The 56,707-nt window shown below is 70.7% G+C and carries 55 protein-coding genes and 1 riboswitch (1 of these 56 cut by a window edge); of the genes, 41 read left to right on the plus strand and 14 right to left on the minus strand.

From position 1 onward, the window contains the following. Positions 1 to 147 precede the first annotated feature (147 nt). Together ffh and ftsH are read left to right on the plus strand one after the other, a co-directional pair. Complete coding sequence (gene ffh, locus ADK55_RS01395; RefSeq protein WP_053675127.1) at positions 148 to 1,722, plus strand: signal recognition particle protein; 1,575 nt, start codon at positions 148 to 150, stop codon at positions 1,720 to 1,722. 166 nt (positions 1,723 to 1,888) lie between these two features. Further along, the gene (gene ftsH, locus ADK55_RS01400) at positions 1,889 to 3,811 is read left to right on the plus strand and encodes an ATP-dependent zinc metalloprotease FtsH (protein WP_053675130.1); all 1,923 of its coding nucleotides are present in this window, start codon (positions 1,889 to 1,891) and stop codon (positions 3,809 to 3,811) included. Between the two features lie 22 nt (positions 3,812 to 3,833). On the opposite strand, the gene ADK55_RS01405 is transcribed toward ftsH, so the two are convergent. After that, entirely contained in the window at positions 3,834 to 4,511 is a 678-nt protein-coding gene (locus tag ADK55_RS01405) for a hypothetical protein (protein WP_053675132.1), read from the minus strand. 132 nt (positions 4,512 to 4,643) lie between these two features. Here ADK55_RS01405 and proS point away from each other — a divergent pair, with 132 nt between their 5' ends. The 18 genes from proS (at position 4,644) to ADK55_RS01495 (ending at position 19,140) form a co-directional block, all read left to right on the plus strand. Continuing rightward, positions 4,644 to 6,056 carry a proline--tRNA ligase gene (gene proS, locus ADK55_RS01410; RefSeq protein WP_053675134.1) on the plus strand — a complete coding sequence of 471 codons (1,413 nt, stop codon included), beginning with the start codon at positions 4,644 to 4,646 and terminating at the stop codon, positions 6,054 to 6,056. A 203-nt stretch (positions 6,057 to 6,259) separates the two neighbouring features. Further along, entirely contained in the window at positions 6,260 to 6,859 is a 600-nt protein-coding gene (locus tag ADK55_RS01415) for a hypothetical protein (protein WP_053675136.1), read from the plus strand. A 260-nt stretch (positions 6,860 to 7,119) separates the two neighbouring features. Continuing rightward, positions 7,120 to 7,560: a 30S ribosomal protein S16 gene (gene rpsP, locus ADK55_RS01420; protein WP_053675137.1), complete on the plus strand. Its 441-nt coding sequence runs from the start codon at positions 7,120 to 7,122 to the stop codon at positions 7,558 to 7,560. Positions 7,561 to 7,562: 2 nt separating this feature from the next. Next, entirely contained in the window at positions 7,563 to 7,802 is a 240-nt protein-coding gene (locus tag ADK55_RS01425; protein WP_030708535.1) for an RNA-binding protein, read from the plus strand. A gap of 96 nt (positions 7,803 to 7,898) precedes the next feature. Beyond that, positions 7,899 to 8,501, plus strand: a complete 603-nt coding sequence (gene rimM, locus ADK55_RS01430) for a ribosome maturation factor RimM (RefSeq protein WP_053675139.1) — start codon at positions 7,899 to 7,901, stop codon at positions 8,499 to 8,501. Further along, complete coding sequence (trmD, locus tag ADK55_RS01435) at positions 8,501 to 9,322, plus strand: tRNA (guanosine(37)-N1)-methyltransferase TrmD (RefSeq protein WP_053675141.1); 822 nt, start codon at positions 8,501 to 8,503, stop codon at positions 9,320 to 9,322. Before rimM ends, trmD begins: the two co-directional genes overlap by 1 nt. A 133-nt stretch (positions 9,323 to 9,455) precedes the next feature. Next, a complete protein-coding gene (gene rplS / locus ADK55_RS01440; protein ID WP_053675143.1) occupies positions 9,456 to 9,806 on the plus strand; it encodes a 50S ribosomal protein L19 in 351 nt (116 codons plus the stop codon). A gap of 44 nt (positions 9,807 to 9,850) precedes the next feature. Continuing rightward, positions 9,851 to 10,561 carry a signal peptidase I gene (gene lepB / locus ADK55_RS01445; RefSeq protein WP_053675145.1) on the plus strand — a complete coding sequence of 237 codons (711 nt, stop codon included), beginning with the start codon at positions 9,851 to 9,853 and terminating at the stop codon, positions 10,559 to 10,561. Between the two features lie 82 nt (positions 10,562 to 10,643). Then, a complete protein-coding gene (gene lepB / locus ADK55_RS01450; RefSeq protein ID WP_420713585.1) occupies positions 10,644 to 11,450 on the plus strand; it encodes a signal peptidase I in 807 nt (268 codons plus the stop codon). Positions 11,451 to 11,565: 115 nt separating this feature from the next. Further along, the gene (gene lepB / locus ADK55_RS01455) at positions 11,566 to 12,483 is read left to right on the plus strand and encodes a signal peptidase I (RefSeq protein WP_053675149.1); all 918 of its coding nucleotides are present in this window, start codon (positions 11,566 to 11,568) and stop codon (positions 12,481 to 12,483) included. Positions 12,484 to 12,545: 62 nt separating this feature from the next. Next, positions 12,546 to 13,310 (plus strand): signal peptidase I, encoded by a 765-nt coding sequence (lepB, locus tag ADK55_RS01460; RefSeq protein WP_053675151.1) that lies wholly within the window; start codon positions 12,546 to 12,548, stop codon positions 13,308 to 13,310. Further along, positions 13,300 to 13,800 (plus strand): NUDIX hydrolase, encoded by a 501-nt coding sequence (locus tag ADK55_RS01465; RefSeq protein ID WP_053675153.1) that lies wholly within the window; start codon positions 13,300 to 13,302, stop codon positions 13,798 to 13,800. Before lepB (ADK55_RS01460) ends, ADK55_RS01465 begins: the two co-directional genes overlap by 11 nt. A 55-nt stretch (positions 13,801 to 13,855) precedes the next feature. Beyond that, positions 13,856 to 14,164, plus strand: a complete 309-nt coding sequence (locus tag ADK55_RS01470; protein WP_005311352.1) for a DUF2469 domain-containing protein — start codon at positions 13,856 to 13,858, stop codon at positions 14,162 to 14,164. Positions 14,165 to 14,278: 114 nt separating this feature from the next. Beyond that, on the plus strand, positions 14,279 to 14,665 hold the full coding sequence (locus ADK55_RS01475; RefSeq protein WP_053675155.1) for a YraN family protein: 387 nt from the start codon (positions 14,279 to 14,281) through the stop codon (positions 14,663 to 14,665). Next, positions 14,665 to 16,296 carry a YifB family Mg chelatase-like AAA ATPase gene (locus ADK55_RS01480; RefSeq protein ID WP_053675157.1) on the plus strand — a complete coding sequence of 544 codons (1,632 nt, stop codon included), beginning with the start codon at positions 14,665 to 14,667 and terminating at the stop codon, positions 16,294 to 16,296. Before ADK55_RS01475 ends, ADK55_RS01480 begins: the two co-directional genes overlap by 1 nt. Next, complete coding sequence (gene dprA, locus ADK55_RS01485) at positions 16,293 to 17,474, plus strand: DNA-processing protein DprA (RefSeq protein WP_053675159.1); 1,182 nt, start codon at positions 16,293 to 16,295, stop codon at positions 17,472 to 17,474. The genes ADK55_RS01480 and dprA overlap by 4 nt, the downstream gene beginning before the upstream one ends. A 209-nt stretch (positions 17,475 to 17,683) precedes the next feature. Continuing rightward, positions 17,684 to 18,520, plus strand: coding sequence for an RNA polymerase sigma factor WhiG (gene whiG / locus ADK55_RS01490; RefSeq protein ID WP_053675161.1), 837 nt, complete (start codon positions 17,684 to 17,686; stop codon positions 18,518 to 18,520). 62 nt (positions 18,521 to 18,582) lie between these two features. After that, the gene (locus tag ADK55_RS01495) at positions 18,583 to 19,140 is read left to right on the plus strand and encodes a TetR/AcrR family transcriptional regulator (protein ID WP_053675163.1); all 558 of its coding nucleotides are present in this window, start codon (positions 18,583 to 18,585) and stop codon (positions 19,138 to 19,140) included. A 38-nt stretch (positions 19,141 to 19,178) separates the two neighbouring features. Here the strand turns inward: ADK55_RS01495 and ADK55_RS01500 are convergent, their stop codons facing one another. Continuing rightward, positions 19,179 to 19,640: a M23 family metallopeptidase gene (locus ADK55_RS01500; RefSeq protein ID WP_053675270.1), complete on the minus strand. Its 462-nt coding sequence runs from the start codon at positions 19,638 to 19,640 to the stop codon at positions 19,179 to 19,181. 250 nt (positions 19,641 to 19,890) lie between these two features. Here ADK55_RS01500 and rpsB point away from each other — a divergent pair, with 250 nt between their 5' ends. The 9 genes from rpsB to ADK55_RS01545 all read left to right on the plus strand — a co-directional run bounded on the left by rpsB (position 19,891) and on the right by ADK55_RS01545 (position 29,703). After that, on the plus strand, positions 19,891 to 20,832 hold the full coding sequence (gene rpsB, locus ADK55_RS01505) for a 30S ribosomal protein S2 (RefSeq protein ID WP_053675165.1): 942 nt from the start codon (positions 19,891 to 19,893) through the stop codon (positions 20,830 to 20,832). A 135-nt stretch (positions 20,833 to 20,967) separates the two neighbouring features. Next, a complete protein-coding gene (gene tsf / locus ADK55_RS01510) occupies positions 20,968 to 21,804 on the plus strand; it encodes a translation elongation factor Ts (protein ID WP_053675167.1) in 837 nt (278 codons plus the stop codon). 162 nt (positions 21,805 to 21,966) lie between these two features. Continuing rightward, complete coding sequence (gene pyrH / locus ADK55_RS01515) at positions 21,967 to 22,746, plus strand: UMP kinase (RefSeq protein ID WP_053675272.1); 780 nt, start codon at positions 21,967 to 21,969, stop codon at positions 22,744 to 22,746. An 85-nt stretch (positions 22,747 to 22,831) separates the two neighbouring features. Beyond that, entirely contained in the window at positions 22,832 to 23,389 is a 558-nt protein-coding gene (gene frr, locus ADK55_RS01520) for a ribosome recycling factor (RefSeq protein ID WP_053675274.1), read from the plus strand. Further along, positions 23,389 to 24,465, plus strand: coding sequence for a phosphatidate cytidylyltransferase (locus ADK55_RS01525; protein WP_053675169.1), 1,077 nt, complete (start codon positions 23,389 to 23,391; stop codon positions 24,463 to 24,465). The genes frr and ADK55_RS01525 overlap by 1 nt, the downstream gene beginning before the upstream one ends. Positions 24,466 to 24,539: 74 nt before the next feature. Then, entirely contained in the window at positions 24,540 to 25,652 is a 1,113-nt protein-coding gene (gene rlmN / locus ADK55_RS01530; protein ID WP_053675171.1) for a 23S rRNA (adenine(2503)-C(2))-methyltransferase RlmN, read from the plus strand. A gap of 59 nt (positions 25,653 to 25,711) precedes the next feature. Continuing rightward, a riboswitch (TPP riboswitch) is annotated at positions 25,712 to 25,820 on the plus strand. A gap of 84 nt (positions 25,821 to 25,904) precedes the next feature. After that, positions 25,905 to 27,008, plus strand: a complete 1,104-nt coding sequence (locus tag ADK55_RS01535) for a thiamine ABC transporter substrate-binding protein (protein WP_053675173.1) — start codon at positions 25,905 to 25,907, stop codon at positions 27,006 to 27,008. A 53-nt stretch (positions 27,009 to 27,061) separates the two neighbouring features. Further along, positions 27,062 to 28,678, plus strand: coding sequence for an ABC transporter permease (locus ADK55_RS01540; RefSeq protein WP_053675276.1), 1,617 nt, complete (start codon positions 27,062 to 27,064; stop codon positions 28,676 to 28,678). Beyond that, on the plus strand, positions 28,678 to 29,703 hold the full coding sequence (locus ADK55_RS01545) for an ABC transporter ATP-binding protein (protein ID WP_053675175.1): 1,026 nt from the start codon (positions 28,678 to 28,680) through the stop codon (positions 29,701 to 29,703). Before ADK55_RS01540 ends, ADK55_RS01545 begins: the two co-directional genes overlap by 1 nt. A gap of 103 nt (positions 29,704 to 29,806) precedes the next feature. On the opposite strand, the gene ADK55_RS01550 is transcribed toward ADK55_RS01545, so the two are convergent. The 6 genes from ADK55_RS01550 to ADK55_RS01575 all read right to left on the minus strand — a co-directional run bounded on the left by ADK55_RS01550 (position 29,807) and on the right by ADK55_RS01575 (position 35,762). Continuing rightward, positions 29,807 to 30,712 carry a DMT family transporter gene (locus ADK55_RS01550; protein ID WP_053675176.1) on the minus strand — a complete coding sequence of 302 codons (906 nt, stop codon included), beginning with the start codon at positions 30,710 to 30,712 and terminating at the stop codon, positions 29,807 to 29,809. An 80-nt stretch (positions 30,713 to 30,792) separates the two neighbouring features. Then, positions 30,793 to 31,884 (minus strand): LOG family protein, encoded by a 1,092-nt coding sequence (locus ADK55_RS01555; RefSeq protein WP_053675178.1) that lies wholly within the window; start codon positions 31,882 to 31,884, stop codon positions 30,793 to 30,795. 26 nt (positions 31,885 to 31,910) lie between these two features. Further along, positions 31,911 to 32,993, minus strand: a complete 1,083-nt coding sequence (locus ADK55_RS01560; RefSeq protein ID WP_053675180.1) for a hypothetical protein — start codon at positions 32,991 to 32,993, stop codon at positions 31,911 to 31,913. Beyond that, complete coding sequence (locus ADK55_RS01565) at positions 32,975 to 33,712, minus strand: ABC transporter ATP-binding protein (protein WP_053675182.1); 738 nt, start codon at positions 33,710 to 33,712, stop codon at positions 32,975 to 32,977. The genes ADK55_RS01560 and ADK55_RS01565 overlap by 19 nt, the downstream gene beginning before the upstream one ends. Positions 33,713 to 33,894: 182 nt before the next feature. Further along, positions 33,895 to 35,274 carry an aspartate aminotransferase family protein gene (locus ADK55_RS01570; protein WP_199826415.1) on the minus strand — a complete coding sequence of 460 codons (1,380 nt, stop codon included), beginning with the start codon at positions 35,272 to 35,274 and terminating at the stop codon, positions 33,895 to 33,897. After that, a complete protein-coding gene (locus tag ADK55_RS01575; RefSeq protein ID WP_053675186.1) occupies positions 35,259 to 35,762 on the minus strand; it encodes an Lrp/AsnC family transcriptional regulator in 504 nt (167 codons plus the stop codon). The genes ADK55_RS01570 and ADK55_RS01575 overlap by 16 nt, the downstream gene beginning before the upstream one ends. Before the next feature lie 170 nt (positions 35,763 to 35,932). Between ADK55_RS01575 and ADK55_RS01580 the strand changes: the two genes are divergently transcribed. After that, positions 35,933 to 37,372: a gamma-aminobutyraldehyde dehydrogenase gene (locus tag ADK55_RS01580; protein WP_053675188.1), complete on the plus strand. Its 1,440-nt coding sequence runs from the start codon at positions 35,933 to 35,935 to the stop codon at positions 37,370 to 37,372. Positions 37,373 to 37,476: 104 nt separating this feature from the next. Further along, a complete protein-coding gene (locus ADK55_RS01585) occupies positions 37,477 to 38,655 on the plus strand; it encodes an ABC transporter substrate-binding protein (protein ID WP_053675190.1) in 1,179 nt (392 codons plus the stop codon). Positions 38,656 to 39,007: 352 nt separating this feature from the next. Here ADK55_RS01585 and ADK55_RS01590 read toward each other — a convergent pair whose 3' ends face one another. Next, positions 39,008 to 39,697 (minus strand): glycerophosphodiester phosphodiesterase, encoded by a 690-nt coding sequence (locus ADK55_RS01590; protein ID WP_199826416.1) that lies wholly within the window; start codon positions 39,695 to 39,697, stop codon positions 39,008 to 39,010. A gap of 21 nt (positions 39,698 to 39,718) precedes the next feature. Beyond that, entirely contained in the window at positions 39,719 to 40,744 is a 1,026-nt protein-coding gene (locus tag ADK55_RS01595) for an adenosine deaminase (protein ID WP_053675195.1), read from the minus strand. A gap of 108 nt (positions 40,745 to 40,852) precedes the next feature. Here ADK55_RS01595 and ADK55_RS01600 point away from each other — a divergent pair, with 108 nt between their 5' ends. After that, positions 40,853 to 41,557, plus strand: coding sequence for a DUF4190 domain-containing protein (locus ADK55_RS01600; RefSeq protein WP_053675196.1), 705 nt, complete (start codon positions 40,853 to 40,855; stop codon positions 41,555 to 41,557). Positions 41,558 to 41,608: 51 nt separating this feature from the next. Here the strand turns inward: ADK55_RS01600 and ADK55_RS01605 are convergent, their stop codons facing one another. After that, positions 41,609 to 42,100 (minus strand): NUDIX hydrolase, encoded by a 492-nt coding sequence (locus ADK55_RS01605; protein WP_234349840.1) that lies wholly within the window; start codon positions 42,098 to 42,100, stop codon positions 41,609 to 41,611. Then, entirely contained in the window at positions 42,097 to 42,651 is a 555-nt protein-coding gene (locus tag ADK55_RS01610; RefSeq protein ID WP_053675198.1) for an NADAR family protein, read from the minus strand. Before ADK55_RS01610 ends, ADK55_RS01605 begins: the two co-directional genes overlap by 4 nt. A gap of 194 nt (positions 42,652 to 42,845) precedes the next feature. On the opposite strand from ADK55_RS01610, the gene ADK55_RS01615 reads away from it, so the two are divergent. The 8 genes from ADK55_RS01615 (at position 42,846) to ADK55_RS01650 (ending at position 52,707) form a co-directional block, all read left to right on the plus strand. After that, positions 42,846 to 44,360 (plus strand): gamma-aminobutyraldehyde dehydrogenase, encoded by a 1,515-nt coding sequence (locus ADK55_RS01615; protein ID WP_053675201.1) that lies wholly within the window; start codon positions 42,846 to 42,848, stop codon positions 44,358 to 44,360. Between the two features lie 47 nt (positions 44,361 to 44,407). Beyond that, on the plus strand, positions 44,408 to 45,658 hold the full coding sequence (locus ADK55_RS01620) for a polyamine ABC transporter substrate-binding protein (protein ID WP_053675203.1): 1,251 nt from the start codon (positions 44,408 to 44,410) through the stop codon (positions 45,656 to 45,658). A gap of 132 nt (positions 45,659 to 45,790) precedes the next feature. Then, the gene (locus tag ADK55_RS01625) at positions 45,791 to 46,942 is read left to right on the plus strand and encodes an ABC transporter ATP-binding protein (RefSeq protein ID WP_053675205.1); all 1,152 of its coding nucleotides are present in this window, start codon (positions 45,791 to 45,793) and stop codon (positions 46,940 to 46,942) included. After that, positions 46,939 to 47,868 carry an ABC transporter permease gene (locus ADK55_RS01630; RefSeq protein ID WP_053675207.1) on the plus strand — a complete coding sequence of 310 codons (930 nt, stop codon included), beginning with the start codon at positions 46,939 to 46,941 and terminating at the stop codon, positions 47,866 to 47,868. Before ADK55_RS01625 ends, ADK55_RS01630 begins: the two co-directional genes overlap by 4 nt. Further along, positions 47,868 to 48,674 (plus strand): ABC transporter permease, encoded by an 807-nt coding sequence (locus tag ADK55_RS01635; RefSeq protein ID WP_053675209.1) that lies wholly within the window; start codon positions 47,868 to 47,870, stop codon positions 48,672 to 48,674. Before ADK55_RS01630 ends, ADK55_RS01635 begins: the two co-directional genes overlap by 1 nt. Before the next feature lie 21 nt (positions 48,675 to 48,695). Beyond that, positions 48,696 to 50,114 (plus strand): NAD(P)/FAD-dependent oxidoreductase, encoded by a 1,419-nt coding sequence (locus tag ADK55_RS01640; protein ID WP_053675211.1) that lies wholly within the window; start codon positions 48,696 to 48,698, stop codon positions 50,112 to 50,114. 234 nt (positions 50,115 to 50,348) lie between these two features. Continuing rightward, the gene (locus tag ADK55_RS01645) at positions 50,349 to 50,810 is read left to right on the plus strand and encodes a hypothetical protein (RefSeq protein ID WP_053675213.1); all 462 of its coding nucleotides are present in this window, start codon (positions 50,349 to 50,351) and stop codon (positions 50,808 to 50,810) included. 100 nt (positions 50,811 to 50,910) lie between these two features. Then, complete coding sequence (locus tag ADK55_RS01650; RefSeq protein ID WP_234349844.1) at positions 50,911 to 52,707, plus strand: chitinase; 1,797 nt, start codon at positions 50,911 to 50,913, stop codon at positions 52,705 to 52,707. A 45-nt stretch (positions 52,708 to 52,752) separates the two neighbouring features. On the opposite strand, the gene ADK55_RS01655 is transcribed toward ADK55_RS01650, so the two are convergent. Both ADK55_RS01655 and gabT read right to left on the minus strand, forming a co-directional pair. Further along, positions 52,753 to 53,364, minus strand: a complete 612-nt coding sequence (locus ADK55_RS01655; RefSeq protein WP_234349841.1) for a phosphatase PAP2 family protein — start codon at positions 53,362 to 53,364, stop codon at positions 52,753 to 52,755. Between the two features lie 370 nt (positions 53,365 to 53,734). Continuing rightward, positions 53,735 to 55,069: a 4-aminobutyrate--2-oxoglutarate transaminase gene (gene gabT, locus ADK55_RS01660; RefSeq protein WP_053675217.1), complete on the minus strand. Its 1,335-nt coding sequence runs from the start codon at positions 55,067 to 55,069 to the stop codon at positions 53,735 to 53,737. Between the two features lie 238 nt (positions 55,070 to 55,307). Between gabT and ADK55_RS01665 the strand changes: the two genes are divergently transcribed. After that, on the plus strand, positions 55,308 to 56,707 hold the 5' portion of the coding sequence (locus ADK55_RS01665) for an ATP/GTP-binding protein (protein ID WP_053675218.1). The gene runs 976 nt beyond the window's last position; 1,400 of the gene's 2,376 nt are visible here — the first part of the coding sequence; it begins with the start codon at positions 55,308 to 55,310; its stop codon lies off the right edge, out of view.

Below are 56,707 nucleotides of genomic sequence, written 5' to 3' on the forward strand. Positions count from 1 at the left end.
CGCCGCCGATCGAGCGCATCGCCCCTGCTCCCCGCCCGTGCGCCGGCGGGCCCCCGGCCGCTTGGGACGGCCGGGGGCACATCCGTCCCGAGGCCCGATACCCTGGGGGGCGACCACACGCCCCCGACCTGAGGAATCGCGACCACCGTGTTCGATACGCTTTCCGACCGCCTTGCCTCGACTTTCAAGTCCCTCAGGGGCAAAGGTCGCCTCTCCGAGCAGGACATCGACGCTGCGGCGCGGGAAATCCGTATCGCCCTCCTCGAGGCCGACGTCGCCCTCCCGGTCGTCCGCTCCTTCATCGCGAACGTCAAGGAGCGCGCCCGCGGCGAAGAGGTCTCCAAGGCCCTGAACCCGGGCCAGCAGGTCCTCAAGATCGTCAACGACGAGCTGGTCTCCATCCTCGGTGGCGAGACCCGGCGGCTGCGCTTCGCCAAGACCGCCCCGACGGTGATCATGCTCGCCGGTCTCCAGGGCGCCGGTAAGACCACCCTCGCCGGAAAGCTCGGCCTGTGGCTGAAGGGGCAGGGCCACGCCCCGCTCCTCGTGGCGTGTGACCTCCAGCGCCCCAACGCCGTCAACCAGCTGTCCGTGGTGGCCGAGCGCGCCGGCGTCGCCGTCTACGCGCCGCAGCCCGGCAACGGCGTCGGTGACCCGGTCCAGGTCGCCAAGGACTCGATCGAGTACGCCCGTACCAAGCAGTACGACGTGGTCGTCGTCGACACCGCCGGTCGCCTCGGCATCGACCAGGAGCTGATGCGGCAGGCCGCGGACATCCGTGACGCCGTCAGCCCCGATGAGATCCTCTTCGTCGTCGACGCCATGATCGGCCAGGACGCGGTCAACACCGCGGAGGCCTTCCGCGACGGCGTCGGCTTCGACGGTGTCGTGCTCTCCAAGCTCGACGGCGACGCCCGAGGCGGTGCCGCGCTCTCCATCGCGCACGTCACCGGCAAGCAGATCATGTTCGCCTCGAACGGCGAGAAGCTCGACGAGTTCGACGCCTTCCACCCCGACCGCATGGCGGGCCGGATCCTCGACATGGGTGACATGCTCACCCTGATCGAGCAGGCCGAGAAGACCTTCAGCCAGGCCGAGGCCGAGAAGATGGCGGCCAAGCTGGCGAAGGGTCCGAAGGAGTTCACGCTCGACGACTTCCTGGCCCAGATGGAGCAGGTCCGCAAGATGGGCTCCATCTCCAAGCTCCTCGGCATGCTGCCGGGCATGGGTCAGATCAAGGACCAGATCAACAACATCGACGAGCGCGACGTGGACCGCATGGCCGCGATCATCAAGTCGATGACCCCGGCCGAGCGCCATGACCCGCACCTCATCAACGGCTCGCGCCGCGCCCGTATCGCCAAGGGTTCCGGCGCCGAGGTCAGCGCCGTGAAGTCGCTGGTCGAGCGCTTCTTCGAGGCCCGCAAGATGATGTCCCGCATGGCCCAGGGCGGCGGGATGCCCGGCATGCCCGGCATCCCCGGGATGGGTGGCGGCCCCGGCCGGCAGAAGAAGCAGATCAAGCAGGCCAAGGGCAAGCGCAAGAGCGGCAACCCGATGAAGCGCAAGGAAGAGGAGGCCGCGGCCGCGGCCCGGCGCGAGCAGGGCCCGCAGGCGGCCGAGCCGGCCGCCGGTGGCAACCCGTTCGGCCTGCCGGCCGGCGGTGCGCAGCCCGGCCAGGACTTCGACCTCCCGGACGAGTTCAAGAAGTTCATGAAGTGACCGCCTGACGGCACCGCGCGACGCGTACGAGGAGGGCCCCGGCCGGGGATGCGGCCGGGGCCCTTCCCTGTACCAGGGCCCCGGCGTACCAGAGCCCCGGCCGTCGGGGCGCAATGATCAGGTATGTCGCTTATCGTCGGGCGGGAGGACGGCAGAAGGAGGCCCCGTGCCCAGCCCCACCCCCGCACCGCCGCGCGACCGGGCCGACACCCCCTGGCGCTCCGAGGGCGCCCCGCCCAGCCCACCGCCGCCGAAGCGGGGGATGCCCGGCGGTTGGCGCGGGCTGATCCTCACCGCGCTGGTCCTCTTCCTGCTGACCAACCTCGTGCTGTCGTTCTTCAACGAGGGCGACGAGCCGACGATCTCGTACACGGAGTTCAGCAAACAGGTCGCCGACGGCAACGTCTCGAAGATCTACTCCAAGGGCGACGCCATCCAGGGGCAGCTGAAGAACAAGCAGCCCGCCCCCGACGGGGACGGCGACTACACGAAGTTCGTCACCCAGCGGCCCGCCTTCGCCGACGACCAGCTGTGGTCGAACCTCACCGCCAAGGGCGTCACCGTCACCGCCTCCCCGGTCGTCGAACAGCGCAGCTTCCTCGCCAACCTGCTGATCTCCCTCGCGCCCATCCTCCTGCTCGTCGTCCTGTGGATGTTCATCGCCCGACGGATGGGCTCAGCCATGGGCGGCATGGGCGGGCTCGGACGCAAGGCGCCGCCCAAGCCCGTGGAACTGGAGACCGGCGCCAAACGCACCACCTTCGACGACGTGGCCGGCATCGACGAGGTCGAGGGCGAACTGAACGACGTCGTCGACTTCCTGAAGAACCCGCAGGAGTACCGCAAGCTGGGCGCCCGCATGCCCGGCGGGGTCCTCCTCGCCGGCCTCCCCGGCACCGGCAAGACCCTGCTGGCCCGAGCCGTCGCCGGCGAGGCCGGGGTGCCCTTCTTCTCCGCCTCCGCGTCCGAGTTCATCGAGATGATCGTCGGCGTCGGCGCCTCCCGGGTACGGGAACTCTTCTCCGAGGCCCGCAAGGTGGCCCCCGCGATCATCTTCATCGACGAGATCGACACCATCGGCCGCGCGCGCGGCGGCGGCGCCGCCATGGGCGGCCACGACGAGCGCGAACAGACCCTCAACCAGATCCTCACCGAGATGGACGGCTTCTCCGGCTCGGAGGGGGTCGTCGTCCTCGCCGCCACCAACCGCGCCGACGTCCTCGACCCCGCCCTGACCCGCCCCGGCCGGTTCGACCGCACCGTCGTCGTCTCCCCGCCCGACAAGGCCGGCCGCGAGGCGATCCTGCGCATCCACACCCGCGACATCCCGCTCGCGCCCGGTGTCGACCTCGCCCAGGTGGCCCGTACGACCCCGGGCATGACCGGCGCCGAACTGGCCAACCTGGCCAACGAGGCGGCCCTGCTGGCGGTCAAGCGCCGACAGGACGCGGTCACCCAGTCCGACCTCTCCGACGCCCTGGAGAAGGTTCAACTCGGCGCCGAACGGCCCCTGGTCATGCCCGACGAGGAGCGCCGCCGCACCGCCTACCACGAGAGCGGCCACGCCCTCCTCGGCATGCTCCAGCCGGGCGCCGATCCCGTCCGCAAGATCACCATCGTGCCGCGCGGCCGGGCGCTCGGCGTCACCCTCTCGACCCCGGACGCCGACCGGTACGCCTACACGGAGGAGTACCTCCGGGGCCGCGTCATCGGAGCGCTCGGCGGAATGGCCGCCGAGCAGGTGGTGTACGCGGTCATCACCACGGGCGCGGAGAACGACCTCGAACAGGTCACCAACATCGTCCGGGGCATGGTGGGCCGCTGGGGCATGAGCGAGCGGATCGGCCGGCTCACCGCGATCCCGGCGGACGCGCAGAGCCCCTACGGCCTCCTCGCGGCGCCCGCCACCCTCGACGCCGTCGACCACGAGATGCGACGGATCGTCGACGAGTGCTACGAGGACGCCTGCCGACTGCTGCGCGAGAACCGCGACAAGCTGGACGCGCTCGCCGAGGCGCTGCTCGCGAACGAGACCCTGGACGAGCCCGCCGCCTACGCCGCGGCGGGCATCGCGCGCCTCCACAAGTAGCCGGGACACACGATCCGGCCCGTTAGGCCGTCCGGGCGACCACGTACCGGAAGATGTTCGGCAACCAGACCGACCCGTCGGCTCGTTCGTACGGGTGAAGCGCCTCGGCCAGTTCCTTCTCGACCTGGGCCGTGTCCGCGTGCTCGTACATCCCGGTCGACAGCAGCCCGCGCACCGCGCTGTCCACGTCCGCGTACCCGAACGGGCAGAACACCCGTCCCGACCCGTCCGGCACCAGTCCGGCCGACGCCACCATAGCGTCCAGGTCCCGCGGGGCCGGCCCGCCGCCCAGTACGGCCGGCACCGTGCACCGCTCCGCCGGACCCCAGTCGGCCAGCACCACCACACCGCCCCGCCGCACCGCGGACAGGGCGGCCGTCAGGTCCCGCGGGCGTGGCGTGAAGGCCAGCACGACGTCGTACGGACGCGCCGGCGACGCCGGGGGAGCGGCGACCACCTCCAACAGCCGCTCACGGGCCAGCGCCCGGCGTGCCGGGTCCGCCTCCACGCCCGTGGCCAGGGCTCCCCGCCCCGCGGCCAACAGCAGGGCCAGCCCGGCCCCGCAATCGAGGTCCAGCAGCCGGTCGCCCGGCCCGACCTCCAGCCGTTCGTAGACGGCCTCGTACAGCGGTACCAGCATCCGTTCCTGGATCTCCGCCCAGTCCCGGGCGACGAGCGTCGCCGTCGGCGTCGGTGTCATCGAAAGAGCGCTCCTGATTCCTTTGTCGCCCCCTGGCCCCCGTTGCCAGGGAACTCCCCATTCGCCCCCGCGTCCAGAGGAACGAGCCACCCGATTCACGCATCGCGTGCCCGGCGCCGTACCATTCGCGCCATGGCAAAGGCACCCGTTCTCACCCCCCAGGCGGAGGATTTCCCCCGCTGGTACCAGGATCTGATCAACAAGGCCGAGCTGGCCGACAACGGTCCGGTACGCGGCACCATGGTCATCCGACCGTACGGCTACGGGCTGTGGGAGCGGATGCAGCAGGAGATGGACGCGCGCATCAAGGACGCGGGCGCCCAGAACGCGTACTTCCCGCTGTTCATCCCGCAGTCCTACCTGACCCGGGAAGCCGAGCACGTGGAGGGCTTCGCCCCCGAGCTCGCGGTCGTCACGCACGGCGGTGGCAAGGAACTCGACGAGCCGGTCGTCGTCCGCCCCACCTCCGAGACGATCATCAACGACTACTTCTCGAAGTGGGTCCAGAGCTACCGCGACCTGCCCCTGCTGATCAACCAGTGGGCCAACGTGGTCCGCTGGGAGATGCGCCCGCGCGTGTTCCTCCGTACGAGCGAGTTCCTCTGGCAGGAGGGCCACACCGCCCACGCCACCTACGAGGACGCCCGCGACTACGCGGCCCGCATCCACACGGACGTCTACGGCGATTTCATGACGAACGTGCTCGGCATCGACGTCGTGCTCGGCCGCAAGACCGCCAAGGAGCGCTTCGCCGGCGCCATCAACACCCTCACCCTCGAGGGCATGATGGGCGACGGCAAGGCCCTCCAGCTGGGCACCAGCCACGAGCTGGGCACCAACTTCGCCAAGGCCTTCAACACGCAGTACCTGTCGAAGGAAGGCAAGCAGGAGCTGGTCTGGCAGACCTCGTGGGGCGTCTCGACCCGCATGGTCGGCGGCCTGATCATGTCGCACGGCGACGACAACGGCCTGCGCGTCCCGCCGCGCCTCGCGCACGTCCAGGTCGTCGTCATGGCGATCAAGGGCGACGAGGCCGTGACCAAGGTCCGCGAGCTGGGCGCCCAACTCAAGGCCGCCGGCATCCGCGTGCAGGTCGACGACCGCGTCGACACCCCCTTCGGCCGCCGCGCCGTGGACTGGGAGCTCAAGGGCGTACCGGTCCGCATCGAGATCGGCCCCCGCGACCTGGAGGCCGGCACCGCGATGCTCGCCCGCCGGATCCCGGGCGGCAAGGAGGCCGTGCAGATCTCCGCGCTGCTCGACCTGCTGCCCAAGGTGCTGGAGGAGGACCAGGCGCAGCTGCTGCGCGAGTCCCGCGAGCGCCGCGAGGCCCGCACCTCCGACGTCGCGACCATCGAGGAGGCCGCCGAGGCCGCCATCGCCGGTGGCTGGGCGCGCATCCCGTGGGCCGACCTCGGCCCCGAGGGCGAGGCCAAGCTGGCCGAACAGGCCGTCTCCGTACGCTGCCTGATCGCCCCCGACGGGTCGGTTCCGCAGGCGGACGACGCCCCGGGAACCCTCGCGATCGTCGCCCGCTCGTACTGATCCACCGACCCGCCCCCGGGCGTGCGGCCCCGCGCCGCGCGCCCGGGGGCGGCTGTCGTTGGGCCTCGTTACGTACCGACTCCTCCGGGGATATGCGCACCCGTCCTCGTCAGGACGCATGAGACTGAACTGACTGGTACGTGCAAAAAATTTGGAATGGCCCGGAATCGGAACACCGGGGCACCCCGGCTCGTTGTCACGACGTGAGCACGACACCACCTGTTCTCGCCGCAGAGCTGGCGCAGGCGTGGGCCGATATTCAGCGGTACCACCCCGAGCTGCCTGACCTTGCCGCGCCCGAGTCCCTGATCGGAGAGTCCTCGTCCGCCTGCGGCGCCGAGCTCTCCTTCGAGCGACTGCTGCACGAGGCAGTCCACGGCATCGCAGCCGCCCGTGGAGTCCGCGACACCTCGCGGGCCGGCCGCTACCACAACCGCAGATTCCTCGCGATCGCCGAGGAGATGGGGCTGGACCACTCCGAGGAACCGCACGCCAGCAGCGGCTTCTCCCTGGTCTCGCTCAACCCCGAGGCGAAGCGGCGCTACCGCCCGACCATCGAGCGGCTGCACCGCGCGCTGAAGGCGCACACGGTCGCCACCGCCGCCGACACCAAGCGCAGCTTCCGCGGGCCGGCCGCCCGTCACGGCTCGTCCGGTGGCGGTGTGCGGGTCAAGGCGGTCTGCGACTGCGGCCGGAACGTGCGGGTCGTCCCGTCCGTCCTGGCCCAGGCGCCCATCGTCTGCGGGGGCTGCATGAAACCGTTCCGCATTCCCGAGGTGGCCGTCTCGGCCGCCGCCTCCTGAAGACACCCCCCGGGCCCGTACGGGCCCGGTACGGCCTCCGCCCGGTGGCGGCGGCATCGGTGGTGCGCGTCCGCGTGCCACCGATCACCGCTCCCCGAGAGGAAGCGCCGCAGGCATGTGGCACAATGGCTAGCTGTACTCGACAGTCGCATAGGACCCCTCTCTCCTCCGGCTGACGCGTCCATCGGGCACCCGAGTACCGCAACCCCACGTGGCATCTCATGTGCCCAACCACGTCAAGTTCAGGAGACACCACTCCAGTGGCAGTCAAGATCAAGCTCAAGCGCCTCGGCAAGATTCGCCAGCCGCACTACCGCATCGTCGTCGCCGACTCGCGCACCCGCCGCGATGGTCGTGCGATCGAAGAGATCGGTCTGTACCACCCGACGTACAACCCGTCGCGCATCGAGGTCAACGCCGAGCGTGCGCAGTACTGGCTCTCGGTCGGCGCCCAGCCCACCGAGGCCGTGCTCGCCATCCTGAAGCTGACCGGTGACTGGCAGGCGCACAAGGGCCTCCCGGCCCCCGCGCCGCTGCTGCAGCCGGAGACCAAGGAGAGCAAGCGCCGCACGTTCGACGAGTTCGCCAAGGCCCTCGAGGGCATCGGCGAGACCAAGGGCGAGGCCATCACGCAGAAGGCGAAGAAGGCCGACAAGAAGGCGGACGAGGCTGAGGCCACCGCCGAGTCGACCGAGGCCTGAGCATGCTCGAGGAGGCTCTTGAGCACCTCGTGAAGGGCATTGTGGACAACCCCGACGAAGTGCAGGTCGCCTCGCGCGACCTGCGCCGCGGGCAGGTGCTGGAAGTCCGGGTCCACCCGGACGACCTGGGCAAGGTGATCGGTCGCAACGGCCGCACCGCACGTGCTCTGCGTACCGTCGTGGGCGCCATCGGCGGCCGGGGGATCCGCGTCGACCTCGTCGACGTGGACCAGGTCCGCTGAGACCTGTCCGTTGAAAGCGTGAATCACCGGCGACGGGCCGGGGAGGGCATACGTGCCCGCCCCGGCCCGTCGTCGTCTGAACAGGAGAGACACACAGTGCAGCTGGTAGTCGCGCGGATCGGCCGCGCCCACGGGATCAAGGGTGAGGTCACCGTCGAGGTACGGACCGACGAGCCCGAACTGCGGCTCGGACCCGGCGCCGTGCTCCAGACCGAACCGGCGTCCGCGGGTCCGCTGACCATCGAGACGGGCCGGGTGCACAGCGGCAGGCTGCTGCTGCGCTTCGCCGGGGTGAAGGACCGCACGGGCGCCGAGGCGCTGCGGAACACCCTGCTCATCGCGGACGTGGACCCGGCGGAACTGCCGGAAGAGCCCGACGAGTACTACGACCACCAGCTGATGGACCTGGACGTGGTGCTGGAGGACGGCACCGAGGTCGGTCGGATCACCGAGATCTCCCACCTGCTCTCGCAGGACCTGTTCATCGTCGAACGGCCCGACGGCACCGAGGTGATGATCCCCTTCGTCGAGGAGATCGTCGCCGAGATCGACCTGGAAGAGCAGCGCTGTGTCATCACCCCGCCGCCAGGACTGATCGACGACCACGCGGTGATCGCTTCCGCGCGCGACGACGCGGACGACAAGGGCGACGCGGACGACAAGGACGACGAGGCCGCCGCTCCCGGGGCAGACGCCTGATGCGTCTCGACGTCGTCACGATCTTCCCCGAGTACCTGGAGCCGTTGAACGTCTCCCTCGTCGGCAAGGCCCGGGCCCGCGGGCAGCTCGACGTTCACGTCCACGACCTGCGGGACTGGACGTACGACCGCCACAACACGGTCGACGACACCCCCTACGGCGGCGGCCCGGGCATGGTCATGAAGACCGACCCGTGGGGCGAGGCCCTGGACACGGCGCTCGCCGACGGCTACGAGGCCGGCGCGCACGGCCCGGTCATCGTCGTCCCGACGCCCAGCGGCCGGCCCTTCACCCAGGAACTCGCCGTCGAGCTCTCCGAGCGACCCTGGCTGATCTTCACCCCCGCCCGGTACGAGGGCATCGACCGCCGCGTCATGGACGAGTACGCGACGCGCCTGCCGGTGTACGAGGTCTCCATCGGCGACTACGTCCTGGCGGGCGGCGAGGCGGCCGTCCTGGTCGTCACCGAGGCCGTGGCCCGGCTGCTTCCCGGAGTCCTCGGCAACGCAGAGTCGCACCGCGACGACTCCTTCGCCCCCGGCGACATGGCCAATCTGCTGGAGGGGCCCGTCTACACGAAGCCCCCGCAGTGGCGCGGCCGGGGAATCCCGGACGTGCTGCTGAGCGGCCACCACGGGAAGATCGCGCGCTGGCGCCGCGACGAGGCGTTCCGTCGCACCGCCGCGAACCGCCCCGACCTGATCGAGCGCTGCGAGGCGTCCGCCTTCGACAAGAAGGACAGGGCGATGCTCGGCGCGCTCGGCTGGAAGCCCTCCGCCGACGGCCGATTTTGGCTCAGGCCGCAGGCCGTGGAAGAATAGGCGGCTGCTGTGTGCTCGCGGGCGCCCCTGCCACAGGGGGATCGTCGTCCGTCGAGTGACGCGGCTCCCGAATTCTCTCCGGAAACCCGCTTCGGCGACCTGTGGCGCCGTGCGAAGAAAGCAGACGAAGCACATGTCTCACCTGCTCGATGGCGTCAACGCCGCCTCGATCCGCTCCGACGTCCCGGCCTTCCGCCCCGGTGACACGATCAACGTGCACGTCCGCGTGATCGAGGGCAACCGCTCCCGTATCCAGCAGTTCAAGGGTGTCGTCATCCGCCGTCAGGGCGCCGGCGTCTCCGAGACCTTCACCGTTCGCAAGGTCTCCTTCAGCGTCGGTGTCGAGCGCACCTTCCCGGTGAACTCCCCGATCTTCGAGAAGATCGAGGTCGTCACCCGCGGTGACGTGCGTCGCGCCAAGCTGTACTTCCTCCGTGAGCTCCGCGGCAAGGCCGCGAAGATCAAGGAGAAGCGCGACCGCTGATCTCATCTCCGGGTCCAGGGGCGGGCCGGATAGGCTCGCACCCGATGGACACCGAAGCAGAGCTCACACGACGCGACCACTCCTCCCCCGATCAGGGGGAGGGGCGGTCGCGTTTCGCGTTCTCGTGGAAGCGGGTCGGACTGCTCGGTGTGATCTGCACGGTCTTCCTGCTGCTGTTCAGCAATTTCGTCCTACAGCCCTTCCTGATCCCGAGCCGATCGATGGAGCCGACGTTCCGGGTCGGTGACCGGGTCCTGGTCAACAAGCTCGCCTACCGGTTCGGCGACCAGCCGCGGCGCGGGGACCTCGTCGTCTTCGACGGCAGGGGCTCCTTCGTACCGGAGGGGGCAGGATCCGGCTCGATGGGCGAGAGCCTGCGAGGCGCGGCGTCCGCACTGGGCATCGGGGACCCGTCCGAGACCGACTTCGTGAAGCGGGTGGTGGGGGTGGGCGGTGACGACGTGGTCTGTTGCGACGCGGGCGGCCGGATCCGGGTCAACGGCACCACGCTCGACGAGCCCTACCTGTTCCCGGGGGACACCGCCTCGAAGGTGCCCTTCCGGATCGTCGTACCCCTTGGGACCCTGTGGGTCATGGGTGATCATCGCTCCCAGTCCCGGGACTCCCGGGACCACCTGGGGGAGCCGGGCGGGGGGATGGTGCCGGTGGAGAGGGTGATCGGGCGGGCCGACTGGATCGGCTGGCCGCTCTCGCGTTGGGGCGCCGCGGGGCCCGCGGGCGGCGGACATGGGTAGCCGGCGACGACGCGGCCGCGGTCGCCGGGAGCCCGAGCATTGGGTGGAGGCGCCGTCGAGGCCCGCCCCGGCACGAGGGCCGGTGCCCACGACGCCCGTGCGCGAGCCCGACGGGGGCAGCCGCGCCGACCGCCGCCGGCTGGCGCGGCGGGTCAAGAGACGCAGACGGACCCGACGGGTCGGCGAGGTGCCGCTGCTCGTCGTGGTGGCCCTGTTCATCGCGCTGCTCCTCAAGACCTTCCTCGTACAGGCCTTCTTCATCCCCTCCGGCTCGATGGAGCAGACGATCCGGATCGGCGACCGGGTCCTGGTCGACAAGCTGACGCCGTGGTTCGGCTCCAAGGTCGAGCGGGGCGACGTCGTCGTTTTCAAGGACCCCGGCGGGTGGCTCAAGGGAGAGGCCACCCGGCCGCCCAAGGACCCCGTCGTGGTCAAGCAGGTCAAGGAGGTCCTGACCTTCATCGGACTGCTGCCCTCCGCCGATGAACAGGACCTGATCAAGCGGGTCATCGGCGTCGGCGGGGACACGGTCACCTGCTGTGATGCCAAGGGGCGGATCACCGTCAACGGCGCGCCGCTCGACGAGCCGTACGTGAACCCGGGCAACGCCCCCTCGGAGATCCGCTTCACGGTCCGGGTGCCGGAGGGCCGGCTGTTCGTGATGGGCGACCACCGCGCGAATTCCGCCGATTCCCGCTTCCACCTCGACGAGGGCTTCGGGGGCACCATCGCCGAGGAGGGGGTCGTCGGGGAAGCCGTGGTGATCGCCTGGCCGTACGACCACTGGCGCAGGCTGGAGCAGCCGGCGACCTTCCTCACGGTCCCCGATCAGGCACGACGCGGACGGCGCGGGCCACGTGGGCGTCGTCGGGGTACGTCGGTCGCATAGTGTGTCCTCGGTCTCCCGAGCCTTAGGGAACTCCCGCTCGTTAGGGGAGGGGAGGGCCCGTTCCCGATCCGGCACGGGCGGCGATTTCCGATGTGAGGGAGTGGATGTGGGGGATGTGGCGGTAGGCGCACGATCCGGACGCGACGAGGGCGAGGAGCGGCCGGACGACGCCGTGGGGAGCGATGCCGAGTTCGCGAAGGACGACGCGGAGGACGAGGGCGCCGAAGCGCGCCCGCAGCGTTCGTTCTGGAAGGAGCTTCCGCTCCTCATCGGTATCGCCCTGCTGCTGGCCCTGCTGATCAAGACCTTCCTGGTGCAGGCGTTCTCGATCCCGTCCGACTCGATGCAGAACACCCTGCAGCGGGGCGACCGGGTACTGGTGGACAAGCTGACCCCGTGGTTCGGCTCGGAGCCCGAGCGCGGTGAGGTCGTCGTCTTCCACGACCCCGCGAACTGGCTGTCCGGTGAGGCCACCCCGGAGCCCAACTTCATGCAGCAGGTGCTCAGCAAGATCGGCTTGATGCCGTCCGCGGACGAGAAGGACCTGATCAAGCGGACCATCGCCATCGGCGGGGACACGGTCGAGTGCAAGAAGGGGGGGCCTGTCGTCGTCAACGGCAAGGAGTTGGACGAGCCGTACATCTTCCCCGGCAACACCCCTTGTGACGACTTCCCGTTCGGCCCCCTCGTCGTCCCGAAGGGCTCGATCTGGGTCATGGGCGACCACCGGCAGAACTCCCAGGACTCCCGCTACCACCAGCAGGACTCGACGCGCGGGTTCGTTCCGGTCAAGGACGTCGTCGGGCGGGCCGTGGTCGTGGCGTGGCCGGTCACGCGCTGGTCCACCCTCCCGGTTCCGGACACCTTCGACCAGCCGGGCATCGGCGACCAGGCAAAGGCGACGGCCCTCGGCCTCGGGGCCGCCGGTCTCGCGCCCGTCGGGCTCGGCCCGGCGGCGTTGGGGCTCACCGGCGCGGTTCCGCTGGTCATGTGGCGTCGACGGAGGCTGACCAAGGGCCGTACCGCCCGGTAGGGTGCCGCCCAGGTCACCGATCTCCGAAGTGTGGGGGCGCTGGAATGGGCGGAACACAAGACATGAGCGGTGGCAGCGATGGCCGCGGCGGTCTCGGCAACGTGTTGTCGGGAATCGCCGTGGCCATCGGCTTCGTGCTCTTCCTGGGCGGCTTCGTCTGGGGGGCCGTGATCTACCAGCCGTACACGGTGCCGACCGACTCGATGGTGCCCACCGTGCGTCCGGGGGACCGGGTGCTCGCGCAGCGGATCGACGGCGGCGAGGTGCGGCGCGGAGACGTGGTGATCTTCACCGACTCGCTGTGGAGCGACACCCCCATGGTCAAGCGCGTCGTCGGCATCGGCGGCGACACCGTGAAGTGCTGCGGCGCGGGCGGCCGGCTCACCGTGAACGGCCGGGAGCTGGACGAGCCGTACATCGACGACGCGAAGCCCGCCGGGGCCCTCGACGGCATGGCCCCGGCGGGCAGGGCGGCCTCCGACACCCCGTTCGAGGTGACGGTCCCCGAGGGCAACCTCTTCCTGCTGGGCGACCGGCGGGCCGGCTCGCTGGACTCCCGCGCACACCTCCAGGAGGCCGGTCAGGGCACGGTGCCCCGCTCGGCGGTCAACGGCCGGGTGGACGCGCGGGCGTGGCCCTCCATGACGATGCTGGAACGGCCGGCGGCGTACCGGCCCCTGGCCGGCGGCGTGTCGTCGCCCGGGCCGCTGCGGCTCCAGGTGATCGCCATCGTGATCGGCGCCGCCCTCGTGGTGGTGGGCGCCGCGTACGGGCCCCTCGCACGGGTCCTCGGGCGCGGGCGACGGGAGCGGTCCGATGCCCGCTGAGCAGGCCGAAGGCCCGCGCAAGGTGGCGCGGGTGATCCTGCTCGACCCCGAGGACCGGATCCTGCTGCTGCACGGCTTCGAACCGGACGATCCGTCGGACGACTGGTGGTTCACCCCGGGCGGGGGCCTGGAGGGGGCGGAGAGCCGGGAGGAGGCCGCGCTGCGGGAGCTCGCCGAGGAGACCGGGATCACCGAGGTGGACCTGGGGCCGGTGCTGTGGCGACGCCACTGCGCGTTCCCCTTCGACGGGCGGCGCTGGGAACAGGACGAGTGGTACTTCCTCGCCCGGACCACCCGGACGGACACCGACATGAGCGGGCTCACCGAACTGGAGCGCCGCAGCGTGATCGAGGCCAGGTGGTGGACCTCCGAGGAACTTCTCGCGGCACGTGAGACGGTGTACCCGACCAGACTCGCCGAGCTGCTCCGTAGGCTGCTCGACGACGGTCCTCCGGGTACGCCGGTGGTCCTGGCCCCGGAAATCGTTTAGGGGCGCGGGGGCCTGGCGCACAATAGGGGGACGCACGGCTGAAGGGGAACATGCCATGAGCGCCGAGGACCTCGAGAAGTACGAGACCGAGATGGAGCTGAAGCTCTATCGGGAGTACCGCGACGTCGTCGGGCTGTTCAAGTACGTGATCGAGACGGAACGCCGTTTCTACCTCACCAATGACTACGAGATGCAGGTGCACTCGGTTCAGGGGGAGGTCTTCTTCGAGGTCTCGATGGCCGACGCCTGGGTCTGGGACATGTACCGGCCGGCTCGCTTCGTGAAGCAGGTACGGGTGCTGACCTTCAAGGACGTGAACATCGAGGAGCTCAACAAGAGCGACCTCGAACTCCCGGGCAGCTGACGGGCGCCCCGTCACCCCTGTGGGTGGCGGGGTTCTCCACAATCCCCCGGTTGTCCACCAAGATCCACTCGGTGGGCGGGGACGCGGGATCGTCGGTGCCGGAGGTGGTGCCGGATGAACGCGAAGAGCGTGGCACAGCAGGCATTGGGGCGGTACGGCGAGGAGCTGGCGGTGCGCCGGCTGGCCGAGGCCGGGATGACGGTGATCGCGCGGAACTGGCGATGCCGCAGCGGGGAGATCGACATCGTCGCGCGGGACGGCGACGCCCTCGTCGTGTGCGAGGTCAAGACACGCAGGGCCGGACCGCCCGAACACCCCCCTTTCGAACACCCCATGGCCGCCGTGCGGCCGGGCAAGGCCGAACGGCTCCGACGGCTCGCCGGGCGCTGGCTCGCCGACCACGGCGGACCGCCTCCGGGCGGTGTGCGGATCGATCTGGTCGGTGTCCTGCTGCCGAGGCGCGGCGCGCCCGTGGTGGAGCACGTCAGGGGGGTGGCCTGATGGGATTCGCACGGGCCTGCTCGGTCGCCCTGGTGGGCGTCGAGGGCGTGGTCGTCGAGGTCCAGGCCGACCTGGAACCGGGGGTCGCGGCCTTCACCCTCGTCGGGCTGCCCGACAAGACCCTGGTGGAGAGCCGCGACCGGGTGCGGGCCGCGGTCGTGAACTCCGGGGCTCAGTGGCCCCAGAAGAAGCTCACGGTCGGACTCAGTCCGGCCTCCGTGCCCAAGTCGGGAGCGGGCTTCGACCTCGCCGTGGCGGCGGCCGTCCTCGGCGCCGCCGAGGTGATCGAACCGGAGGTGATCGCCGACCTCGTCCTCATCGGGGAACTGGGGCTCGACGGCCGGGTGCGACCGGTCCGCGGGATCCTTCCGGCCGTGCTCGCCGCCGCCGAGGCCGGATACCGGCAGGTGGTGGTGCCCCGACAATGCGCGGCCGAGGCCATGCTCGTCCCGGACGTCTCCGTCCTCGGCGTCAGCAGCCTGCGCCAACTGATCGCCGTGCTCACCGACGGGGAGGTGCCCGAGGAGGAGCCGGAACCGGCCGGTCGGCCCGATCCGATGCTGGCCGGGTTGCTCGTGCCGGGCGCGGGGCTCGGCAGCGGGATCTCCCGCGCCGGCGGGGACGGCTCCGATCATCCCGACCTGGCGGACGTCGCCGGACAGCACGCCGCCCGTCGGGCCCTGGAGGTGGCGGCCTCCGGGGGACACCACCTGTTCCTCAGCGGACCCCCGGGCGCGGGCAAGACGATGCTCGCCGAGCGGCTGCCCTGGATCCTGCCGCCGCTCACCCGACAGGACTCCCTGGAGGTGACGGCCGTCCACTCGGTCGCGGGAATCCTCCCGCCCGGCGAACCGCTCGTCGCCAGGCCCCCGTACTGCGCGCCCCACCACTCCGCGACCATGCAGTCGTTGGTCGGCGGCGGGGCCGGGGTGCCCAGGCCCGGGGCGGTGTCCCTGGCCCACCGGGGGGTGCTCTTCCTGGACGAGGCCGCCGAGTTCGGGGTCAAGGCGCTCGACGCCCTGCGGCAGCCGCTGGAGGCCGGGCACGTGGTCATCGCCAGGGCCGCCGGAGTGGTAAGGCTGCCGGCCGGGTTCCTGATGGTGCTCGCGGCCAACCCGTGCCCCTGCGGGCGGCACACCGTGCGCGGGGGCGGCTGCGAATGCCCGTCCTCGGTGATCCGGCGCTACCAGGCCAGGCTCTCCGGACCCCTGCTCGACCGGGTGGACCTGCGGGTCGAGGTCGAGCCCGTCAGCCGCCGCGACCTCCTGGGCGGGGCGGGCCGGGGCGAGTCCAGCGCGGTGGTCGCCGCCCGGGTCGGGGAGGCCCGGGACCGCGCCGCCACCCGGCTCGCGCAGACCCCGTGGCGGCTCAACTCCGAGGTCCCCGGTCACCAGCTCCGCACCCGCTGGCAGGCGGCGCCGGGCGCGCTGGTCCAGGCCGAGCAGGACCTGGAACGCGGCCTGTTGACGGCGCGGGGGCTGGACCGGGTGCTCCGGGTCGCCTGGACCGTCGCCGACCTGCGGGGTCGGGACCGCCCCGAGGCGCCGGACGTGGCCGTCGCGCTGGAACTGCGTACCGGGATCGCCCGCGGGGCCACGCGGATCGTGGGGGCGGCGGGGGTCGCGTCATGACCGGGGAGACGGAAGCCGAGGCGGAGATGTCGGCGCGGGCCGCCCTGACCCGGGTCCTGGAACCGGGCGACGCGCACGGCGGGCGCCTGCTCCGGGAGCTGGGCGCCGTGGAACTCATGCGGCGGCTCACCGACCCCGAGCCGGGAACCTGGGCGCCGGCCGGGGTGGGGCCCGAGCGGCTCGCCGGATACCGCGGACGGGCCGCCCTGGCCGACCCCCTGCGGGACCTGGAGACCGCAGCCGAGGCGGGCGTGCGGTTCGTCTGCCCGGGGTCGGCGCAGTGGCCGACCCAACTGGACGACCTCGGCGACGCGCGGCCCGTGGGGCTCTGGCTCCGGGGCGGGCCGGACCTGCGGACCTGGGCGCTGCGCTCCGTCGCCGTGGTCGGGGCCCGCGCGTGCACCCCGTACGGGGCCCACATGGCGCAGACCCTGGCGGCAGGGCTCGCCGAGCGCGGCTGGGTCGTCGTCTCCGGAGCCGCGTACGGCATCGACGGCGCGGCCCATCGCGGCGCCCTCGCCTCGGGCGGGGCCACGGCCGCGGTGCTGGCCTGCGGGGTGGACGTGGCGTACCCGAAGGGGCACGCCGGGCTCCTCGGCCGGATCGCCGGCCAGGGGCTGATCCTGGGAGAGCTGCCGCCCGGCAGCCATCCCACCCCGAGCAGGTTCGTGTTGCGCAACCGGGTCATCGCCGCCCTCACACGGGGCACGGTCGTCATCGAGGCGGCCCACCGCAGCGGCTCGCTGGTCACCGCCCGACGGGCCCAGGCACTCGGCCGGTTCACCATGGGCACCCCCGGCCCGGCCACCAGTGGACTCTCCGCCGGCGTCCACGAACTCCTGCGCGGCGAGGCGGTGCTCGTCACCGACGCCGCGGAGGTGATCGAGCTGGTCGGCGGCATGGGGGAGCTGGCTCCCGAGCGGCGCGGGCCCGTGCTCGCCCGGGACCTGTTGGACCCGGCCGCGGCGCGGGTGCTCGAAGCCCTGCCGGCGGACCGGCCCGTGCCGGCGGAGGAGGTCGCCGTCGCCGCGGGCGTCGGCACCGATGAAGTCATCGGCAGACTGTACGAACTTCACTCTCTGGGGTTCGTCGAACGGCAGGGCGACGGCTGGCAGTTGACCATGCGGAGGTCGAGAGGAGGCGCACAAACCGACGCCACCCGGCGAGGCGGTCGTTGACCTGGGGCGTTCCGGTGAAAGAGTGAAGCCGATGAGAGATGCGGTGTTCCGGTTGGCAGTCGTCGGGACCGTGCGCGAGGCGCCGGTCCGGAGCCGCCCGTGCCGGTCGGGGCGCCCCGACGGCGGCGCGGGATCCCGTACTCTTCGCGCACCGCGACACTTCCGTCACGCTACGCTCCCAACGAATCCGGCTCCGGCAAAGGCGAAGCATGCCCCAGCACACCTCAGGGTCTGACCGCGCTGCGGTGCCCCCCGCTGCCCGCGGCAGCGTGCGGTCCACCGCGCCCTCGTCCCTGGAGGTGCTGTGGCGCTCGTACAAGGACTCCGGTGACGAGCGACTGCGGGAGCAGTTGATCCTGCACTACTCGCCGCTGGTCAAGTACGTCGCGGGCCGGGTCAGCGTGGGCCTGCCGCCCAATGTGGAACAGGCCGACTTCGTCTCCTCGGGAGTCTTCGGACTGATCGACGCCATCGAGAAGTTCGACATCGAACGGGCCATCAAGTTCGAGACCTACGCCATCACCCGTATCCGCGGCGCGATGATCGACGAACTCCGGGCCCTCGACTGGATCCCGCGTTCCGTCCGGCAGAAGGCGCGGGCCGTCGAGCGGGCCTACGCCACGCTGGAGGCCCAGCTGCGGCGCACCCCGACCGAACACGAGGTCGCGGGAGAGATGGGCATCGTGGTCGAGGAACTCCACACGGTCTTCAGCCAGTTGTCCCTCGCCAACGTGGTCGCCCTGGAGGAACTCCTGCACGTGGGCGGGGAGGGCGGCGACCGGCTCTCCCTGATGGACACCCTGGAGGACCACGCCGCGGACAACCCGGTCGCTGTCGCCGAGGACCGCGAACTGCGCAGGCTGCTGGCCAGGGCCATCAACACCCTCCCGGACCGGGAGAAGACCGTCGTGACCCTCTACTACTACGAGGGCCTCACGCTCGCGGAGATCGGCAACGTGCTGGGCGTCACCGAGAGTCGGGTCAGTCAAATCCACACCAAGTCGGTCCTCCAGCTTCGGGCGAAGCTGGCGGATGTGGGGCGCTGACGGGGCCGGCCCTTGCGGGACGTCCGTAGAGTGGTCGTGTGCCCAGGATTCGAGCGGCCTCCGTGGCCGAGCACCGGTCGATGCAGCGCGGCGCCCTGTTGGACGCCGCGCGTTCCCTGCTGTCCGAAGGCGGTACGGAGGCGCTGACCTTCCCCGCTCTGGCGGAGCGGACCGGCCTCGCCCGGTCGTCCGTCTATGAGTACTTTCGGTCGCGCGCGGCCGTCGTCGAAGAGCTGTGCGCGGTGGACTTCCCCGTCTGGGCCGCCGAGATCGAGGCGGCCATGGCTTCCGCCGAGTCGCCGGAGGCCAAGATCGAGGCCTACGTCCGCAGCCAGCTGGGGCTCGTGGGCGACCGGCGCCACCGCGCGGTCGTCGCGATCTCGGCCAGTGAGCTGGACGCCGGCGCGCGGGAGAAGATCCGCGCCGCGCACGGCGGGCTGGTGGCGATGATCGTCGAGGCGCTCGCGGGCCTCGGGCACGCCGAACCGCGCCTCGCGGCGATGCTGCTCCAGGGCGTCGTGGACGCGGCCGTCCGGCGGATCGAGCTGGGCGCCGCGGAGGATCCGGTCGTGATCACGGACGCCGCCGTCGCCATGGCGCTGCGGGGCGTCCGGGGCTGACCCTCGGGGCGCGCGGGCCCCCGCTCACGGCCGGCGCGTCACGGCCCACCGGGATCGGGAAGCAGCCGGGGAGTCGGCCGGGGGAGCAGCCCCAGCGGGTTGAGGTAGGTCTCGCCGGCCAGGAGACCCCAGTGCAGGCAGGGAAGCGGACAGTGGGCGCCCTCGGTGAGGACCGCCACCACCTGCCCCGCCGCGACCTCCTCCCCCTCGACGACGAGCGGGCGGACCGGCTCGTACGTCGTGCGCAGCCCGCCCGGGAGGGTGAGCGAGAGGACGCCTCGCCCCGCCACCGGCCCGGCGTGGTGGACCCGGCCAGGACCCGGGGCCCTGATCTCCGTGCCCACCGGCGCCGCCAGGTCCACGCCCCGGTGTCCGGCGGCGTACGGGGTCGGGGGTGGGTCCCACCATCGGGCCACGATCAGCGGGGGCGGCAGCGGGCGCACTCCCGGGGTGAAGGCCTGGGACAGCGCGAGCAGCAGTGTGAACAGCAGTGTCGTCATACGGGCCAGCGTGCCGGGCGGCGTCGGACCTTGCCGGAGCCTGTGGACGGCCGGGTCGGTGTGGACAAACGCGTCACCCGGCATACCGCCGGGTCCCGTACACTTCTTGTGGCGATCCGGGTCACCGGGTCGACTTCGCACGCCCCAGCACCGGCCGGTCAGGCCACGTGAAAGCGTCTCTCGGTCCCCTCTCAGGGGGCAGGGCGCGGCGGGGCGTCAGGAACCAAACCGAGAAAACAAGGAGATGGCCATGGCCGTCGTAACGATGCGGGAGCTGCTGGAAAGCGGCGTCCACTTCGGTCACCAGACCCGCCGCTGGAACCCGAAGATGAAGCGCTTCATCTTCACGGAGCGCAACGGCATCTACATCATCGACCTGCTCCAGTCGCTGTCGTACATCGACCGCGCCTACGAGTTCGTGAAGGAGACCGTCGCGCACGGTGGCTCCATCATGTTCGTCGGTACCAAGAAGCAGGCTCAGGAAGCCATCGCCGAGCAGGCGACGCGCGTCGGCATGCCGTACGTCAACCAGCGGTGGCTGGGTGGCATGCTCACCAACTTCTCGACCGTCTACAAGCGCCTTCAGCGTCTGAAGGAGCTTGAGGCGATCGACTTCGAGGACGTCGCCGCCTCGGGTCTCACCAAGAAGGAGCTCCTGGTCCTCTCTCGCGAGAAGATCAAGCTGGAGAAGACCCTCGGTGGTATCCGCGAGATGTCGAAGGTTCCCAGCGCCGTCTGGATCGTCGACACCAAGAAGGAGCACATCGCCGTCGGTGAGGCGCGCAAGCTCCACATCCCGGTCGTCGCGATCCTCGACACCAACTGCGACCCCGACGAGGTCGACTACAAGATCCCGGGCAACGACGACGCGATCCGCTCCGTCACCCTGCTCACCCGCGTGATCGCCGACGCCGTCGCCGAGGGCCTCATCGCCCGCTCCGGCGCTGCGACCGGCGACTCGAAGCCGGGCGAGAAGGCCGCCGCCGAGCCGCTCGCCGAGTGGGAGCGCGACCTCCTCGAGGGCGAGAAGAAGGCTGACGACGCCGAGGCCGCTCCGGCCGAGGCCGCTGCCGAGGCCCCCGCCGCCGAGGCCGTCGAGGCTCCGGCCGCCGAGGCCGCGGACGCCGAGGCTGCCGAGGCTCCGGCCGCCGAGGCTGTCGAGGCTCCGGCCGCCGACGCCGAGCAGGCCTGACCCACTGAGAGCGCCCGGCGTTCACGCGCCGGGCACTCGCAGCACGGACGATGACGGCGGGGGAGCCGCGCCACAAGCGCGACTCCTCCGCCGTTCACCCGTAGATCTACGACTTCGAGAGAGAATCACAGACTCATGGCGAACTACACCGCCGCTGACGTCAAGAAGCTCCGCGAGCTCACCGGCGTCGGCATGATGGACTGCAAGAACGCACTGGTCGAGTCCGACGGCGACGTCGACAAGGCCATCGAGGCGCTCCGCATCAAGGGTCAGAAGGGCGTCGCCAAGCGCGAGGGCCGTTCTGCCGAGAACGGTGCCGTCGCCTCCCTGATCGCCGACGACAACACCTCCGGTGTCCTCGTCGAGCTGAAGTGCGAGACGGACTTCGTCGCCAAGGGCGACAAGTTCCAGGCCGTCACCAACGAGCTGGCCGCCCACATCGCCGCGACGTCCCCGGCCGACCTCGAGGCGCTGCTCGCGTCCGAGATCGCTCCCGGCAAGACCGTCCAGGCGTTCGTGGACGAGGCCAACGCCAACCTCGGCGAGAAGATCGTCCTGGACCGCTTCGCGCAGTTCACCGGCGGTTACGTCTCGGCGTACATGCACCGCACGATGCCCGACCTGCCGTTCCAGATCGGCGTCCTGGTCGAGCTCGACAAGGAGAACGCCGAGGTCGCTCGCGGCGTCGCGCAGCACATCGCCGCGTTCGCCCCGCAGTACCTCGCCAAGGAAGACGTGCCGGCCGAGAAGGTCGAGTCGGAGCGTCGCGTCGCCGAGGAGATCACCCGCGCGGAGGGCAAGCCCGAGGCTGCCATCGCCAAGATCGTCGAGGGTCGCGTCAACGGCTTCTTCAAGGAAGCCACCCTGCTCGGCCAGCCGTACGCGCTGGACAACAAGAAGTCCGTCCAGAAGGTTCTGGACGAGGCCGGTGTCACCCTGGTGCGCTTCAGCCGCATCAAGGTCGGCATCTGAGTCCGTCCGTACGCGACGGACACCGGACCCCGGTAGGGTCTGAAGCAGTCGTCCACGCTTGCGCAGGACGACCGCAGATCTGACGAGGAGGCCATTGCCGTAGAGGGAACCGCGAGGACCCACCGGCAATGGCCTTCTTCGTATGTGCACGAGGAGATCTCCATGAATCAGGGCGTGGACACCCACACCGCTTCCGACGACAAGAGCGACCACGAGAAGAAGGGCCGGCGCTTCATGCTGAAGCTGTCGGGTGAAGCCTTCTCCGGCGGCGGCGGACTGGGCGTCGACCCTGACGTCGTGCACGCCATCGCCCGCGAGATCGCGGCCGTTGTCCGAGACGGCGCGGAGATCGCGATCGTCATCGGCGGCGGCAACTTCTTCCGCGGCGCCGAGCTGCAGCAGCGTGGCATGGACCGTGCGCGGTCCGACTACATGGGCATGCTCGGCACCGTCATGAACTGCCTCGCCCTCCAGGACTTCCTGGAGAAGGAAGGCATCGACAGCCGCGTCCAGACCGCCATCACCATGGGCCAGGTCGCCGAGCCGTACATCCCGCTGCGTGCCGTGAGGCACCTGGAGAAGGGGCGCGTCGTCATCTTCGGCGCCGGCATGGGCATGCCGTACTTCTCCACCGACACCACGGCGGCCCAGCGCGCCCTGGAGATCGACGCCGAAGCCCTGCTCATGGGCAAGAACGGTGTCGACGGGGTCTACGACTCCGACCCGAAGGCCAACCCGGACGCGGTGAAGTTCGACGCGCTGGAGTACAGCGAGGTGCTGTCCCGGGACCTCAAGGTCGCCGACGCCACGGCCATCACGCTCTGCCGCGACAACAAGCTGCCGATCCTGGTCTTCGAACTGCTCGCCGAGGGCAATATCGCCCGCGCCGTCAAGGGTGAGAAGATCGGCACGCTCGTGAGCGACCAGGGCACCCGGGCCTGACCTCCGCATCGCCGGTCCACGCACGCCGCGGACCGGCCCGCCCCGCCCGCCTGAACCATCCATATCTGACATGCAGGAGCACGTGGTGATCGAAGAAATCCTCCTCGAGGCCGAGGAGAAGATGGAGAAGGCCGTCGTCGTCGCCAAGGAAGACTTCGCCGCGATTCGCACGGGACGTGCGCACCCGGCGATGTTCAACAAGATCGTGGCGGAGTACTACGGCGCCATCACGCCCATCAACCAGCTCGCCTCCTTCGCCGTGCCCGAGCCGCGCATGGCGGTCGTGACGCCCTTCGACGCGTCCGCGCTGCGCAACATCGAGCAGGCCATCCGCGACTCGGACCTCGGGGTCAACCCGAGCAACGACGGCCGCATCATCCGGGTGACCTTCCCCGAGCTGACGCAGGAGCGCCGCAAGGAGTACGTCAAGGTCGCGCGCACCAAGGCCGAGGACTCCAAGGTCTCCATCCGCGCCGTCCGCCGCAAGGCCAAGGACGCCCTCGACAAGCTCGTCAAGGACAAGGAAGCCGGCGAGGACGAGGTGCGTCGCGCCGAGAAGGAGCTCGACGACACCACCGCGAAGTACGTCGCGCAGGTGGACGAGCTGCTGAAGCACAAGGAAGCCGAGCTCCTCGAAGTCTGATGAACGACTCTTCCTGGCAGCCGGAGCCGGTTCCGGCGGGTCCCGCATACGATGCGCAGGCGGGCCCGCAGACTCGGCCCATGCCCATCGTGCCCGATGCCGCCGGCCGTGACTTCGACGACCGGGAAGCACGCGATCGGGGGGCCGCCGCCGCAGGCGGCCCCCTCTTCCGCGACGAGACGCCGCCGCAGGAGCCCATGCCCAGCCCCCCGCCTCCGCCCTCGCAGGCACCGCAGGACCCCTCGCCCCCACCGCCGAAGAAGCGTGCGGGGCGGGATCTGCGTGCCGCCATAGGGGTCGGCGTCGGCCTCGGTGCGGTGATCTTCGCTTCCCTCTTCATCGTCAAGGCGGTCTTCGTCGGCGTCGTCGTCGTCGCGGTCGTCGTGGGGCTGTGGGAGCTCACCTCCCGGCTCCAGGAGAAGAAGGGCATCAAGGCGCCGCTCGTCCCGCTCGCGGTCGGTGGCGCCGCCATGATCATCGCTGGGTACGTCCGGGGGGCCGAGGGAGCCTGGGTCGCCATGGCCCTGACCGCCCTCGCGGTCCTGGTCTGGCGGATGACCGAGCCGCCCGAGGACTACCTCAAGGACGTCACGGCGGGTGTCTTCGCCGCGTTCTACGTGCCTTTCCTGGCGACCTTCGTCACGATGCTGCTCGCCGCCGACGACGGTCCGCAGCGGGTGGTGACGTTCCTGGTCCTGACCGTGGTCAGTGACACCGGGGCCTACGCGGTGGGCTGGCGCTTCGGCAAGACCAAGCTCGCGCCGCGCATCAGCCCCGGCAAGACCCGCGAGGGGCTGTTCGGGGCGGTGGCCTTCGCCATGGCGGCCGGCGCGCTGTGCATGGAGTTCCTGGTCGACGGCGGGATCTGGTGGCAGGGCCTGCTGCTGGGGCTGGCCGTCGCGGTCAGTGCCACGCTGGGCGACCTCGGCGAGTCGATGATCAAGCGGGACCTGGGCATCAAGGACATGGGGACCCTGCTTCCCGGTCACGGCGGGATCATGGACCGGCTCGACTCGCTGCTGCCGACCGCTCCGGTGGTGTGGCTGCTGCTGGCCGCTTTCGTCGGCACCGGCTGACACCGGCCTCCGGTTACTCTTGAAAGGCGTGCTGCTTCTGCGGCGCGCCTTTCGTCTTACGAGGAGTACCTGCCATGGCCCGCCCTGTTCCGGGAGAGCTCACTTTCGTCGCCCCTCGCGGGGTGAAGAAGCCGCCCCGGCACCTCGCCGACATGACCCCGGCCGAGCGCCGCGAGGCGGTCGCCGCGATCGGTGAGAAGCCGTTCCGGGCCAAGCAGCTCTCCCAGCACTACTTCGCGCGGTACGCGCACGACCCGGCGGAGTGGACGGACATCCCGGCCGCCTCGCGGGAGAAGCTTCAGCAGGAGCTGCTGCCGGACCTGATGAACGTCTTGCGGCACATCTCGTGCGATGACGACACCACGCGCAAGACCCTGTGGAAGCTGCACGACGGCACGCTCGTCGAGTCCGTGCTGATGCGCTACCCGGACCGGGTCACCATGTGCATCTCCTCGCAGGCGGGCTGCGGGATGAACTGCCCGTTCTGCGCCACCGGCCAGGCGGGACTGGACCGCAACCTGTCCACCGCCGAGATCGTGCACCAGATCGTGGACGGCATGCGCGCGCTGCGCGACGGCGAGGTCCCCGGCGGGCCGGCCCGGCTGTCCAACATCGTCTTCATGGGCATGGGCGAGCCGCTGGCCAACTACAACCGGGTCGTCGGCGCCATCCGCCGGCTGACCGACCCGGAGCCCGACGGTCTGGGGCTGTCCCAGCGCGGCATCACCGTCTCCACCGTCGGTCTGGTCCCGGCCATGCTGCGCTTCGCCGACGAGGGCTTCAAGTGCCGTCTCGCCGTGTCGCTGCACGCTCCGGACGACGAGCTGCGCGACACCCTCGTCCCCGTGAACACCCGCTGGAACGTCCGCGAGGTGCTGGGCGCGGCGTGGGAGTACGCGGAGAAGTCCGGCCGTCGCATCTCCATCGAGTACGCCCTGATCCGCGACATCAACGACCAGGCCTGGCGTGGTGACCTGCTCGGCAAGCTCCTCAAGGGCAAGCGCGTACACGTCAACCTGATCCCGCTGAACCCGACGCCCGGCTCGAAGTGGACGGCCTCGCGTCCCGAGGACGAGAAGGCCTTCGTGGAGGCCATCGCCCGCCACGGCGTGCCGGTGACCGTACGGGACACCCGCGGTCAGGAGATCGACGGCGCGTGCGGCCAGCTGGCCGCCTCGGAGCGCTAGGTTCCGTTTCCGGTCGGTCACATTCGGCCACCGGGGTACTCTGTGGCCGAACAAATTTCATATTCCGACAGGGGAGCGCCACAGCGCTGAGAGTGCGGTAACCGTCACCGCAGACCCTCTGAACCTCGCCCCGGTCATTCGGGGTAGGAAGTTCGGTCACCACTCAAGCTGTTGCGCCCTGCCCGGCGTCCGCTCCACAGAGCGCCGGGCAGGGCCGCGTCTTCTCCTGGACATCCCAGGAGGAATTCACCAGTGAGCACCACCAGGAAGTACGCGGGCCTCGCGCTCGTGGCCGCGCTCGGCGTCGCCGGCCTCAGCGCCTGCGGCGACGGCGGGACCAAGGACAAGCCGGCGGCGGGCGCGAGCGACGCCCCGAAGTCCAAGACCGTCACGCTCGTCTCCCACGACTCCTTCAACGTCAGCGACGCGGTCCTCAAGGAGTTCGAGCAGCAGAGCGGCTACACGGTCAAGAAGCTGAAGTCCGGGGACGCCGGCGCCGCCCTGAACCAGGAGATCCTCACGAAGGGCTCCCCGCGCGGCGACGTCTTCTTCGGCGTGGACAACACCCTCCTGTCGCGGGCCCTCGACAACGGCATCTTCACCCCGTACGAGGCCAAGGGCCTGGCCGAGGTCAAGCCCGAGTTCGTGCTCGACAAGGAGCACCGGGTCACCCCGATCGACTCCGGTGACATCTGCGTCAACTACGACAAGAAGTACTTCGCCGACAAGAAGATCGCCCCGCCGCAGACGCTGGACGACCTGATCAAGCCGGAGTACAAGGACCTGCTGGTCACCGAGAACGCCGCGACCTCCTCGCCCGGTCTCGGATTCCTGCTCGCCTCCGTCGGCAAGTACGGCGAGGACGGCTGGAAGGACTACTGGACCAAGCTGAAGGCCAACGGCGTCGAGGTCGTCGACGGCTGGGAGCAGGCCTACAACGAGCGGTTCTCCGGCTCGGCCGGCGGCAAGAAGGCCAAGGGCGACCGCCCGCTGGTCGTCTCGTACGCCTCCAGCCCGCCGGTCGAGGTGCTGTACGGCGAGCCGAAGCCGGCCGAGGCCCCGACCGGTGTCTCCACCGGTACCTGCTTCCGCCAGATCGAGTTCGCGGGTCTGCTGAAGGGCGCGAAGAACGAGGAGGGGGGCAAGGCCCTCCTCGACTTCCTGATCAGCAAGAAGTTCCAGGAAGACATGCCCCTGAACATGTTCGTGAACCCGGTCGTCAAGAACGCGGCGCTGCCGGAGCTCTTCACGAAGCACGGTGTGGTGATCGAGAAGCCGGAGAACGTCGCGCCGGAGACCATCGCCAAGAACCGTGAGCAGTGGGTCAAGGCATGGTCCTCGCTCGCCGTGAAGTAGGACGGGTGAGCCCGAGGGAGGGGACGCGGGCCACGCTGGTCAGGCTGGGCCTGATGGTGATCCCGCTCGTCTTCTTCGGGCTGTTCTTCGCCTATCCCGTCGCCGCGATCGTCGGGCGCGGGCTGAAGACCGACGACGGGTGGCAGTTCGGCCGGATCGGCGAGGTGCTGGGCCGGCCCGACATCGCCGACGTGCTGTGGTTCACCACCTGGCAGGCGCTCGCGTCGACGGCGCTCACGCTCCTGATCGCGCTCCCCGCCGCGTACGTCTTCGCGCGCTTCGAGTTCCCGGGAAAGCAACTGCTGCGGGCGGTGGTCACGGTTCCGTTCGTGCTGCCGACCGTGGTGGTCGGCACGGCCTTCCTCGCGCTGGTCGGGCGGAACGGACTGCTGGACGAGACCTGGGGTGTTCGACTCGACACCACCGTCTGGGCGATCCTGCTGGCCCACGTCTTCTTCAACTACGCGGTCGTCGTACGGACGGTGGGCGGGCTCTGGGCGCAGCTCGACCCGCGGCAGGAAGAGGCCGCCCGGGTGCTGGGGGCCGGACGGTTCGCGGCCTGGCGGCGGGTGACGCTGCCGGCGCTCGGACCGGCCGTGGCCGCCGCCTCGCTGATGGTCTTCCTGTTCACGTTCACCTCCTTCGGTGTCGTGCAGATCCTGGGCGGGCCGTCCTACGCCACCCTGGAGGTGGAGGTCTACCGGCAGACCGCGCAGTTGCTCGACCTGTCGACGGCCGCCGTGTTGACGATGATCCAGTTCGCCGCCGTCGGACTGATCCTGTGCGTGCACGCCTGGACCGTGCGCAGGCGGGAGACGGCGCTGCGGCTCGTGGACCCGGGTCGGACCGCGCACCGGCCCAAGGGCGTGGCGCAGCGCGCCCTGTTGGGCGGGGTGCTGCTGACCGTGGCGCTGCTGATCGTGCTGCCGCTGGGCGTCCTGGTGGAACGGTCCTTCGACGCCCCCGGCGGGTACGGCCTCGACTTCTACCGGGCGTTGGCGGACGTGGGCGCGGGCGGCGGGACGTTCCTGGTCCCGCCGCTGGAGGCCATCGGGAACTCCCTGCGGTACGCGCTGGCGGCCACCGCCATCGCCCTGCTCATCGGGGGGCTCGCGGCCGCGGCGCTGACCCGGCGCGCGGGTCGCTTCGTACGGGGCTTCGACGCGCTGCTGATGCTGCCGCTCGGGGTGTCCGCCGTGACGGTCGGCTTCGGATTCCTGATCACCCTGGACGAGCCTCCGCTCGACCTGCGCACCTCGTGGATCCTGGTGCCCCTGGCGCAGGCCCTGGTCGGCGTGCCGTTCGTGGTGCGGACGATGCTGCCCGTACTGCGCGCCGTCGACGGACGGTTGCGGGAGGCGGCCGGCGTGCTCGGTGCCTCGCCCCTGCGGGCCTGGCGGGAAGTGGACCTGCCGCTCGTGCGCCGGGCCCTGCTGATCGCGGCCGGTTTCGCCTTCGCCGTGTCGCTCGGCGAGTTCGGGGCGACCGTCTTCATCGCACGGGCCGACAGCCCCACGCTGCCCGTGGCCGTCGCGCGGCTGCTGGGGCGGGCCGGAGAACTGAACTACGGGCAGGCGATGGCCCTGAGCACGATTCTGATGCTGGTGTGCGCGGTGTCCCTGCTGGTGCTGGAGCGGCTGCGACCCGACAAGACCTCGGGAGAGTTCTGATGACGCTGCTTCGGCTGGACGGGGTGTCGGTCCGCTTCGGCGAACGCGACGTCGTGGACGCCGTGGAACTGGAGGTCGCCGAGCACGAGATCGTCTGTGTGCTGGGACCGAGCGGCAGCGGGAAGTCCACGCTGCTGCGGGTGGTCGCCGGACTCCAGCCGGTCTCGGCCGGACGCGTGCTGCTGGACGGCGCGGACCAGGCACCGGTGCCGGTGCACCGGCGCGGGGTGGGCCTGATGTTCCAGGACCACCAACTGTTCCCGCACCGCGACGTGGCCGGCAACGTCGGCTTCGGGCTGCGGATGCGGGGCACCTCGCGGGACGCCCGCGCGGGCCGGGTCGAGGAACTGCTGGACCTGGTCGGGCTTCCCGGAGCCGGGCGTCGCGCCGTCGCGTCGCTGTCGGGCGGCGAACAGCAGCGGGTCGCGCTGGCGAGGGCGCTCGCCCCGTCCCCGCGCCTGCTGATGCTCGACGAACCGCTGGGCCAGTTGGACCGGGGGCTGCGCGAACGGCTGGTGGTGGAACTCCAGGGGCTGTTCTCCGGGCTGGGGACGACCGTCCTGGCGGTCACCCACGACCAGGGGGAGGCCTTCGCGCTGGCCGACCGCGTCGTGGTGATGCGGGACGGGCGGATCGCGCAGGTGGGAACCCCGCTGGAGGTGTGGGAGCGGCCGGCCTCGGAGTTCGTGGCACGGTTCCTCGGCTTCGAGAACGTGGTCCCGGCCACGGTGTCGGGCGGCGCCGCGGCCACCCCCTGGGGCAAGGTCCCGGTGCCGGACGGCTCGCAGGAGGGGGAGCGCCTGCTCCTGGTCCGCGCCGCCGGAGTGACTCTGGCCGCCGAGGGACTGCCGTGCGTCGTGGAGTCGCGGACCTTCCGGGGGACCCACGTGGCACTGCTGTTGCGGCCCGAGTCGGGTCCGCCGCTGGAGGCCGAGTGCGGGCCGGTCGGGGCACCGGTCGTGGGGGACCGCGTCGCGGTGACGTTCACCCCCGGCGAGGTCGTCGTCCTGCCTGCGGAGGACTGATAGGGGCCGATCGGACGCCGACACGACTCCGCCCCCGGCCCCTTCGCCCCGTGAGGGCGGTGGGGCCGAGGGCGGTCGCGCTCCCGGTACGGCGGTGTGGCGGTTACGCGACCGGCACCGGGTCCGGGGACTCCGCCGGAGCCTCGGCTCCGTCGTGATTGCCGTACCAGGCCACCGCCACGGCGCCCGTCACCGCGAGGACGAAGCCCAGCACCGCCAGCCAGGCCAGGCCGGGGCGGGACGCGTCGCCCAGCAGGAGGACGCCGATGGCGCCCGGGAGGACCGTCTCGCCGACCACCAGGGCGGCGGTGGCCCCGTTCACGGACCCGATCTGGAGGGCCACCGTGTGCAGGTACATGCCGCCGACGCCCGCCACGAGGATGGCGTACAGGGCCGGGTCGGAGAGCAGGGCGCCCAAGCCGAACGGCTCGACGCCGTTCAGGATGCGAACGCCCACCCCCAGCGCGCCGAAGGCCAGGCCCGACAGCAGACCGGCCAGGATCGCGGCCCGGCCGCCGAGGAACCGGACCGCCACCGTGCCGCCCACGATGATCAGCAGGGTGATCGCGAGCAGCCACCAGTGCGTGGACATCGGCGCGTGATGGCCGCCCTCGTGTCCCGCGGCCGTCGCCAGCAGCACGAGCGCCGCGCAGACGACGCCGATGGAGGTCCACTCCTTGCGGGTGAGCCGGATGCCCAGCATCTTCACGCTGAGCACGGCGGTGATCACGAGGTTGGCGCTGATCACGGTCTGGGAGAGGAACAGCGGAAGGAGACGCGCCGCGAGCGCGCCCAGGCCGAAGCCCACGAAGTCCAGGATCGTGCCGACGATGAACTCCCAGGTCATCGCCGCCTTCGCGGTCGAGGACAGGTTCGGTCCGCCGTGCGCGGTCACCCCGGCCGCGGCCGGGGACGTCCGGGCCGCCCGGCGCGAGCCGACGGCTTGCAGGACGGATCCCGTGCCGTAGCAGATGGACGCCGCGATGGCGGTCAGCAGGCCTATGAGCACAGAGGGCTCCGTTCACGTCTGGCAGGTTTTGCGGTACCTCTACCAGACGTGCGAAGCGGCCGGGAAGTTGCCTCGTCGGGTCAGCGCATCGAGGCGAGTGCCGCCGGGACCTCGTCCACGGAGTCCACCAGGGCGATCCTCGACTCCATCGACCGGCCGCGCGCCAGTGCCCGGAGCAGCGGCCAGGCCGGCAGGTGCTCCGTCCAGTGGGCGCGGTCGACCAGGACCATCGGGGTCGGTTCGCCGCGCGACTCGTAGTGGTTCGGGGTCGCGTTGTCGAAGATCTCCTGGACGGTTCCCGCGGCGCCCGGGAGGAACACCACGCCCGCGGTGGACCGCGCCAGCAGTCCGTCCTCACGGGTGGCGTTCGCGAAGTACTTGGCGATGTGGCCGGCGAAGGGGTTCGGCGGCTCGTGCCCGTAGAACCAGGTCGGGATCCCCACCGAGTCGCCGCCCTCGGGCCAGCGTTCCCGTACGGCGAAGGCCGCTCTCGCCCAGTCGGACACGGACGGCGTGAAGGAAGGCGCCTTGGCCAACATCTCCAACGCCTCGGGCAGCGCCTCGTCGGGGGCGGGCGCGAGATAGGCGCCGAGGTTCGCGGCCTCCATCGCGCCCGGGCCGCCGCCGGTGGCCACGGTCAGCCCGGACCGGGACAGGGTCCGGCCGAGTTCCGCCGCGCCCAGGTAGTCCGTACCGCCGCGGGCCATGGCGTGGCCGCCCATCACTCCCACCACCCGGGCACCGGCGAGGTGCTCGTCCAGGGCGTCGGAGACGGCGTCGTCGTGGATGGAACGCAGCATCGAGGCGTAGATGTCGCCGTCGGCCTTGGTCTCCTGGAACCAGGCGTACGCCTGGGCGTCAGGGGTGGCCTCGTAGCCCTCCCGCAGGCCGGTGAACAGCTCGTCCGCGGTGTAGAGCAGACCCCGGTAGGGGTTGAACGGCAGGTCCGGCACCGGCGGGAAGACCAGGGCGCCGTCGGCGCGGACCTTCGCGGAGGCGTCGGGCTCCATGGCACAGCCGAGGAACACGGCGGCCGAGGTGTCGGCCGACAGCAGCGCGAACGTCCGCTCCAGCAGGTTGACCGACTGGACCCGGTAGCCGCTCAGGGAACCCCGAGCGGCGACCTGGTCGAATTCGGCGAGCGTCTCGATCTCGATGTCTGGGTTGACCATTCGGCCCACACTAAGGGCTGCGTCAGTCAGCGGGTCAACGCGAGAGACGTCAGTTGCGCCACACCCCAACTGAGGGATACGCATACGGCGAGCAGGGCAGTCGCGCGTACGGTGACGGCCGTACGCAGCACCGTTCCGGGGGTTCCCAGGTCGTTCAGGGTGTCCCGGACGGCGGTGCGGGACTGCCGGGATTCGACCGCTGATGTGAGGAGAGTCGCAGCCGCGCACAGTGCCACGAGCACGGCGGCCGGACCCGTCAGCGGCCCGAGCGGCGGCAGGAAACCCTCGGTGTCGCGCACGGCGAGGGTGGTGAGCCCGGCCGCGCCGATCGCGCACAGCACTCCGAGCGGCCGGCCCAGTCGCGGCGCCTCCTCCTGGAGGCTGCGCCCGGCGAGCAGACGGAGCGCGCCGGGGCGGACGGCCTGCACCAGGGTTCCGCAGGCGAAGGCCACGCCCGGCCCGGCGAGGGCGAGCCCCATCGCGATCAGGGCCCAGCCGGTCGGCACGGCGGCGCTGCCCCGTCCGGCGTAGGTCTCGACGGTCAGGCCGGAAGCGGTGAGGGCGACCCCCCAGGGGACCCCGCTCTGCGGGGACAGCCCGGCCAGCGGCGGACGGGAGCGCAGGGAGAGGGCCACCGCCGCCGAGGCGGCGAGCGGGACCAGGGCCAGCAGGGTCAGGGCGGCCGCCACCGGCAGCGGCTGTTCGGCGTGCAGCAACCGGGCGCCGGCCCCGTCGAACGGCAGGCCGCCGAGGTCGCCCCGCAGGTGCAGGAACGCGGCCAGGGCCACGGCGCTGCCCAGGGCGCAGGCGACGGCGGTGGAGATCGCCGCGACGAGGGTGCGCCGTACGGGACCCAGGCCGACCGCGTCCATTCCCTCCCGGGGCCGGGTCGCGGGGTCGGTCCGCGCCACGGCGACGGCGAACTGCACGGTGACGGCGAGCGGGACGAGCGCCCACAGCAGCCGAGGGAACGATCCGGCGGGACGGGCCAAGGCTCCGGCCAGCACGTACAGCAGCAGGAATCCGGTACCGGCGGCGGCGGTGGCGACGAGCAGCCGGCGCAGCTGGACCAGCGGCCGGGAGCCTCGGGCTAGGCGGAGAGCGAGCACGCGGCCTGGTCCTCCGTGGTGAGCGGGTTGGCGCCGGCAGCGACCGCGGCCGGGCGTCCGTCGAGGAGCTCGATCCGGCGGTCGGCGACGGCGGCGACCTCCTCGTCGTGGGTGGCCAGCAGTACGGAGATCTCGTGCGAGCGGGCCGCCGTGGTCAGGGTGCGCAGGAGCAGGGCGCGTTCGGTGCGGTGCAGGGAGGCGGTCGGCTCGTCGGCGAAGATCACCGTGGGCTCGTTGACCAGGGCTCGGGCCAGGGCGACCCGCTGTGACTCGGCCCGGGTGAGGGCGCCGGGGCGCTTGCGGGCGAAGCCGCCGATGTCGAGGCGGTCCAGCCATTCGCAGGCGGCGCTCTTGGCGGCGCGGTGCGGGGCGCCGGCGAGGAGCAGCGGCAGTGCGGCGTTCTCCCACACCTTGAGTTCGGGCAGCAGCCCCGGCTCGGGGCCGATCCAGCCGAACCGGTCGCGGCGCAGGCGCTCGCGGACCGCGGCTCCCATGGTGTGCACGGGGACGCTGTTGAACCAGACCTCGCCCTGTTCGGGCAGCAGCTGTCCGAACAGGCAGCGCAGCAGGGTGGTCTTGCCGCTTCCGCGGGGGCCGGTCACGGCCAGGATCTCACCTTGACGGACGCCGACGGAGACGCCGATGAGGCCTGGTGAACCGCTGTGGGAGTAGTGCAGGGAGCGCGCCCAGAGCACATCATTGTCTGCCGGAGCCACCATGGCGTACACCTCCGTCCGGGGGAACGAAGCGGAGCCGGTTCGGTCACTGGCGCCGCAATGAGATGTAAAGAGATGAACGTCTTGGATGGTGACAGCACACGGCCCGGACCCCCGCGTTCTCACTCGAACGGGCGATCCGGGCCGTGTGGTTCGGACGATGTACCGCTTGTCGCGGACCTTGCTTACAGCTTGGTCCACGCCTCCTTGAGCACCGAGCGCAGGATGCCCTCGATCTCGTCGAAGGTGCCCTGGTCCGCGATCAGCGGCGGGGCCAGCTGGATGACCGGGTCGCCACGGTCGTCGGCGCGGCAGTACAGGCCGTTCTCGAAGAGCGCCTTGGAGAGGAAGCCGTAGAGCACGCGCTCCGTCTCCTCGTCCGTGAAGGACTCCTTCGTGACCTTGTCCTTGACGAGTTCGATGCCGTAGAAGTATCCGTTGCCGCGGACGTCGCCGACGATCGGCAGGTCGTGCAGCTTCTTCAGCGTCGAGAAGAAGGCGTCCTCGTTGTCCAGCACGTGCTGGTTGAGGCCTTCCTTGTCGAAGATGTCGAGGTTGGCCAGCGCGACGGCCGAGGAGACCGGGTGGCCGCCGAAGGTGTAGCCGTGCAGGAAGGTGTTGTCACCCTTGTAGAACGGCTCCGCGAGGCGGTCCGAGATGATGCAGGCGCCGATCGGGGAGTAGCCCGAGGTCATGCCCTTGGCGCAGGTGATCATGTCCGGGACGTAGTCGAACTTGTCGCAGGCGAACATGGTGCCGAGGCGGCCGAAGGCGCAGATCGTCTCGTCGGAGACGAGCAGGACGTCGTACTCGTCGCAGATCTCGCGGACCCGCTGGAAGTACCCGGGCGGCGGCGGGAAGCAGCCACCGGCGTTCTGCACCGGCTCCAGGAACACGGCGGCGACGGTGTCGGCGCCCTCGAACAGGATCTCCTGCTCGATCTGGTCGGCGCACCAACGGCCGTAGGCCTCCGGGTCGTCGCCGAAGATCGGGGCGCGGTAGATGTTGGTGTTCGGCACCTTGTGCGCGCCGGGGACCAGCGGCTCGAAGGGGGCCTTCAGGGCCGGCAGACCGGTGATGGACAGGGCGCCCTGCGGGGTGCCGTGGTAGGCCACCGCGCGGGAGATCACCTTGTACTTGGTGTGCTTGCCCTGGAGCTTGAAGTACTGCTTGGCCAGCTTCCAGGCGGTCTCGACGGCCTCGCCGCCACCGGTGGTGAAGAAGACCTTGTTCAGGTCGCCCGGGGCGTAGTGGGCGAGGCGCTCGGCGAGCTCGACGGCCTTGGGGTGCGCGTACGACCAGATGGGGAAGAACGCGAGTTGCTGCGCCTGCTTGTAGGCGACCTCGGCCAGTTCCTTGCGGCCGTGACCGGCGTTGACCACGAACAGTCCGGCGAGACCGTCGAGGTAGCGCTTGCCCTTGTCGTCCCAGATGTAGGTGCCCTCGCCCCGGACGATGGTGGGGACGGGGGAGTTCTCGTAGGACGACATGCGGGTGAAGTGCATCCACAGGTGGTCGTACGCGGTCTTGGAGAGGTCCTGGCTCACGGTTATCGGGTTCCCCACATGTAGGTCTGCTTCTTCAGCTTCAGGTAAACGAAGCTTTCGGTTGATCGCACGCCGGGGAGCGCGCGGATCTTCTTGTTGATCGTTTCCAACAGGTGGTCGTCGTCCTCGCAGACGATCTCCACCATCAGGTCGAACGAGCCCGCGGTCATGACCACGTACTCGCACTCGGCCATCGAGGTCAGTGCGTCGGCCACCGGGTCGAGGTCGCCCTCGACGTTGATGCCGACCATTGCCTGGCGCCGCAGGCCCACGGTGAGCGGGTCCGTTACGGCGACGATCTGCATGACGCCCTGGTCGAGCAGCTTCTGTACGCGCTGGCGCACGGCTGCCTCGGACAGGCCGACGGCCTTGCCGATGGCTGCGTAGGGGCGGCGTCCGTCCTCTTGCAGTTGCTCGATGATCGCCAGGGACACAGCATCGACCGAAGGGGACGGTTGTCTGTTCCTGGAATCTGCGCTTCGACTGACCACGACCTCACTGTGCACGAGGAGTCGTCTGTTCCGCAAGCCATAACCGATGAAATTCGTTGTTCGGCGCCTCCGATTGCACGGATTTCGTAGTTGGGGGTGTCCGGCCCTGTCGAAAGCGTCGGCCGAGAGGCTAGGCTTGGGGAATCGTCTCAATCGTTGGACATGTGATCAGGAGAGTGGCTGTAGTGACCACCGAACTGCGTCGTCTGCGCAACTACATCGGCGGGGAGTTCAAGGACGCCGCCGACGGGCGGACCACCGAGGTGGTCAACCCCGCCACCGGCGAGGCGTACGCCACCGCACCCCTGTCCGGCCAGGCCGATGTCGACGCGGCCATGGCCGCCGCCGCCGCGGCCTTCCCGGGCTGGCGCGACACCACCCCCGCGGAGCGGCAGAAGGCCCTGCTCAAGATCGCGGACGCCTTCGAGGCGCGCGCGGACGAGCTCGTCGCCGCCGAGTCGGAGAACACCGGCAAGCCGCTGGGCCTCACGGCCAGCGAGGAGCTGCCGCCGATGGTGGACCAGATCCGCTTCTTCGCGGGTGCGGCCCGACTGCTGGAGGGCCGCTCGGCCGGCGAGTACATGGACGGGATGACCTCGATCGTCCGCCGTGAGCCGGTCGGAGTCTGCGCCCAGGTCGCGCCGTGGAACTACCCGATGATGATGGCCGTGTGGAAGTTCGCCCCGGCCATCGCCGCGGGCAACACCGTGGTGCTCAAGCCCTCGGACACCACCCCGGCCTCCACCGTGCTGATGGCCGAGATCATCGACTCGGTCCTCCCCAAGGGCGTCTTCAACGTCGTATGCGGCGACCGGGAGACCGGCAAGGCCATGGTGGAGCACTCCACCCCGGCCATGGCCTCCATCACCGGCTCCGTACGCGCCGGCATGCAGGTCGCCGAGAGCGCCTCGAAGGACGTCAAGCGCGTCCACCTGGAGCTCGGCGGCAAGGCCCCCGTCGTGGTCTTCGAGGACGCCGACCTGGCCAAGGCCGTCGAGGACATCGCGGTCGCCGGCTACTTCAACGCCGGCCAGGACTGCACCGCCGCCACCCGCGTGCTGGTGCACGAGTCGATCCACGACGAGTTCGTGGCCGCGCTCGCCAAGGCCGCCTCGGACACCAAGACCGGGCAGCCGGACGACGAGGACGTGCTGTACGGGCCGCTCAACAACCCGAACCAGCTCAAGCAGGTCGCCGGCTTCATCGAGCGCCTCCCCGCCCACGCCAAGGTCGAGGCGGGCGGCCACCGGGTCGGCGAGAAGGGCTACTTCTACGCCCCGACCGTGGTGTCCGGCCTGAAGCAGGACGACGAGATCATCCAGAACGAGGTCTTCGGCCCCGTCATCACCGTGCAGTCCTTCACGGACGAGGCCCAGGCCCTGGAGTACGCGAACGGCGTCGAGTTCGCCCTCGCCTCCTCGGTGTGGACCAAGAACCACGGCCGCGCGATGCGCATGTCCAAGAACCTCGACTTCGGCTGCGTGTGGATCAACACCCACATCCCGCTCGTCGCCGAGATGCCCCACGGCGGGTTCAAGAAGTCCGGCTACGGCAAGGACCTCTCCGCCTACGGCTTCGAGGACTACACCCGCATCAAGCACGTCATGACCTCGCTCGACGGCTGACCACTCGCCGCGGCGACCGCACTGATCAGCGCACAGCGCTGAGGGGGCGGGCAGTAGACACGTTGTCTATTGTCCGCCCCTTCGCGTTGCCCGAGGCTGTGGCCATGCCTGAACTCGCCTTCTCCCGGCGCTCGGCGCTGCGCGGCCTCGGCGCCGTGGTCCTGCCGGCCGCGCTCACCGCCTGCGGGGTTCCCGCCGCCTTCGTCCCCGAAGACCGGCGGGAGGGGCCGGACCGATCCGCCCGGGACCGAAGTCTCGCCTTCTCCAACTGGCCGCTCTACATCGACACCGACGAGGAGGACGAGGCGCGCCGGCCGACGTTGGACGAGTTCTCGCAGAAGACCGGCGTCGAGGTCCGGTACACCGAGGAGATCAACGACAACGACGAGTTCTTCGGCAAGATCAGTCCGGCGCTCATGAACCACCAGGAGACCGGCCACGACCTCGTGGTGGTCAGCGACTGGATGGCCGCCCGCTTCGTCCATCTGGGCTGGGCCCAGAAGATGGACCGCTCGGCCCAGTCGAACGTGGCCAAGTACCTGGATCCCCAACTCCGTTCCCCCGCCTTCGACGAGGGCCGGCTGCACACCGTCCCCTGGCAGTCGGGCATCACCGGCATCGCCTACAACCGCAAGGCCCTGGGCCGGGAGCTCAAGTCCGTCAAGGACCTCTGGCAGCCCGATCTCGCGGGCAAGGTGACGCTCTTCTCCGGGCTCGACGAGTCCTTCGCCCTGCTGATGCAGGGTGACGGCGTGGACGTCACCCGCTGGACCGAGGCGGACTTCCACCGCATGTGCGATCAGGTCGAGCGCATGGTCAGGAAGAGGCACATCCGCCGCTTCACCGGCAACGACTACACCTCCGACCTGAGCAAGGGCGACGTCCTGGCCTGTCAGGCCTACTCCGGCGACGTCATCCAACTCCAGGCCGACAACCCCGACATCGAGTTCGTGGTGCCCGAGGAAGGGGCCGAACTCTGGGCCGAGAGCCTGCTCGTCCCCAACCTGGCGCGCCACAAGGCCAACGCCGAAGCCCTCGTGGACCACTACTACGACCCGGCGGTGGCCGCCCGGCTCGCGGCGTCCGTCAACTACGTCTGTCCGGTCCCGGCCGCCCGCGAGGTGCTGGCGGGCTCCGACGACGAGGAGACCGCGGAACTGGCCGAGAACCCGCTGATCTTCCCCGACGACGAGATGCGCCGGCGTCTCGTCGTGGCTCGGGACATCTCCTCGGTGGAACGCCGCTCCTTCGCCAAGCGGTGGAACGCCATCGTCGGTCTCTGAGGGGGAGGTCCGCGACCGGCCTCCGACCGGCCTCCGACCGGGACTTGGGCGGGTCCGCTCCGCTGCTGAGCCCGTCCGTCCGCGCGCGTTCCCCATCACCGTTCTGGTTGCCCCGCAACGGGGCGCCCGGTCTTCGGAGTCGGCATGACGTTCTCCCCCTGTCGATCGCATGTCTTGGGGGGTGGTGTCACCGGCTTCGGAGGCATCGACAGACCGCCGCCAATCGGCGGACGGCAGTGCGGGATCGCGGGGGACCAGGAACGGCATGGTGACGGCCAACTGCACCAGCAGCGTTAGTCCCAGGTCCGGCCGGCGCGGGTCGGCCCGGCGGACGCGCTCGCCCAGGCCCGTGTCACCGACGCCGCTCGGCCCGTACGGCCGTCAGCGCGTCCACCCGGTTGGTCGTGATGGAGTCGACCCCCGCCGCGATGAGCGCGCGCATCGACCGCTTCGTGTCGGCGGTCCACGCCGACACGAGCAGGCCGTCCCGGTGCAGGGCGTCGGTCAACTCCCGGTCGACGAGCCCGAAGCGGTAGTTGAGCCAGGCCGGGGCCACCGCGTCGATGAGCACCCGGCGCGGCGGCGACAGGGTGGTCCAGGTCAGCGCGATCTCCGCGCCCGGGTCGGCGGCCCGCACCGCGAGCATCGATTCCGGGCCCGCGCAGTAGTAGGTGCGCTCCCGCGCCCCGCACTCGCGGACCTGGTCCACGACCGTCCGCACCGCGTCGGAGTCGGCGCCCGGAAGGTCCACCATCACCCGGCCCGCGCCCGCCGCCTCCAAGGCCTCGCGCAGGGTGGGGATCCCGCCCCGCGCGAGCTCCTTGAGCTGGGGAGCCGTGACGGCGTCGAGCCGCACGTCATGCCCCCACAGCCGCTGGAGCGTCTCGTCGTGCAGGACGACCGGGACCCGGTCACGGGTGAGCCGGACGTCGATCTCGACCGCGTCCGCCCCCCGGGCGAAGGCGGAGCGGATCGAGTCGAGGGTGTTCTCGCGGACACGGTAGGGGTCGCCGCGGTGGCCGACGGCAGTCAGGGTGCGCATGCACCCCATTCTGCTCGGGCGTCAGGAGGCCAACCACGTGTCCGTGTACGTGTCGATCTCCGCGGTGAGCCGCGCCTTGCCCGCCGGGTCGAGGAAGGAGGCCTCGACGGCGTTCTTGGCCAGCTGCGCCAGACCGCGCTCGTCGAGGTCGAGGAGCCGTGCGGCCACCGCGTACTCGTTGTTGAGGTCGGAGCCGAACATCGGCGGGTCGTCGCTGTTGATGGTGACGAGCACGCCCGCCGCGACCATCTCCTTGACGGGGTGCGCGTCCATGTCGGTCACCACGCGGGTGGCGATGTTCGAGGTCGGGCAGACCTCCAGCGCGATCCGGTGCTCGGCGAGGTAGGCCAGCAGCTCGGGGTCCCGGACGGAGGTCGTGCCGTGGCCGATGCGCTCGGCGCCCAACTCGCGGATGGCGTCCCAGACGGTCTCCGGCCCGGTGGACTCGCCGGCGTGCGGCACGCTGTGCAGGCCGGCTGCCCGGGCCCGGTCGAAGTACGGCTTGAACTGGGGGCGCGGGACACCGATCTCCGGACCGCCCAGGCCGAAGGAGACCAGGCCCTCGGGGCGCAGGTCGACCGCGAGGCGGGTGGTCTCGGCCGCGGCCTCCAGGCCCGCTTCGCCGGGGATGTCGAAGCACCAGCGCAGGATGACCCCGAGTTCGGCCTCGGCGTCCTTGCGGGCGTCCTCGATGGCCTCCATGAACGCCTTCTCCTCGATGCCGCGGCGGGTGGAGGAGTACGGGGTGATCGTCAGCTCGGCGTAGCGGATGTTCTGCCGGGCCATGTCGCGGGCGACCTCGAAGGTCAGCGTGCGCACGTCGTCGGGGGTGCGGACCAGGTCGACGACGGACAGGTAGACCTCGATGAAGTGGGCGAAGTCCGTGAAGGTGAAGTAATCGGCGAGCGCCTCGGGGTCGGTGGGGACCTTCGAGTCGGGGTGCCGGGAGGCGAGCTCGGCCACGATGCGCGGGGAGGCCGAGCCGACGTGGTGGACGTGGAGTTCGGCCTTGGGAAGCCCCGCGATGAAGGGGTGCAGGTCGGGCATGGGTGCCTCCGGGAGGACACGGGTTCGGGCAGGTCGGCTTCATCGTAGGCAGGCCCGGGGAGTGTCGGTGGCAGCACTTAGCATGGCTGTACGAGAGGGGGGTGCCGTATGACCGACCAGAGCCCTGAGCCGTCCGACCCGTGGGCACCGCCCGAGCGGCCGGCGGTGGACCGGGGCAAACCGGCCGTGGACCTGGGCAAGGGGCGGGGCGGGTCCGGGGACGCGGGTGTGCACGACCAGCCGACGATCGCCGGCATGCCGGGCGCGACGACCGGCCGGTCCTTCGACACGGCCGCGCAGCCCTTCGACACGACTCCCCACCCCTTCGGCACGGCCCCGCAGTCCTTCGGCGCGACCGCGCCGATCGACCCCGCCGGCTCCTGGGGGCAGGCTCCCGGTCCCGCGTACGGGTATCCGGCGCAGCCCGATCCCGCCGGATACGGCTACCCCGGGGCCCAGTTGCCGGGGCGGCCCGCACCCTACACACCCTGGTCCCCCGTGCCGACCCCGCCGAGCAACGGCCTCGCCATCACGGGGTTCGTACTCGGCCTGCTCTCGGTCCTCGCCTGCCCGACCATGGTCGGCCCCATCGCGCTCGGCATCGCCGGGATCGTCTTCGGCGCACTCGGCCGGGGCAAGGCGAACCGGGGCGAGGCAGGCAACGGCGGGCTCGCGCTGGCCGGTCTCATCCTCGGTTCCGTCGGCATCGTGATCGGCGTCCTGGTGACCGCGGCCTTCCTCCTCGGCCCGACCTTCGAGGACGTCGACCGCGACGGGCCGTACGAGGACACCGGGGTCCAGGAGCGAATATGACCCCCGTCGACGCCGGTGGGGAACCGGGCGTGGGGGACCGGTCGTCGCCGGTCAGACCCGCGCCGCCATCAGCAGCGTCGGCACCATGACGACCGCGTCGCCGTCCGTCCCGACCGAACCGACGCTGTCGTCGCCGTCGCCGCCGTCACCGCCGAGGTCGGACCCGGTACCGCGTGACAGGGGGACCCAGATCAGCCCCACCATTCGGGGACAGTCGCACACCAGGTCCTCGTCGACCCCGAGGCGGGGCTCCCCGGGCGCGACGTCCACGCGGTAGCAGGCGGTCCAGCCGGAGGGGTACGGCGCCTCGTACGCGAACCGCACGTCCAGGGCGTGCAGGCCGACCTCCTCGGCCACCTCGCGCCGTACCGCCTCGGCGGGTTCCTCCCCGGCCTCCAGGCCGCCGCCGGGCAGCGTCCAGTACTCCGGTCCGTCGTGTCGACCGGTGGGCCCCGGGCCCCGCTCCCGCACCATGAGCACGCAGCCGTCCCGGATGATCACCGCGGCGACCCGGCGTCGGCCGGGTATGCCCGGACCCGTCACGCGGCGTCCGTCCGCAGCCGGTCCCGGGCCTCCATGAGGGCGAAGCCGAGCAGGTTCAGCCCGCACCACCGGGCCGGGTCCAGGGCCCGCTCGTCGTCGGCCGCCAGCCCGATGCCCCAGATCCGGTCCATCGGGCTCGCCTCCACGAGCACCCGGTTCCCGGTGCCCAGCAGGTACCCGCGCAGGGCCGGATCGGAGCCGAACTTGTGCACGCTGCCCTCCACGACCAGCGCGAACCGTTCCCGCTCCCAGACGGCGTTGTCGAAGTCGCGCACGAGGCGCCCGGCCTTCTTCGCCTCGGCCGGGGTGCCGGCCTCCAGCGCGGCACGCTCCGCCTCGGCGTCCCCGAATATCCTGGCCTTGCCGGCCATCATCCAGTGCTCCGCGGTGGCGTACCGGACCTCACCCACAGTGAAAGCGGAAGGCCACCACTGGCTGAGGCAGCTCGGTCCGAGCGTCCCGTCCGTGCGCGGGCGGTGCCCCCAGAACGGCAGGAACTTCAGCCGGTCACCCCGGCTGACCTGCTTGATCAATGCGTCGATCGTCTCCATGCACGCGAGTCTGGCAGTCGCCACGGACACTTCGTACGGGATTTCCGGCGTGCCTCGACACATGGTCGACCGATTCCGTCGCGTAATCAAAAGGCAACAACGGAATCACTTGGCCGAGGCCCCTGCCTCTGTCAGGATCGGCACTCAATTCGGGCTGTAGTCCGAACTGTAGCTACGGAGAGCGTGAGAGCGTGATGGGCAACCGCTTCCAGGTCAAGGACCGCTTCGCGGACGGCGCGCAGTACATCGACGGCAGGCTCAGGGCCGGCACCTCCGGGCAATCACACACCGTGATCGACCCGGCCACCGGCGACGAGGTCCTCACCTACGAACTCGCGGGCACCGCGGACGTGGACGAGGCCGTGGCCGCCGCCAAGAGGGCCTTCCCGGGCTGGTCCGCCGCCACCCCCGGGGAGCGCTCGGACGCGCTGCACCGGCTGGCCGCCGTACTGGCCGAGCAGGCCGACGACTTCGCCTACGCCGAGTCGATCCAGTGCGGCAAGCCGCTCAAGCTGTCCACGGAGTTCGACGTACCGGGGACCATCGACAACACCGCCTTCTTCGCGGGCGCCGCCCGCCACCTCCAGGGGCAGGCCGCCGCCGAGTACTCCGGCGACCACACCTCCTACGTGCGCCGCGAGGCCATCGGGGTGGTCGGGTCCATCGCCCCCTGGAACTATCCGCTCCAGATGGCCGCCTGGAAGATCCTCCCGGCCATCGCCGCGGGCAACACCATCGTGTTGAAGCCCGCCGAGCTGACCCCGCTGACCTCCCTGATGTTCGCCCAGGCGGCCAAGGACGCGGGCCTGCCCGACGGAGTGATCAACATCGTCACCGGCGCCGGCCGGGAGGCGGGGGAGCACCTCGTGGGGCACCCCGACGTGGTCATGACCTCGTTCACCGGTTCGACGGCCGTCGGCAAGCGGGTCGCCGAGATCGCCACCGCCACCGTCAAGCGGCTCCACCTGGAGCTCGGCGGGAAGGCCCCCTTCCTCGTCTTCGACGACGCCGACCTGGAGGCCGCCGCGCACGGCGCCGTCGCCGCCTCCCTCATCAACACCGGCCAGGACTGCACGGCCGCCACCCGCGCGTACGTCCAGCGCCCCCTGCACGACGCCTTCGTCGCGCGGGTCGCCGAGCTGATGGAGACCGTCCGCGTCGGAGACCCCTTCGCGCCCACCACGGACCTCGGTCCGCTGGTCTCGCACGCGCAGCGCGACCGGGTCGCCGGGTTCGTCGAGCGCGCCCGCTCCTACGCCACGGTCGTCACCGGCGGCGAGAGCCCCGGGGGAGACCTGGCCGGCGGGGCGTACTACCGGCCGACCCTGATCTCCGGCGCGGCCCAGGACAGCGAGGTCGTCCAGTCCGAGATCTTCGGTCCGGTCCTCGTGGTCCTGCCGTTCGACACCGACGACGAGGGCCTCGCGCTGGCCAACGAGACCCCGTACGGACTCGCGGCCTCCGCCTGGAGCCGGGACGTCTACCGGGCCAACCGGGCCACCCGCGAGCTCAAGGCGGGTTGCGTCTGGGTCAACGACCACATCCCGATCATCAGCGAGATGCCTCACGGGGGCTACAAGGCCAGTGGCTTCGGAAAGGACATGAGCGCCTACTCCTTCGAGGAGTACACGCAGGTCAAGCATGTGATGTACGACAACACCGCGGTCGCCGCGAAGGACTGGCACCGCACGATCTTCGGGGACCGATAGTCACGACGCCGCCGCTGGCGGCCCTGCCACCCGAAAGGGCACAGTCCATGGAGCAGTTCGAGCCCGAGCGTCTCTCGGCGCCGCAACTCAACGCGATACGGCGCAGCCTCACCAGCGGGCGCGGCGCCCTCACCCGCCGTTCGCTGTTGCGCGCCTCCGGTGTCGGGGCGCTCACCCTCGGCGGCCTGTCGGCCCTGAGCGGTTGCGGGATCCCGCCCGCCCAACGGCAGGACGGCACGGCGGCGGCGTCCGACGACCGCTCGGAACAGGAGAAGGAGATCAACTTCTCCAACTGGACCGAGTACATGGACACCAGCGACGACGAGAAGAGCCGTCCCACCCTGGAGGAGTTCGCCAAGCGGACCGGGATCAAGGTCAAGTACACCGAGGACATCAACGACAACGTCGAGTTCTTCGGCAAGGTCCGCCCGCAGCTCGCGGCCGGCCAGGACACCGGCCGCGACCTGATCGTCGTCACCGACTGGCTCGCCGCGCGCATCATCAGACTCGGCTGGGCGCAGAAGCTGGACCCCGCCCGCCTCCCGCACGCCTACGCCAACCTGTCCCCGCAGTTCCGCAGCCCCGACTGGGACCCGGGCCGCTCCCACAGCTACCCGTGGACCGGCATCTCCACCGTCATCGCCTACAACTCCAAGGCCACCGGCGGCAAGACGGTCGACTCCGTCACCCAGCTGCTCGACGACCCCACCCTCAAGGGGCGGGTCGGCTTCCTGACGGAGATGCGCGACAGCGTCGGCATGACCCTCCTCGACCAGGGCAAGGACCCGGCGAACTTCACCACGGCCGACTACGACCAGGCCATCGGCCGACTCCAGAAGGGCGTCGACAAGAAGCAGATCCGGCGCTTCACCGGCAACGACTACACCGCCGACCTCGACAAGGGCGACCTCGCCGCCTGCCTCGCCTGGGCGGGCGACGTCATCCAGCTGCAGGCCGGAAACCCGGACATCAAGTACGCGATCCCGGCGGCCGGGTACATCACCTCCAGCGACAACCTGCTGGTCCCCGCCAAGGCCCGGCACAAGGCCAACGCGGAGCGGCTCATCGACTACTACTACGAGCTCCCGGTCGCCGCCCGACTGGCCGCCTACATCAGCTACGTCTGCCCGGTCGAGGGCGTCAAGGACGAGCTGGCGAAGATCGATCCCGAGCTCGCGGAGAACACCCTGATCGTCCCGGACAAGGCGATGACCGCCAAGTCCCACGCCTTCCGCTCCCTCAGCTCCGAGGAAGAGACGGCGTACGAGGAGAAGTTCGCCAAGCTCATCGGCGCCTGACGGCCCCCGCCGCCCCCTCGGCACAGGACCGGCACGCACCCACGGCGGCGCCGGCACCCCCCGCGTACCGGCCGCCGCCGGCACCCGCGATTCCCGCACCCTTCCGAATACCACCACCGAAGGCCGCGACCCATGACTGACAAGACCGCGGGCGGCGACGTCCGCCTCGCCGGGATCAGCAAGCACTACGGCTCCTTCACCGCCGTGCATCCGCTGGACCTCACCATCCCCCAGGGCTCCTTCTTCGCGCTGCTCGGCGCCTCGGGCTGCGGGAAGACCACCACCCTGCGCATGATCGCCGGACTGGAGGAGCCCTCCACCGGCACCGTCAGCCTCGGCGAGCGCGAGGTCACCGACCTGCCGCCCTACAAGCGCCCGGTCAACACCGTCTTCCAGAGCTACGCGCTCTTCCCGCACCTCGACGTCTCCGAGAACGTCGCCTTCGGGCTGCGCCGACGCGGCATCAAGTCCGTCAAGAAGCAGGTCGACGAGATGCTGGAGCTGGTCCAGCTGGGCCAGTTCGCCGGGCGCAAGCCGCACCAGTTGTCCGGAGGCCAGCAGCAGCGCGTGGCGGTCGCCCGCGCGCTCATCAACCACCCCCAGGTGCTGCTCCTCGACGAACCCCTCGGCGCCCTCGACCTCAAACTGCGCCGCCAGATGCAGCTGGAGCTCAAGCGGATCCAGACCGAGGTCGGCATCACCTTCGTGCACGTCACGCACGACCAGGAGGAGGCCATGACCATGGCCGACACGGTCGCGGTGATGAACGGCGGCCGCGTCGAGCAGCTCGGCGCCCCCGCGGAGCTGTACGAGAACCCGAAGACCACCTTCGTCGCGAACTTCCTCGGCACCTCCAACCTCATCGAGGCCGAGGTGCTGGAGGCCGGCTCCGCGGACATCGTCGTGTCGAGCGCCGGCACCAAGCTCCGGCTGCCCGGCGCGCGATGTTCGACCACGCCCCGCGCCGGCGAGAAGCTGCTGGTCGGGGTGCGCCCCGAGAAGATCTCCTTGGTGCCCGCGGACGAGGAACACACCATCGGCGCCGGCCGGAACAAGGTCGCGGGCCGAATAGCGGACTCCTCCTTCATCGGGGTGTCCACCCAGTACGTCATCGACAGCCGGGTCTGCCCCGAGCTGGAGGTGTACGCGCAGAACATCGAACGCGACGCCCGCCTGGTTCCGGGCGCCGAGGTGATCCTGCACTGGAACCCGGCGCACACCTTCGGCCTCGACGCCGCCCAGGACATCGACGCGGGAATCGAGACGGTCGAGGAGTCCGCGTGACCACCACCGTCGCGCCGCCCCAGGCGCCCGCCCCGACCGAGCCCCCGGTCCACAAGCCGTCGCTGCGCAAGCGCCTGATCCCGTACTGGCTGCTGCTGCCGGGCATCCTGTGGCTGCTGGTGTTCTTCGTGCTGCCGATGGTCTACCAGGCCTCGACCTCGGTGCAGACGGGCTCCCTCGAAGAGGGCTTCCAGGTCACCTGGCACTTCCAGACGTACTGGGACGCCTTCGCGGACTACCTCCCGCAGTTCCTGCGCTCCCTGCTGTACGCCGGTACCGCGACCGTCCTGTGCCTGCTGCTCGGGTACCCGCTGGCCTATCTGATCGCCTTCAAGGCGGGCCGGTGGAGAAACCTCCTGCTGGTGCTGGTGATCGCCCCGTTCTTCACCAGCTTCCTGATCCGCACCCTGGCCTGGAAGACGATCCTGGCCGACGGCGGCCCGGTGGTGGACGTCCTCAACGGGGTCGGCTTCCTGGACGTCACCAGCTGGCTGGGCATGACCGAGGGCGACCGGGTGTTGGCCACGCCGCTCGCGGTCGTCTGCGGTCTGACGTACAACTTCCTCCCCTTCATGATCCTTCCGCTCTACACCTCCCTGGAGCGGATCGACACCCGCCTCCACGAGGCCGCCGGCGACCTCTACGCCCGCCCCGCCACGGTCTTCCGCAAGGTGACCTTCCCGCTCTCCATGCCGGGCGTGGTCTCCGGGACCCTGCTCACGTTCATCCCCGCGAGCGGCGACTACGTCAACGCGGAACTGCTCGGCTCCACGGACACCCGGATGATCGGCAACGTCATCCAGTCGCAGTACCTGCGGATCCTCGACTACCCGACGGCGGCCGCGCTGTCCTTCATCCTCATGGCCATCGTGCTGATCATGGTCACCATCTACATCCGCCGAGCGGGGACGGAGGACCTGGTCTGATGCGCACCACCACCACGTGGCTCCGCCGCAACCTCGTCGTGATCGCGGGCCTCGGCACGCTCGCCTACCTGATCCTGCCGAACATCGTCGTCACCGTCTTCTCCTTCAACAACCCGGCCGGCCGGTTCAACTACGCCTGGCAGGAGTTCTCCCTCGACGCCTGGAAGGACCCCTGCGGCGTCGCCGACCTGTGCGGCTCGCTCTCGCTGTCCCTCCAGATCGCGCTCTGGTCCACCCTCGCCGCGACCTGCCTCGGCACCGCCATCGCCTTCGCGATGGTCCGCTACCGCTTCCGGGGGCGCGGCGCCGTCAACTCGCTGATCTTCCTGCCCATGGCCATGCCCGAGATCGTGATGGCCGCCTCGCTGCTCGCCCTCTTCCTCAACATGGGCATCCAGCTGGGCTTCTGGACGATCCTCATCGCCCACATCATGTTCTGCCTCAGCTTCGTCGTCGCCGCCGTCAAGGCACGCGTCCTGTCGATGGACCCGCGACTGGAGGAGGCCGCCCGCGACCTCTACGCGGGCCCGGTGCAGACCTTCCTGCGGGTCACCCTGCCCATCGCGGCCCCCGGAATCGCCGCGGGCGCGCTGCTCTCCTTCGCGCTCTCGTTCGACGACTTCATCATCACCAACTTCAACTCGGGCAACACCGTCACCTTCCCCATGTTCGTGTGGGGATCGGCCCAACGCGGTACGCCCGTGCAGATCAACGTCATCGGCACGGCGATGTTCGTCATCGCGGTGCTGGTGGTGCTCACCGGCCAGATGGTCGGGAACCGCCGCAAGAAAGCACAGCCCAAGTAACTCTGTAGGGAGTTGGAAGCCATGGCCCCAGTCGCCATGCGAAGCGTTGCTCAATCCCTTTCCGCCGCACTGCCGGTCTCGTACTGGCTGGACGACCCCGGCAAGCCGGCCGCGCTGCCGGCGCTGACCTCCGACGAGGCCTGCGACCTGCTGGTCATCGGCGGCGGCTACAGTGGCCTGTGGACCGCGCTCATCGCCAAGGAGCGCGACCCCGCGCGGGACGTCGTCCTGATCGAGTCCAAGGAGGCGGGCTGGGCCGCCTCCGGCCGCAACGGCGGCTTCTGCGCCGCCTCCCTCACCCACGGCCTCGCCAACGGCATGGCCCGCTGGCCCGGCGAACTCGCCAAGCTGGAGGAGTTGGGCGCCCGCAACCTCGACGAGATCGAGGCGGCCATCGCCCGGTACGGCATCGACTGCGACTTCGAGCGGACCGGCGAGATCGACGTCGCCACCGAGCCCCACCAGGTCGAGGAGCTGCGCGAACTCCACGAGGAGGCGCAGAAGCTGGGCCTGGCGGGCGGTGCGCGCTGGCTCGACCGCGACGAGGTGCGAGCCGAGGTGGACTCGCCGACCTTCCTCGCGGGCCTGTGGGACACCGACGGCGTGGCGATGGTCAACCCCGCCAAGCTCGCGTGGGGCCTCAAGAAGGCCTGCACGGACCTGGGCGTACGGATCTACGAGAACACCCGCGGCCTCTCCCTGGCCCCCTCGGGCGCCGGAATGGCCGTCCGCACCCCCTACGGCCGGGTCTTCGCCCGCAGGGTCGCCCTGGGCACCAACATCTTCCCCTCGCTGGTCAAGCGGATCCGACCCCTCACGGTCCCGGTGTACGACTACGCGTTGATGACCGAGCCGCTCACCGCCGACCAGCTGAAGGCCATCGGCTGGACGAACCGGCAGGGTCTGGGCGACAGCGCCAACCAGTTCCACTACTTCCGCATCACCCCGGAGAACCGCATCCTGTGGGGCGGCTACGACGCCATCTACCCCTACCGGGGCCGGCTCGACTCCGAGTACGACGACCGCCCCGAGACCTACCTCAAGCTCGCTCAGCACTTCTTCACCGCGTTCCCGCAGTTGGAGGGCGTGAAGTTCAGCCACGCCTGGGGCGGGGCGATCGACACCTGCTCGCGCTTCTCCGCCTTCTTCGGCACCGCCCACTCCGGCAAGGTCGCCTACGCGGCCGGCTACACCGGACTCGGAGTGGGGGCCACCCGCTTCGGCGCCGACGTGATGCTGGACCTGCTGGACGGCGCCACCACGGAGCGCACCGAGTTGGAGATGGTGAAGTCGAAGCCGCTGCCGTTCCCGCCGGAGCCGTTCGCCTGGACCGGGATCACGCTGACGAAGTGGTCGCTGGCCCGAGCGGACGCCCGCGGCGGCCGGCGGAACCTGTGGCTCAAGGCGCTGGACCGCCTCGGTCTGGGCTTCGACAGCTGAACCGCCGCCGGCAGGGCCGGACGTTGCCCCGTTCACCCGTTGACCGGTCGATCCGTCGATCCGTTGGTCGGGTTGTCGGTTGATCGAGGGCCGCACGCCCCGGCGCACTCGGTCGATCGCCGTGTGACCCGCTTCACTGCCACGGGGTGACGAAACCCGCGTCATAGCCGAGTCCCGCCCCGCTCTCTCCCGGTGAGAACCCTTCACCGAGCGACAGCGAACGGAGACCGGGCGATGACGATCCCCGAGGACAAAACGGCAGTGGAGTGGCTGGTGTCGGTGGCACCGGATCCCGACGCCTGCCGGTGGGAATGGGAGCGCAACCCCTTCGGGGTCGCGCTCCTGCCCGCCGGCCGGCGCTGGGACGTGCTGATCCTGCCGGGGGCGCTGGGGCAGGCCACCCTCGACGTACTGACCCTGCTCATCGACCGGCCCGGCCCGGTGCTCGCCGACGGCGAGTCCAGGCTGGGCTTCTTCGTGCCCGCCGGCACCGCCTCCCGCTGGCTCGGCACGGGCGTGCGGGGCGTCGGGCGCGGCGCCTGGATCGTCGTCCCGTACCCGGGCCGGGCGACCGGCGGGGTCCGCTGGGTGGTGCTCCCGGACGGCCGGGGGACGCTCACCGACCCGGCGGTGCTGGAGCTCGCGATGCACGAGGCGGCGGCGCTGGTCGCGGCGGAGGAGGGCCGGACACCTTGACAAGAGCATTGGTCTGGACCATCTTGGGCGCCGCTCCCCTCCATCCCCCCATGTACCGGAGGCAGTTGTGCGCGCACCCCGCAGGGTCGCCAACGGAACCCTGTCCCTCCTTACGGCCGCCGCCCTCGCGGTGGCCGGTCTCCTCGCCGCGGGCCCGCCGGCCGCGGCCGCCGACGCCGATCTGGCGCGCAACGGCGGCTTCGAGGCCGGACTCGACGGCTGGAACTGCCCGGGCGGCGGCGCCGCGGCCGTCACCGCCCCCGTCCACGGCGGGAGTTCCGCCCTCAAGGCCACTCCGGCCGGCCAGGACAACGCGCGCTGCGCCCAGACCGTCACCGTCAAGCCGGACTCCACGTACACGCTCAGCGCCTGGGTGCAGGGCGAGTACGTCTACCTCGGCGCGTCCGGGACCGGCACCACCGACGTGTCCGTCTGGACGCAGACCCCGGGCACCTGGAAGCAGTTGAGCACCACCTTCCACACGGGCGCCGCCACCACCTCGGTGACGGTGTACACCCACGGCTGGTACGGCCGGCCCGCCCACTTCACGGACGACGTCACCCTCGTCGGCCCGGACCCGGGCCAGACCCAACCCCAGCCCCCGGCCGCCCCCACCGGCCTCACCGCGTCCGCCGCCTCGTCGAGCGCGGTGAACCTCTCCTGGGCGGCCGCGCAAGGCGCCACGTCGTACCGCGTCCACCGCGCGGGCGCCGCCGCGCCGACCGTCACCGGCCCCTCGGCGACGATCACCGGCCTGACGGCGTCCACGGCCTACACCTTCCAGGTCAGCGCGGTGAACGCGGCGGGCGAGTCCCCGAAGAGCGCCCCCGTCACGGTGACCACCACCGGCGGGGGAGGCGGCGACCCGGGCAACCCGGGACTGCCCGCCCACGCCCTGGTCGGCTACCTCCACGCGAGCTTCGCCAACGGCTCCGGCTACGTGCGGATGGCGGACGTACCCGCGTCGTGGGACGTCATCAACCTGGCCTTCGGCGAACCGACCTCGGTGACCTCGGGCGACATCCGCTTCTCGCTGTGCCCGGTCAGTGAGTGCCCGAACGTCGAATCGGTCGCGGAGTTCAAGGCGGCCATCAAGGCCAAACAGGCGGCCGGCAAGAAGGTCCTGATCTCGATAGGCGGCCAGAACGGCCAGGTCCAGCTGGGCACCACGGCCGCCCGCGACACCTTCGTCTCCTCCGTCAGCAAGATCATTGACGAGTACGGGCTCAACGGCCTCGACATCGACTTCGAGGGCCATTCGCTCTCCCTGGCCACCGGCGACACCGACTTCCGCGCCCCCACAACCCCGGTGATCGTCAACCTGATCTCCGCCGTCAAGACCCTCAAGGCCAAGTACGGTCCGGACTTCGTCCTGACCATGGCTCCCGAGACCTTCTTCGTCCAACTCGGCCACCAGTACTACGGCTCCGGCCCCTGGGGCGGCCAGGACCCGCGCGCCGGCGCCTACCTCCCGGTGATCCACGCCCTGCGCGACGACCTCACCCTGCTGCACGTCCAGGACTACAACTCCGGCTCCATCCTGGGCCTCGACAACCAGTACCACTCCATGGGCGGCGCCGACTTCCACATCGCCATGACCGACATGCTGCTCACCGGCTTCCCCGTCGCCGGGAACACCGCCCGGGTCTTCCCGGCCCTGCGCCCCGAGCAGGTCGCCATCGGTCTGCCGGCCACGACCAACGCGGGCAACGGCCACACCTCGCCGGCCGAGGTGAACAAGGCGCTGAACTGCCTGACGAAGAAGACCGACTGCGGGACCTACCAGACCCACGGCGCCTGGCCGGCCCTGCGCGGCCTGATGACCTGGTCGATCAACTGGGACCGCTTCGGGGGCTGGGAGTTCTCCCGGAACTTCGACGGATACTTCGGCGGCTGACGGACGGATGCGCGGGTCGGCGGCCCGCGCTCTTCCGGCTCGGGTTCAGCCCGCCCGGTCGGCCTCTCGGTCAGCCTCTTGGTCGGCCTCTTGGTCGGTGTATCCGTCGACCCCTCGTCGTCCGCCGGTCCGCGTCGCCCGGCGGACGACGAGCATCAGGGGTGTGCACATCAAGGCGCTGGCCACCACGTCCAGCGGCCAGTGGAAGCCGCGCAGGATCAGGCCCACCGCCGTCAGCGCGGCCAGGGCGAGCGCGAGGGGGACCGGCCAGCGCCGCCGCGTGTACGGGGCGATCAGCAGGGCCGCGCCCACGTACGCCACCAGGGAGGTGGCCGTGTGGCCGGAGGGGAAGTAGCCGGCGGCCCAGGGCTCCAGGGGGCCCGGGCGGGCGGTCCACTCCTTGAGGGGCACGACCAACGCGGGAACCGCGACCATGGCCAGCCCCGCCGTCAGCGCGGCGCGGCGACGGCCGCGCCAGGCGGCGTACGCCATGGCCAGGACCAGGACGGGCAGCGCGACCGGGATGTTGCCGAGGTCCGAGAGACGTTCGGTGACGGAGTCCGGGACCGTGCGGACGACGGCGCGACTGAACTCCTCGTCGGGTACCAGCAGCGGCCCGGATGCGAGAACCTGCCAGGTGATGAGCGCGAAGAGCACCGCGCAGAGGGCGCAGAGGGCGCCGAAGGGTGCGAGAGAAGTGGCCGGCCGTCCCGGAACAGGGGGGATGGTTCCGGGACGGCCGCCCGGATCGGGTTGCCGGGCGCCCCGGGGGGTTTGGGGCGAACGGCTGTCCGATCGGTGAGGAGTGTGCGCGAACGCATGCCCAATACGGCGCTGGGGAAGCCCGGTACTGGTGTCGCCCTCGGTTTCCCGTGAGCGGGGTGTCTCACTCATCTGCAGAAACCGTACGCCAACCCGAAGGGGGCCGGCAGCGGGATCGCGCTCCCGCCATCGGCCCCCCACACGTTCTTCACAGTGTCCGACCGTTACCGCCGGTAGGAGTGGGTCACTGTGTTCGGGTAATCGCTCAGATGCCCGCGAATGCGGCCTCGATGACGTCCAGGCCCTCGTTCAGCAGGTCCTCGCCGATGACGATCGGGGGGAGGAAGCGCAGCACGTTGCCGTAGGTGCCACAGGTGAGGACGAGCACGCCCTCGGCGTGGCAGGCCTTGGCGAGCGCGCCGGCCGCCTCCGGGAACGGGGTCTTGGAGACCGGGTCCTTGACGAGCTCGATCGCGATCATGGCGCCGCGGCCGCGGATGTCGCCGATGATGTCGTACTTCTCCTGCATGGCCGTCAGGCGGGTCTTCATGACGGACTCGATCTTCTTCGCCGCGGCGTTGAGGTCGAGCTCCTTCATGGTCTCGATCGAACCGAGGGCACCGGCGCACGCCACCGGGTTGCCGCCGTAGGTGCCACCCAGGCCACCGCCGTGCACGGAGTCCATCATCTCGGCGCGGCCCGTCACGGCGGCGAGCGGCAGGCCGCCCGCGATGCCCTTGGCGGTGGTGATCAGGTCCGGGACGATGCCCTCGTCCTCGCACGCGAACCACTGGCCGGTACGGCAGAAGCCCGACTGGATCTCGTCCGCGACGAACACGATGCCGTTGTCGTTGGCGAACTTCACCAGCGCCGGGAGGAAGCCCTTGGCCGGCTCGATGAAGCCGCCCTCGCCGAGAACCGGCTCGATGATGATCGCGGCGACGTTGTCGGCGCCGATCTGCTTGCTGATCTGGTCGATCGCCTGCGCGGCGGCCTCCGGACCGCAGTTCTCGGCGCCGGTGGGCCAGCGGTAGCCGTAGGCGACCGGGACGCGGTAGACCTCGGGCGCGAACGGACCGAAGCCCTGCTTGTACGGCATGTTCTTCGAGGTCAGTGCCATCGTCAGGTTCGTACGGCCGTGGTAGCCGTGGTCGAAGACGACGACGGCCTGACGCTTGGTGTACGAACGGGCGATCTTGACCGCGTTCTCGACGGCCTCGGCGCCGGAGTTGAACAGCGCGGACTTCTTGGCGTGGTCGCCCGGGGTCAGCTCGGCCAGGGCCTCGCAGACCTCGACGTAACCCTCGTACGGCGTGACCATGAAACAGGTGTGGGTGAAGTCGGCGAGCTGCGCGGAGGCGCGGCGCACGACCGCCTCGGCGGAGGCGCCCACCGAGGTCACGGCGATGCCGGAACCGAAGTCGATCATGCGGTTGCCGTCGATGTCCTCGATGATGCCGCCGCCCGCGCGGGCCGTGAAGACGGGAAGCACGGAGCCCACGCCACCGGCCACCGTCGCCAGGCGGCGAGCCTGCAGCTCCTGCGACTTGGGGCCGGGGATCGCGGTGACGATGCGGCGCTCCTGCGGGACAGCGGTCATAGGGGGCTCCTGGGGGTGTTTTCGGACGCACTTGTGTCTTTGTCCGCAGGCTAGGCCCGGGGGCGGTGGTCCTGCATGCTCCGTTAGGGAGTGGTGCGCGCGTGTCCTTGTACGTGGAGGCCATGGGAGTGAGTAGGGGCGAGGCGTGGATATTGCCGTGGGGTACGAGCCCTAGGGCCGTACGGGGCACTAGATTGAGCGCCGCAGAGCAGGGGCACTTCGCCGGGGGCAGGGGTTCATGGACAGGGACGGCACGCAGGAAGCACACAGCACTCACCAGGGCGACACCCCCCCACCCACCGGCCGGTCGGCGCACCCACCGAAACCGCGTCACGCCCCCGGCCAGGCTCCGGCACTCGCAGAGTGGTTGCGTGTTGCGCGCCCTCCGGCGGAACCGGGTATTTGGCGTTACGGCCATGTCCCCCGAGCGGCGGTGGAGCCCGCCAAAACCCCGGACCGGGTGATCGCCAGCGGTGCTGTCATCTCCTTCCTTGCCTGCGTCCTCATCTGGTCGCTCATGCGCAACGCCTACATCCCCTTCTGGGACACCCCGCTGAAGCTCTTCACGCCGAACAGTTGGTGGGCGGCAAACGGAGAGCCGGTGGTGCATACGGGAGGGGTACGGGCCAAGCCGATCTACGAGTTCCTGTTCGATTCCGCCCTCCTCTACGGCTTCGGCCGCCTCGGCGCATGGAACACGGCCTGGAACCGGCTGGTCGTGGCGCGCGGCCCCTGGGTCCAGGCGGCAGCAGTCGTACCTCTCGCCTATCTGACCCTCCTCCTGGTGCACAATTACCAGCTGCCGATTCGGCAGTTGGTGGAGAGCTTCCTGCCGTTCGGCGGTTCCCCCGAGGCGAGTCGTGTGCTCATGACCACGGCCCGCACCGTGACCGACGTTGTGCTTGTTCTGGGCTTCGCCTGGCTCGGAGGCGGAGTACGACTGTTGAACCGGGTCCGGCCGGGTGCGTCTGGCGCCGGGGCGCTCGCGTCACTTGCTCTGCCCCGCGGGCATACCGGACGCTCTTCATCTCCCGCCACCCCCGACGACCCCGTCGCCTTCAACGAGCTGCGTGGCGCCGGGCTCGGGGAGGTGGCTGATCGGCTCGGCGGGGAGATCGGGGCCGGGCGGATGAACGACGTGGACTACGCCCGGATCCGCCGCGCCTGGGAGTCCGTGCGCGTCGATCCCTCGCGTGCGCGGGCCTTCGCCGACGCCGTTCGGAACAATGGCGCGGGGGCCTGCGTGCATCCCTCCGGGGCGCGGGACCTGCCCGTGCGGGCCGCGCGGCACGATCTGCTGACCCGGCAGGTGCTGCTGGGCACGGTGGAGGACGGGGAGCGCAACCCCTGGGCTCGGCGCGGGACCGCCCTCGCCCTCGATCCCGAGGTGCTCGGCACCTCGCTGGTGGCGGTCGGGCCCTCCGGTTCCGGCAAGACCCGTCACCTGGTCCGCCCCGTCGTGGAGGCCTTGGCGCTCCAGGCGCTGGCCGGGCAGGCGGCCGTCGTCGCCGTCGGTTCGGCGGGTGCCCGGCTCGGTCCGGACTCGGCGTACGACATCGTGGTCCGGATCGGCGATCCGGAGTCCGTCCACGACCTCGACCTGTACGGCGGTGCCACCGACCCCGATGAGGCGGCCGG

The organism is Streptomyces sp. WM4235 (assembly GCF_001279725.1).
GTDB lineage: Bacteria > Actinomycetota > Actinomycetes > Streptomycetales > Streptomycetaceae > Streptomyces.

Excerpts from the sequence above, each read along its gene's own strand:
- ADK55_RS01405 (WP_053675132.1), bottom strand. The coding sequence starts at position 4,511 with ATGACACCGACGCCGACGGCGACGCTCGTCGCCCGGGACTGGGCGGAG.
- proS (WP_053675134.1), top strand. The coding sequence starts at position 4,644 with ATGGCAAAGGCACCCGTTCTCACCCCCCAGGCGGAGGATTTCCCCCGC.
- ADK55_RS01425 (WP_030708535.1), top strand. The coding sequence starts at position 7,563 with ATGCTCGAGGAGGCTCTTGAGCACCTCGTGAAGGGCATTGTGGACAAC.
- trmD (WP_053675141.1), top strand. The coding sequence starts at position 8,501 with ATGCGTCTCGACGTCGTCACGATCTTCCCCGAGTACCTGGAGCCGTTG.
- rplS (WP_053675143.1), top strand. The coding sequence starts at position 9,456 with ATGTCTCACCTGCTCGATGGCGTCAACGCCGCCTCGATCCGCTCCGAC.
- lepB (WP_053675145.1), top strand. The coding sequence starts at position 9,851 with ATGGACACCGAAGCAGAGCTCACACGACGCGACCACTCCTCCCCCGAT.
- lepB (WP_053675151.1), top strand. The coding sequence starts at position 12,546 with ATGAGCGGTGGCAGCGATGGCCGCGGCGGTCTCGGCAACGTGTTGTCG.
- ADK55_RS01465 (WP_053675153.1), top strand. The coding sequence starts at position 13,300 with ATGCCCGCTGAGCAGGCCGAAGGCCCGCGCAAGGTGGCGCGGGTGATC.
- ADK55_RS01470 (WP_005311352.1), top strand. The coding sequence starts at position 13,856 with ATGAGCGCCGAGGACCTCGAGAAGTACGAGACCGAGATGGAGCTGAAG.
- ADK55_RS01475 (WP_053675155.1), top strand. The coding sequence starts at position 14,279 with ATGAACGCGAAGAGCGTGGCACAGCAGGCATTGGGGCGGTACGGCGAG.
- ADK55_RS01480 (WP_053675157.1), top strand. The coding sequence starts at position 14,665 with ATGGGATTCGCACGGGCCTGCTCGGTCGCCCTGGTGGGCGTCGAGGGC.
- dprA (WP_053675159.1), top strand. The coding sequence starts at position 16,293 with ATGACCGGGGAGACGGAAGCCGAGGCGGAGATGTCGGCGCGGGCCGCC.
- whiG (WP_053675161.1), top strand. The coding sequence starts at position 17,684 with ATGCCCCAGCACACCTCAGGGTCTGACCGCGCTGCGGTGCCCCCCGCT.
- ADK55_RS01500 (WP_053675270.1), bottom strand. The coding sequence starts at position 19,640 with ATGACGACACTGCTGTTCACACTGCTGCTCGCGCTGTCCCAGGCCTTC.
- rpsB (WP_053675165.1), top strand. The coding sequence starts at position 19,891 with ATGGCCGTCGTAACGATGCGGGAGCTGCTGGAAAGCGGCGTCCACTTC.
- tsf (WP_053675167.1), top strand. The coding sequence starts at position 20,968 with ATGGCGAACTACACCGCCGCTGACGTCAAGAAGCTCCGCGAGCTCACC.
- pyrH (WP_053675272.1), top strand. The coding sequence starts at position 21,967 with ATGAATCAGGGCGTGGACACCCACACCGCTTCCGACGACAAGAGCGAC.
- ADK55_RS01525 (WP_053675169.1), top strand. The coding sequence starts at position 23,389 with ATGAACGACTCTTCCTGGCAGCCGGAGCCGGTTCCGGCGGGTCCCGCA.
- rlmN (WP_053675171.1), top strand. The coding sequence starts at position 24,540 with ATGGCCCGCCCTGTTCCGGGAGAGCTCACTTTCGTCGCCCCTCGCGGG.
- ADK55_RS01540 (WP_053675276.1), top strand. The coding sequence starts at position 27,062 with ATGGTGATCCCGCTCGTCTTCTTCGGGCTGTTCTTCGCCTATCCCGTC.
- ADK55_RS01545 (WP_053675175.1), top strand. The coding sequence starts at position 28,678 with ATGACGCTGCTTCGGCTGGACGGGGTGTCGGTCCGCTTCGGCGAACGC.
- ADK55_RS01555 (WP_053675178.1), bottom strand. The coding sequence starts at position 31,884 with ATGGTCAACCCAGACATCGAGATCGAGACGCTCGCCGAATTCGACCAG.
- ADK55_RS01565 (WP_053675182.1), bottom strand. The coding sequence starts at position 33,712 with ATGGTGGCTCCGGCAGACAATGATGTGCTCTGGGCGCGCTCCCTGCAC.
- ADK55_RS01585 (WP_053675190.1), top strand. The coding sequence starts at position 37,477 with ATGCCTGAACTCGCCTTCTCCCGGCGCTCGGCGCTGCGCGGCCTCGGC.
- ADK55_RS01590 (WP_199826416.1), bottom strand. The coding sequence starts at position 39,697 with ATGCGCACCCTGACTGCCGTCGGCCACCGCGGCGACCCCTACCGTGTC.
- ADK55_RS01595 (WP_053675195.1), bottom strand. The coding sequence starts at position 40,744 with ATGCCCGACCTGCACCCCTTCATCGCGGGGCTTCCCAAGGCCGAACTC.
- ADK55_RS01600 (WP_053675196.1), top strand. The coding sequence starts at position 40,853 with ATGACCGACCAGAGCCCTGAGCCGTCCGACCCGTGGGCACCGCCCGAG.
- ADK55_RS01610 (WP_053675198.1), bottom strand. The coding sequence starts at position 42,651 with ATGGAGACGATCGACGCATTGATCAAGCAGGTCAGCCGGGGTGACCGG.
- ADK55_RS01615 (WP_053675201.1), top strand. The coding sequence starts at position 42,846 with ATGGGCAACCGCTTCCAGGTCAAGGACCGCTTCGCGGACGGCGCGCAG.
- ADK55_RS01620 (WP_053675203.1), top strand. The coding sequence starts at position 44,408 with ATGGAGCAGTTCGAGCCCGAGCGTCTCTCGGCGCCGCAACTCAACGCG.
- ADK55_RS01625 (WP_053675205.1), top strand. The coding sequence starts at position 45,791 with ATGACTGACAAGACCGCGGGCGGCGACGTCCGCCTCGCCGGGATCAGC.
- ADK55_RS01635 (WP_053675209.1), top strand. The coding sequence starts at position 47,868 with ATGCGCACCACCACCACGTGGCTCCGCCGCAACCTCGTCGTGATCGCG.
- ADK55_RS01640 (WP_053675211.1), top strand. The coding sequence starts at position 48,696 with ATGGCCCCAGTCGCCATGCGAAGCGTTGCTCAATCCCTTTCCGCCGCA.
- ADK55_RS01645 (WP_053675213.1), top strand. The coding sequence starts at position 50,349 with ATGACGATCCCCGAGGACAAAACGGCAGTGGAGTGGCTGGTGTCGGTG.
- gabT (WP_053675217.1), bottom strand. The coding sequence starts at position 55,069 with ATGACCGCTGTCCCGCAGGAGCGCCGCATCGTCACCGCGATCCCCGGC.